This window comes from Actinoplanes sp. NPDC048988 (genome assembly GCF_043197815.1).
GTDB lineage: Bacteria > Actinomycetota > Actinomycetes > Mycobacteriales > Micromonosporaceae > Actinoplanes.
This window is the reverse complement of record NZ_JBICTW010000001.1, coordinates 1,363,374-1,419,960: the sequence shown is the minus strand read 5'-3', so window position 1 is coordinate 1,419,960 and position 56,587 is coordinate 1,363,374. Positions and strand designations below refer to the sequence as shown.

Sequence of the window (56,587 nt, the reverse complement as noted above, 5' to 3'; positions counted from 1 at the left end):
TGGTCACCGCGGCCGTGGTCGACGGCGTGGTCAAGACGCGGCTGGCCCTGAACCGGGGCGAGATCCTCAAGGTCTACACGGGCCACATCGTGCTGGTCGGGCTGGGCAACGTCGGCACCCGGGTGCTGCGCCAGCTGACCGATCTCGGCCTCGACGTGGTGGCGATCGACCGCAACCCCGAGGCGCGGGGCGTCAAGGTGGCCGAGGATCTCGGCGTGCCGGTGATCATCGGCGACGCGGCGCTGGAGGCGACTCTGCGGTCGGCCTCCATCGCGAGCTGCCAGGCGCTGGTCGTGGTCTCCACCGACGACTCGGTCAACCTGCAGGCCGCCCTGCACGCGCGGCAGGCCCGCGACGGCATCCGGGTGGTGTTGCGGCTGTTCGACGACGACTTCGCGCGGCGGGTGCAGGACGCGTTCAACATCGACATCTCGCGCAGCGTCTCGCGGCTGTGCGCGCCGGCCTTCGCGGCCGCGATGCTGGAGCGCGAGGTGCTGGCCACCATCCCGGTCGAGCGGCACGCGCTGCTGGTGGCCGCGGTCAAGGTGACGGCCGGTTCGGCCCTGGACGGCGCCGCCCTGCAGGGCGCCGACCGGCCGGAGAGCGTCCGGGTGATCGGGATGACGGCGGCCGGGTCGGAGTGGGTCGACTGGACGCCCGACGCCCGGCGCGTGCTGGCGCCGGGCGACGAGATCGTGGTGGTGGCCCGCCGCGCCGGTCTGCGGATTCTGCTCGAGCAGGCGGCGCGGCCGCTGGACGCGCTAGACGCTGCCGGCGAGTGAGCCGACCTCGACGCCGAGGACGGCCTGCTCGTCGGGCTTCTTGGCCAGGATGTCCTTGAGGTAGGACTGCACGGCCGCGGCCATGCCCACGTCGCGGCCGGCCTGCTCGGAGAGCAGCCACTTGTGCTGGATGACCTGGGTGAAGATCTCCTGCGGCTCCAGTTTGCGGCGCAGGTCGGGCGGTACGGCCCGGACCACCGGCTCGAAGACTTCGGTGAGCCAGCGGTGCGCGGCCTGCTGCTCGTCGGTGAGCAGACTTTCGGCCCGGTACGTGTCCAGGTCGTTCAGCAGCTGCCGGGCCTGGTTCTCCTCGGCGTCCAGACCGGTCAGGCGCAGCAGGCGGCGCGTGTGGTAGCCGGCGTCGACGACCTTGGGGCGTACCCGATAACCGCCGTCCGTGGTGGACATGGCCACCTCGGCCACGTCGAAGCCGAGCTCGTTGAGGCGGCGGATGCGGCCCTCGATGTCGTGGCGGGCGTCGTCACGGGGCACCTTCTGCTCGTACGTCACCTCGTGCCACAGCCGTTCGTAGCGCGCCACGATGTCGTCGACCACGGCCTCGGGGTCGATCGACTCGTGCAGCAGCTCGGCCGCTTCCAGGTCGAGCAGCTCGCCGAAGATGTTGAGCCGCAGGATCTCGACGTCCTCGCTGCGCTGGCCCTCGGACAGCTTGGGGTACAGGTTGCCGGTCTCGGCGTCGACCAGGTACGCCGCGAAGGCGCCGGCGTCGCGGCGGAACAGCGTGTTCGACAGTGAGCAGTCGCCCCACGAGAAGCCGGTGAGGTGCATCCGCACCACCAGGGCGGCCAGCGCGTCGAGCAGCCGGTTGAGCGTGTTCGGCCGCAGCACGTGGGAGAACAGGGCGCGGTAGGGCAGCGAGAACTGCAGGTGCCGCGTGATCAGCACGCTTTCGAGGGGCTCGCCGTTCGCGTCCTCCCGGTCGGTGACGATGCCGACGGCCTCGACCGCGGGGAAGTCGATGCGCTCGAGCGCGCGCAACAGGTCGTACTCCTTCTCGGCGATCCGTTCCCGGGTCTCCTTCAGGGCGTACACCACGTTGTTGAGCTTCACGAACCGCACGATGTGGCGGGAGATGCCCTGAGGCAGGGCGACCAGGTGATCCGCGGGCCATTCCTCCAGCGGAATGCCCCACGGCAGTTCCAGCAGCGCTGGGTCGACGACGGCGGAAGTGATTCGCACCGAACCAGTGTGCACGCTCTTCCCGGCGCGTCGCTGCCGCAGGTGGCTCGTTACACACATGCGAGAACGCCTGATTAGCACATATGTCCCTGATATGACGTGAATGGCGGGTTGAACTAAATGCGACGTAAGGCAGGCATAGCAGTCGCGGCCTGCGCGGCTCTGGCCCTGACCGGCACGGCCGGCGCGACCGCGTGGAAGGCCGCGGGCGACAACCGGCCCGTCGGCACCTGGCAGCAGGCCCCATCGCCGGTGGAGCGCACGCCCGTCGCAGCGCAACAGACGGAAGAGGCGGAACAAGCGGAACAGGCGGACCGGGCGGACCAGGCGGCGGCCGGGGCGGAGGCGGCGCCGATGGCGGGAACGCCGGACGCGGCCGTCGACGGGGAAACAAAGGCCCCATCGGCCCCGAGCGCCGCCCCCGGGATGATCGACCAGGAGGGCCGGCACGAGTCGGCGTCCGCGGTGAAGGGCGACGGCCGGCAGAAGGTCGGCGAACTGCTCAGCGTGCGCAAGCTGCTCGGCTACCTGGGCGGCAAGCCGAAGAAGGAGACGTTCCGCTACCCCGGCGCGTCCTATGTGAAGCTGCACTTCTCCCGCCTGGAGATGCTGCCCGGCGACTACGTGACCGTCTCCAACGCCGACGGCACCGAGTCCTACCGCTACGACGCCCCCGAGCTCAGCGAGCACGACAGCGACCGCTGGGCCATGTCGGTCACCGGCGACACCGCGGTGCTGGAGATGCACCGCGGCCCGGCCGACCCGCTGCGGCTCGGCGAGCTGCTCGGCACGCTCGGCGTCGACGTCGACCGGGTGGCCAAGGGCTTCAGCCGCTCCGAACAGCGGGAACAGCCCGAGGAGCAGCTGACGGTTCCCGGCCGTACGGGCAAGGAGGAGTCCGTCTGCGGCAGCGACACCTCGGCCGACGCGGTCTGCTACCGCTCGTCCGATCCGGTGGCCTACATGAAGTCGAAGGCTGTCGCCCGGCTCCTGATCAACGGGACCGAGCTGTGCACCGGCTGGCGGATCGGCACGCAGAACCGCATGCTCACCAACAACCACTGCTTCACCAACACGGCCGAGGCGCACGACACCGAGGTCTGGTTCAACTACCAGTGCGCGCAGTGCGGTGGCTACGACGTCTACAAGCCGACCAAGGTCTGGGGCGCCTCGGTCCTGACGACCGACCGCGTCTACGACTTCACGCTCTTCTCGGTCTCCAACTTCGCGGCCGTACGCAAATTCGGCTACCTGACCCTCGACACCGCCCGCCCGGCCAAGAACCAGGAGCTGTACGTGCCGCAGCACCCGGCCGGCGAGCCCACCCGGATCGCCGGGTCGCTGGGCGAGAAGGCCGGCAACTGCTCGGTGGTCGACCCCGGCTACAACGGTTACGCGACCCAGTCCGACGTCGCGTACTACTGCGACACCGAGGGCGGCTCGTCCGGCTCGCCGGTGCTGAGCCGCAAGACCGACAAGGTGGTTGCCCTGCACCACTTCGGCGGCTGCCCCAACTCGGGCGTCCGCGGCGACCTGCTGGCCGCGAAGTTGCGCCCGTACATCTAGTTTTGAGGGCGTGCGTAAACCGAAGAGCTGGTGGCCCGACGTCGCGTTCCTCGCGGCGTTCGTCGCGCTCACCGTCGCCCTGATCAACGGCCACCTGCTGACGCTCGACCAGCGGGTGGCCGATTGGGCGTTCGCGCATCAGCCCGATCCGGTCTACTGGACGGCCCGGGTGCTGAACTACTTCGGGCAGGGCGGCCAGGTGCTGATGCCGGTCGCGCTGATCCTGACCGGCGTGCTCACGTGGCGGACCCGGTCGGTGCGCGCGGTGCTGCCTTTCGTGGCGGCTTTCCTGCTGACGTACGTCACCATCGGGCCCCTGAAGATCTGGGCCGACCGCGCGGCGCCGCGTTTCGACGGGCCGGACAAGACGGTCATGCACAATCCGTACGCGTCCGGGGCCGAGGCAATGAGCTACCCCTCGGGGCACCTGGGCAACTCGCTCGTCTGGTACGCGGTGCTGGCCTTCCTGATCGCGGCGCTGCTCCGGCGGCCGCTGTCGTCGCGCGAGACCATCCTGATCCGGGTCGTGCCGGTGGCGATCGTCTTCTGCACGACCGTGTACACAGGCTTCCATTGGCTGACCGACTCGGTGGCCGGGCTGCTGCTCGGGCTGGTGCTGGCGCGGCTGATCTCTCGTGTGCGCTGGGACGCGCTTCCCCTGCCGCGGCTCGGGGGCTGGGAGCGGCCGTTAGACCCACACCCCGCGCCGCATGACGCGCTTAACCGTTAAGTCCGGATTCAGTACGACGAGGTCGGCGCTCAGGCCGGCCTCCAGCGCGCCGGTCTGATCGGCGAGGCCGAGGACCCGGGCCGGGGTGGTGCTGGCCATGGCGACGGCGTCGGGCAGGGAGATGCCGGCCGCGACCGTGTTGCGCAGGGCCACGTCCATGGTCAGGGTGCTGCCGGCGATCGAGTCGTTGCGGGCCAGACGGGCCACGCCGTCGGCCACGATCACCTGCTGGCCGCCCAGGTCGTAGGAGCCGTCGGCCATGCCGGTGGCGTCGATCGCGTCGGTGATCAGCGCCGCCTTGTCCGGGCCGGCGGTCCGGGCCGCGAAGGCCAGCATGCCCGGGTGCAGGTGGATGTTGTCGGCGATCAGCTCGCTCACCACCGGCGAGGCGAGGAGCCCGATCACCGGGCCGGGTTCGCGGTGGTGCGGCGGGCGCATGCCGTTGAACAGGTGGGTGCCGACGGTCGCGCCGGCCGCGACACCGGCCAGGGTCTGCTCGTACGTGGCGTCGGTGTGCCCGACCGCGGCGGCCACCCCCTTCTCGCGCAGGAAGGCGATCGCCTCCAGGGCGCCCGGAAGCTCGGGGGCGATCGTCACCAGGCGTACGGCCTCGGTCTTGATCAGCTCTTGCAGTTCGTCGATCGAGGGGTCGCGCAGGTGGTCCGGGTTCTGGGCGCCGCAGCGGACCTGGGACAGGTACGGGCCCTCGTAGTGCACGCCCGCGAGGACGCCGGCCTCGATCAACGGCAGGTAGGCCGCCGTGGCGTCGCGCATCAGCTCGAACGGGGAGCTGACCAGGCTGGCCAGCATGGTCGTGGTGCCGTGGCCGAGGTGGAAGGCGGCCGCGGCCCGGGCCGACTCGGCGTCGCCGGTGGTGAAGGTGTGGCCGCCGCCGCCGTGGCAGTGGATGTCGACGAAGCCGGGCACGATGACGTCGTCGCCCGCGCTGTTGCCGGCGGTGACCTCGAGGATCGTCGGGCCGTCGACCTCGACGTAACCCTCGACGACGGCGCCGGGACGGACGATGCGGCCGCCGATGCGGGTCACTGTGTCTCCTGAAGGTGGTCGAGGGCGAGCAGGGCCGCGCCGAGGCAGCCGGCCTCGTCGCCGAGGTCCGCGCGCACGATCTCGGGGGCCCGGTGGAAGGTGATCCGGGCGGCGAACGCCTCGCGCAGCGGGCCGAGCAGCGCCTCGCCCGCCTCGGCCAGGCCGCCGCCGAGCACCAGCACGTCGACGTCGTACAGGGCCTGGGCGATGACCAGGCCGTCGGCCAGCACGTCGACGGCTTCGAGCCAGACCGTACGGGCCAGCTCGTCGGTACCCAGCCGGCTGACCACGTCGAAGGCGGTCGCGCCGGGCTCGCCGGACAGCTCCGCGTAGCGGCGGCCGACCGCCTTGGCCGAGGTGTGCGCCTCCAGGCAGCCGGTCTGACCGCAGCCGCAGGCGTTGCCGCCGGGGCGGACCACTATGTGGCCGAGCTCGCCGGCCGCGCCGTGCGCGCCCGGATAGCCGGCGCCGTCGACGACCAGGGCGGCCGCGATGCCGGTGCCGATGGCCACGAAGAGCACGTGGCCGCGGCCGCGGCCGGCGCCCTGCCGGGCCTCGGCGATACCGCCGACGCGTACGTCATGACCGAGCGCGGCCGGAAGGCCGAGCCGCTTCTCCAGCCGGTCACGCACCGGGACGTCGCGGAAGCCGATGTTCGACGACCAGACGGCGATGCCGTTCTTCTCGTCGACGACGCCGGGCACGGCGATGCCGGTGGCGATGGGCGTCAGATCCTTGCCGCGGGCGGTGGCGGCCAGCCCGTCGGCGATGCCGGCGATGTTGTCGAGGACGGCCTCGGGGCCGCGCTCGGCCAGCGTGGGGTGGCGCTCGGAGTGGTGAACCGTGCCGTCCGTGCCGACCAGGGCGCACTTCATGCCCGTGCCGCCCACGTCGAGGGCGACGACGACGTTCGTCATCCCAGGATCACGGAGCGGGTGAGGTTGCGGGGGTGGTCGGGGTCGAGGCCCTGGCTGGTGGCGAGCAGCACGGCGACGCGCTGGGCCACGACCAGGTCGGCCATCGGGTCGAGCGGGGCCCGGCCGCCGCACCAGCTGCCCAGGGCGGCGTAACCGCCGTGGTGCCGGCTGTGCACGAACGAGGCGCCGGTGGCCTCCACGTCGTCGGCCAGCCCGGCCGGGATGTCGCCGAAGGCCCAGACGACGCGGCGCGGGGCGGCGATCGCGATCGGGCCGTGCCGGTAGTCCATGGCCGGGTACGCCTCGGCCCAGTAGCCGGCGGCCTCCCGGCACTTCAGGGCGGCCTCCTCGGCCAGGCCCACGGTCCAGCCCCGGCCCAGGAAGGTGATCTGCTCGGCCAGGGCGGGGTGCACCGGCAGCGGCAGGCGGATGGCGACCTCGGCGTCGGCCGCGACCGGGTCCATGTCCTCGCCGAGGTGGGACCGCAACAGGGCCAGGGCGCTGGTGGCGAAGCGGGTCTGCACGACCGACCGCTCGTCGGCGAAGTCGAGCACGATGGCGTGGTCGGCTTCCCGCGCCGCTTTTTCGCTCCCGACGGCCGTGATCACCGTCGTGTTGCTCTCCCGCTTGATCAGATCCAGCACCTCGGTGGTGGTGCCCGAGCGGGTGATCGCGACAATCCGGTCGTAGGTGCGGCCGTGCGGGAACTCGGAGGCTTGGAAGGCGTCGGTCTCGCCGTGGCCGGCCCGTTCGCGCAACGACGCGTACGCCTTGGCCATGAACCACGACGTGCCGCACCCGACGACGGCGACCCGTTCGCCGTGGGCGGGCAGGCCCGGGGAGTCGGCCAGCTCGGCGGCCTTGCGCCAGCACTCGGGCTGGCTCGCGATCTCCACCTTGACGTAGCTCATGGGACACCCTTCACACCGTGCGTCGCTGCGCATATGCGCTCGGTTTTAGGCACTTTCGAGCGCCATTCTGCGCAGAGGGCCGCCGGAGACGCAAGCATCGTTTCGCCGAGTGCGCAGCGCCGAGGTTTGCTTCCCGGGCTTTCGCTCACTAATGTGCACACTCTTATCATGGAACGCTCATCGGGGAGTCTCGGTGGACCGGTACGCGCGGTGGAATGCCCTGCTCGAGTTACTCGCCGAGAGCGGCCGGGTCAGCGTGGAGGACGCGGCTGAGCGCCTGGACGTCTCCCAGGCCACCATCCGGCGCGACTTCGACCAGCTCGCCCAACAGCAGATGATCACCCGGACCCGCGGCGGCGCCGTCGCCAACGGCGTCTCGTACGACCTGCCGCTGCGCTACAAGAGCGCCAAACACTCGGCCGAGAAACAGCGCATCGGCGAGGCCGCGGCCCGGCTCGTCACCCCCGGAACGGTCGTCGGCCTCAACGGCGGCACCACGATGACCGAGGTGGCGCGGGCCCTGGCCGTACGGCCGGACCTGAACGCCGGCGGCGAGGGCGCCCAGCTCACCGTGGTGACGAACGCCCTGAACATCGCCAACGAGCTGCTGGTCCGCTCCCGCATGAAGATCGTGGTGGCCGGCGGCGTGGTCCGCCCCCAGTCCTTCGAGCTGGTCGGGCCGCTGGGCGGCGCGCTGCTGAAGGAAGTGACGCTGGACATCGTGCTGCTCGGCGTGGACGCGCTGGACGTGGAGCTGGGCGCGGCGGCCCACCACGAGGGCGAGGCGGCCATGAACAGCCTGATGGTGGCGCGGGCCAAACGCGTGGTGGTGATCGCCGACTCGTCCAAGCTGGGTGGCCACGCCTTCGCCCGCATCTGCCCGATCAGCAAGGTCGAAACCCTGGTCACCGACTCCGGCGCCCCGGCCGGCGTGGTGGCCGCGCTCGAGGACGCCGGGGTTCAGGTCGTCTGCGCTTAGAGCTGCTTCTGTACGGCGGCGACCAGTGCCTCGTCCTCCGGGGTGACCTGCGGCGAGAAGCGGCCGACGACCTCACCCGTACGCGAGATCAGGAACTTCTCGAAGTTCCACTGCACATCGGTGCTGCCGTCGTCGTGCTTGCGGGCCGCGGTCAGCGCCTGGTACAGCGGGTGCTGCCCCGCGCCCTTCACCGTGATCTTCGAGAACATCGGGAACTGCACGTCGAAGGTGCTCCGGCAGAACTCGGCGATCTCCTCATCGGTCCCCGGCTCCTGCCCCGCGAAGTCGTTGGCCGGAAAACCGAGCACACTGAAGCCGCTGTCCCGAAACCGCTCGTGCAGCTTCTCCAGCCCGTCGTACTGAGGCGTGAGCCCACACTTCGAGGCCACATTGACCACAAGCAGAACCTGCCCGTCATACGCCCCGAGCGACGTGGTCTCCCCGTCGATCGTCCGCACCGGAATCTCTTGAATCGCAGTCATGAAAACAGCCTCCGACATCGCTTCTCATTGCCTCCGCCAGCAAGTCTCTCCCAGCGCGCCGCCCGGCGCCGCGATCCCTCGCTCGTTCATCACTAGAAGTTGATCAACGTCGATATTGCCTAGGGGTTCTAGCCTCGCGGGAGCGACGTTCGACGGATCGCCGATACGGGGTGAAGGCAGGCGAACAACCATGGACGGTGCCGGGTTCCACGTGGAGATCGAGGTCCTGGAAACGGCCTCGGCGGGCATCAGGCAGAGCGTGGCCGACCAGCGTGACTCCGCTCTGGAAGATCTGGACCGGGCGGCCGGTGCCTACGGGCACGCGAGGCTGCACCGGGCGATGGAGAACTTCTGCGACCGGTGGAACGAAGGCCTCGACATTCTCGTGGACGACGCCGAGGCGATCGGGAAGATCCTGGACGAGGCGGCGCGGGCCTACCGGTCGGCGGATGCCGCCTCGGCCGGGCGCCTGACCACCGACCCGGCCAAGGGGGTCGTCGATGACTGAGCTCGGCCAGACCCACGACCCGCTGGCGCTGGTGCCGGGTGATCCGGCCGCGGTGGAGAGCAACGTGCGGGCGCTGCGGGACAGAGCGGCCAACGCGGAGAAGGCCGGCGACGGCCTGGTCGACATCGACACCGGCGCCTGGACGGGTGAAGCCGGCGACGCGTTCCGGGAGAAGTTCAGTTACGAGCCCAACAAGTGGTACGAGGCTTCCAACTCGCTCGCCACCGCCGCCGACGGCCTGAACGTCTACGCGGGCACTCTGCGGTGGGCGCAGGGCCAGGCGGCCGAGGCGATCAGGCTGTGGGACGAGGGCGAGGCCGCGTCGGCGCGCGCCCGGCAGGCGTACGACCAGCAGGTCGCGCAGGCCGTGCCGGGCCAGGTCGTCGCGCCCTTCGTGGACGGCGGGGAGGCCGGGCGGCAGGCGGCGCGGGACACCCTGCGGAACGCACGTGACCAGGTCGCCCAGGACGGTGACGCCGCGGCCCGGTTCCTCGACGCGGAGGCCGACGCGGCGCCGGAGGAATCGAGTTGGCTCGACGCGGTGGGCGACTTCGCGCTCGATGTGGGCGCGGACGTCGTCAACGGACTCGCGTCGTTCGGCAACGCGATGATCCAGCATCCGGGCGAGACCGCCGCCCTGGCCGGTGGGCTCCTGCTGACCGCGGTCAGCGCGGGTGGTGAGGGGCTGGGAGTCGCGCTCGACGTGACCGGCGTGGGCGCGGTCGCCGGGGTGCCGCTGAACGTCGTGTCGGCCGCCGGCATCACGACCGGGGTGGCCATCACCGGGGCCGCCACGACCTCCCTCATGCAGCACGCCGCCGGCGAGGACGCGGTCTCGCCGATGAGCGGCAGTCAGCCGTCGCGGTCGGTGCCGACCAAGACCGACCGGATGAAGGAACACCTGACGGACCGGGATCTGGACGCGGCCCGGCGCGAGCTGAACGGCGAGGTCGTCGCCCGGAAGCCGTCCGGCCAGCCGTGGGACCACGTGGATGAGGTGCGCAACGCTCAGCGTGGGCTCACGCGCCGGATCGATCAGCTCAAACGGTTGCTCGGCGACTCCCGGACGACCGAGGCGGAACGCGCCGCCTATCAGGGCGAGTTGTCCGAGGCCAGCCGTCTGCTCGATCATTCGGAGCAGTTCGTACCCCGTATCTAGGAGACAGACGTGCAGCAGTCGCTGGAAGAGATCGAGGGGAAGGCGTGGGGCGAGCCGCCGGCGGACGCCTCCCGGCTGGTGGCAACCGTCTACGCGCTGCGCCGGCGGCCGGTCGGGGCGCTGGGGGTCGAAGGGCTGCGTGTGCTCATCGGGCAGAAGGAAGGGCTCGAGATTCTTCTTCCGCTGGCGCTGGACGAGTTGGAGCGTGACCCCCTCGCCGAAGGTGATTTCTATCCGGGTGACCTGCTGGCCGCTGTGGTGCGGGTGCCGCACGCCTACTGGCAGGGGCACGCCGACCAGGCGGCGCGGCTGCGGGCCGTGATCGACGTCGCGGAGCTCGAGGAGCTCGACGAGGAACTGCGGGGGGACATCGCGGCGTTCAGGAAGTGACGTCCTTGCGGGTGAAGCGCCAGAACGCCAAGGACCAGCACACCGTGGCGTAGCAGACGGCGCTGATGGCGCCCTTGACCAGGTCGTCCACCTGGGCGGGGGTGGAGAGCAGGCCCATCCAGGCGTCGCTGTAGTGGGTGGGCAGGATGTTGCGGATGCCGCCCAGGGCGGTGATCTGGTCGAGGATGCTGGACAGGATCCAGAGCATCACCGCGCCGCCGACCGCGGCCAGTGGGGCGTCGGTCAGGACGGTCAGCAGGAAGGCTATGCCGGCCACGATCAGCATCGAGACGGCCAGGTAGCCCGCCACGCCCAGGATGCGGAGCAGGCCGGGGCCGGGTGGGATCTCGGCCGCCACCGAGCTGCCCAGGGGGTGCCAGCCGTAGCGGATCGTGCCGGCGATCAGGGCCGTCGCGGTCAAGGTCAGCAGGGCCGCCAGCGAGTACAGCAGGGCGACGATCAGCTTCACCGCCAGCAGGCGGGCCCTCGGGACGGGGATGGCCAGCAGGTATCTGAGGCTGCCCCAACCGGCCTCGCTGGCCACCGGGTCGCCGCAGAACAGGGCGACCACCACCACCAGCAGGAAGCCCGCCGACACGGCCAGGCAGAACAGGGCGAAGTTGAGGCCGCCGGAGGTGGCCAGGTCGACCAGGCTGCCGAAGGCGCTGCCCTCGGAGTCGTCGTCGCCGTTGCCGCCGACGGCGAACGCCACCAGGACGATCAGCGGCAGCAGGACCATGAAGCCCAGGGCGCCCTGGGTACGCCGGCGGGACGCCTGCCGGCGCACCTCGGCCCAGATGGGCAGGGTGCGGGACGGCCGGTAGCCGGTCGCGCCGGCACTAGTGACGCTCATCGGTCTCCACTTCCTGCCGAGCTCTCCCCGACCAGGGCCAGGAAAGCGTCCTCGAGGCGCCGGCGCGGCACCACACGGTCCACGTCCACCCCGGCCCGCACCAGCGAGGCGATCACCTCGGAGCGCGGGGTGCCGTTCACGTCCACGATCAGGCCGCTGGGGCCGTCGGGGGTCACCGAGCGCACGCCCAGGTCGCTGAGGACCCGGGACGCCGCGGGCACGTCGGAGACCTCGATCTGCACCGAGGGGGACTCGCCGACGATGTCCTCGACGGGGCCGGCGGCGACGATCCGGCCCTTGTTGACCACCACGGCGTGCGTGCAGGTCTGTTCCACCTCGGCCAGCAGGTGGCTGGAGACCAGCACCGCCCGGCCGTCGGTGGCGTAGCGCTTCAGGACGCGGCGCATCTCGGCGATCTGCGGCGGGTCGAGGCCGTCGGTGGGTTCGTCGAGCACCAGCAGTTCGGGCAGGCCGAGCATGGCCTGGGCGATGGCGAGCCGCTGGCGCATGCCGTGGCTGTACTTGCGGGTGCGCCGGTGCACCGAGTCGCCCAGGCCGGCGATGGCCAGGGCATCGTCGAAGTGCGCGTCCTCGACCGGGCGGCCGGTGGCTTTCCAGTACGCCTGCAGGTTCTCCCAGCCGGTCATGTGCGGCATGAAGCCGGGGCCTTCGACGAGCGCGCCGACCCGGGACAGCACCGGCGAGCCGGGGACGAGCCGGTGGCCGAAGACCAGGGCCTCGCCGGCGGTCGGCATGGTCAGGCCCATGAGCACGCGCAGCGTGGTGGTCTTGCCCGCGCCGTTGGGGCCGAGCAGGCCGACGACCTGACCGCGCTCGACCGTGAAGCTGATTTCCTCCACGGCCACGAACCCGTCCCCGTACGCCTTGCGCAGGCCCTTCACGACCAGCGGCGTGTCGGCGAATTGCGAAAGAGTGGGGATGTGCTGCCGGCGAAGCCGGCGGCGGCGCACGAGAAGGACCACCGCGAGGCCGAGGGCGATGGCCAGCAGGAGCCCGGCCAGCACGTAGCGCCACACGGTCTGCGGGTTGGCGATCGGCTCGCCGACGACGGTCGGCAGGGTGAGCGCCGGTTCGACCGCGACGGTGTACGTGGCGGGTGCGGTGGGCGAGAGGAACGCCTGGTCGGTGGTGGCGACCACGACCCGTACGGAATGACCCTTGTCGATCTGGCGGACGATCGCGGGCAGGGTGACCGTGACCGGTTGGGCCGCGGAGATCGACGACGGCAGGCCGGTGAGCCGGACCGGGGCGATCAGGCCGGCGCTCAGCGTCTCGGCGCCCTGCTGGTCGACGTCGTAGAGCTTGACGAACAGGGTGGCCTCACCGGTCGGCGAGGCGGCCCGCAGCCGCACGGTCGGCGAGCCCGCCACGTCGACCGCCTCGGCCAGCGGGCCGGAGTTGAAGGCGGCGAACTGGCCGGGGATGTCGGCGGCCACGCCGGCCAGCAGCGTGCTGAGCCGGCCGCCGGTGCCGGGCAGGGACGACAGGGCGCCCGGGTTGCCGTTCGGCGGGTTGGCGATCGGCTGCGCCGATCCTTCGAGGGAGATCTGGGTGGTTCCGGTTCCGCCGAGTCCGGGGTACGTGCCGGTGGAGTACCCGTTGGTCACCAGGCCCCGGTCGAGCGCGCTGAAGCCGGCCACCCGCGAGTACGTGAAGCTGTCGGACGGCTTGTCGCCCTCGCCCTTCACGTAGTGGTCGAGCCACTGCACGGTCAGGAACTTCACCCTGTCCTGGTCGGTCTGCGGGCCGGCCCCGCCGTCGTGGCCGCCGGTGAACCAGGCGACCCGCACCGGGGTGCCGGCGGCGGCGATGCCCTTGGCGTTCGCGTCGGCCTCGGAGAGCGGGAAGAGCGTGTCGACCTCGCCCTGCACCAGCAGGGTGGGCGCCTTGATCTTGTTCAGGACCGGCGCCGGGCTCGACCTGCGAAGAAGATCCGAAGTTTTTTGATCGGGTACGCCCGTGGTGGCGACCTGCAGATAGGCGGCGCAGATGTCGGCGGCGAAGCGCCCGCAGGCGGGGTTGGCGAGCGCACCGGAGGGTGCGTCGGAACCGCCGTTGCCGAAGAAGACGCCGGCCCAGCCCTTCTTGAAGACGCCGGTGGTCTCGGTGGCCGCGGACTGCTGCAGGAAGACGTTGTTCAGGTCGTTCCAGGTGATCGACGGGACGATCGCGTCGACCCGTGAGTCCTGGGCCGCGAGCATCAAGGCCAGGGCGCCGCCGTACGAGCCGCCGACCACCCCGACGCGCGGGTCGCCGGTGGCGTCGGTCCGGATCTCGGGACGCTGGGCGAGCCAGTCGAGCAGGCCCTGGGCGTCGCGCACCTCGTAGTCGGGGCTGTCCAGGTGGATCTGGCCCCCGCTGCGGCCGAACCCCTGCGCGGTCCAGGTCAGCACGGCGTAGCCCCGGTCGGCCAGGGACTCGGCGTCGTCGCTGACCGAATCCTTGGTGCCGCCGAAGCCGTGCGCGAGCAGCACCGCCGGTACCTTGTCGTCGTGGTCTTCGGGCAGGTAGAGCCGGGTGTCGAGGGCGACTGTCGCCGCGCCGCCGGGCCCGGTCGGCACGGTGATCATCTGGTCCTTCACGGTCCAGCTCTTGCTTTCCGGCCGGGCGGCCCACCCGACCAGCCCCGCGACGAGCACGAGGACCACAGCGCCGGCGATGACGCGGCTACGGGTGAGCCGGGGCAGCCGTGATGACCAAGACATGCCGAAACGCTATCCGGCCGGGTCTGAGCGGCGGCTGTGAAACCTCTCAGGAGCCGGCGGACGATAGCGTTGGCCCGGTGGACGAAGAACTCACGCTGACGGCGACCCTTCGGCTGGCCGGTCTCGACAACCGCCGCGGTGTGGTCCGCCTGCACCCGGCGGTCATGACGGCCCTGACGATCAACCCCGGTGATCCGGTACGGCTGACCGGCGGCCGCACGACCGCGGCGCTGGCCGCCAAGGCCGAGGCGTCCGCGAGCCGCGAGTTCCTCTACGCCGACGACCTCACCCTGGGCAACCTCGGCATCCGCGACGGCGCCCGGGTCACCGTGGCCAAGCTGCCGGCGGTAGCCGCGCGGCGGGTCACGCTGGCCGGACCGGCCGACGTGGTCGCGCTGGTCTCGCCCGAGATCCTGCGCCTGGCCCTGCTGGGCAAGGTGCTCAGCGAGGGCGACAACGTGTCCCTCTACCCGCAGGACGTGCCGCTGCGCGAGGGTCAGCGCATGCCGGTTCAGGACATCGGCCGGAACCTGCGCAACCGGCTCGGATATCAGTGGACGACGGCGCTGCTGACCGTGGTCGCGGTCGAGGGGGCCGAGGCCGCCGTGGTCACCATGGACTCGGTGGTCGGCTGGCAGGACGGCCAGTCGTCGTCGCCGGTGCCCGGCCCGGCCGCGCGGCCGCAGGCGCCCGCCTCGACCGATCCGGACGTGCCGCCGCCGAGCATCGACGACCTGCCCGGCCTGCGGGCGCAGGCCAAGGAGCTCGAGGAACTGCTCGACCTCGGCTTCCACCACGGCGAGGTGCTGGCCCGGCTCAACACCAAGGTGTCGCTGGGCGTGCTGATCTCGGGTCCGGCCGGATCAGGAAAATCCGCGCTGGTACGGGCCGTGGCGGCGCAGGTCGGCGCCCGTGTGCTCCCCACGTGGGCGCCGGAGCTGGCCGCGCTGGCCGCCGACTCGGCCGCGGGCAGGTTGCGCGAGCTGGCGCGCGATGCTCGCTCCGGCGGGCCGGCCGTCCTCTTGTTCTCGGACGTGGACGCGCTCGCCCCGCGCGACGAGCCCAAGCCGATCGCCACTGTCTTCCGCCAGATCCTCGAAGAGGTCGTTCGGTCCGGTGCGGCCGTGGTGTGCACCACGAGCCGGCCCGAGTCGGTCGACCCGTCGCTGCGCGCGCCCGACCTGCTCGCCGTCCAGCTGGCAGTGCCCCTGCCCGACCAGGCGCTGCGCCGCGAGCAGCTGGCCGTGCTCACCCGCGGCGTGCCGCTGGCCGAGGACGTACGCCTCGACGAGATCTCCGGGCGCACGCCGGGCTTCGTCGCCGCCGACCTGGGCGCGCTGGCCCGCGAGGCCGGGGTGCGGGCCGCCCTGCGGCAGAAGGACGCCGAGTCGCCGACCGTGACCATGGCCGACTTCGAGGCCGCGCTCGACGTCGTCCGGCCCACCTCGATGGCCGACTCGACGCTCGAGGTGGCCGCCGTGACCCTCGACGACGTGGGCGACCTGGCCGACGTCAAGCAGGTGCTCACCGAGTCGGTGCTGTGGCCGCTGACCTACCCGGACACGTTCGCCCGGCTCGGCGTCTCGCCCCCGCGCGGTGTCCTGCTCTACGGCCCGCCCGGTTGCGGAAAGACGTACCTGGTCAAGGCGATCGCCGGCACCGGCAAGGCCAACGTGCTGTCGGTCAAGGGCGCCGAGCTGCTGAGCAAGTGGGTCGGCGACAGCGAGCGGGCGGTCCGGGAGCTGTTCCGCCGGGCCCGGGAGGCGGCGCCCACGCTGGTCTTCCTGGACGAGGTCGACGCGCTGGCGCCGACCCGCGGGCAGGCGACCGACGGGGGCACGGCCGACCGGGTGGTGGCGGCCCTGCTGACCGAGCTCGACGGCGTGGAGGACCTGCGCAACGTGGTGGTGATCGGGGCGACCAACCGGCCCGACCTGATCGACCCGGCGCTGCTGCGGCCGGGGCGGCTCGAGCGCCTGATCTACGTGCCGCCGCCGGACGCCGACGCGCGGGCCGCGATCCTTCAGGCCTCGGCCAAGGCGGTGCCGTTGGACGAGGCGGTCGATCTCAAGGTCCTCGGGGCCGAGCTGGAGGGCTTCTCGGCGGCCGACTGCGCGGCGCTGATCCGCGAGGCGGCGCTGGCCGCGATGCGGGACTCGCTGGAGGCGACCACTGTCACGGCCGGCAACGTGGCGAGCGCGCGCCGGCGCGTACGGGCGTCACTTGATCCGACTCAGGTGGCGTGGCTCGAGGCGTACGCGGAAACGCACCAGCCCTGATTCTATCGGCGGCGCGTTCGCGCGCGCGTCGATCGGAGACGCCGGAGGCGGCCCACCAGCACGGGATCGTGCTCGAGGGCCGCCGGGTTGTCCAGCAGCGCGTTCAGCAGCTGGTAGTAGCGCGTCGAGGAGAGCTCGAACGTGTCCCGGATGGCCTGTTCCTTCGCGCCCGCGTGTTTCCACCAGCGGGCCTCGAAGGACAGGATCTCGCGGTCCCGGTCGGATAATTCAGACTTGTCCGGCTCGCGGGGCGCCGGAATGGGCGGCTGCTCGTCGGACATGGTCGTCAGCATAAGCTCTTACATTATGTGATGTCTCGACTACGCATCGTCCACATTGCGGCGCCGGTGACAACGACGAAGACGCCACCCAGCAGGGCGGCCGCCATCGGCCACGTCAGCGTCAGCTGAGCCGGCTGGCAACCGTTGACCGAGGAGAAGTCACAGGAGTTGTAGTCCTCGATCGTGACCTCCTTGTTCATCCAGGCGGTGATCCAGGCCGGGATCAGGTACGCCTGAACGAACTTCACCTTGGCCAGCTCCAGCACCACGCCCAGTCCGAACTGGAACACGATCACGGCGCCGATGGTCACGCCCAGCGCCATCGCGGTGTGCCGCCCGAGCGAGGCCAGGCCGAAACCGACAGCCCCCGCGACCAGCACGAGAATCAGGCCGCGCAACTCCATGAGCGCGAAGGACTGCCAGACGCCCGAGGTCATGCTGTCGGTGTTGCCCCGAAGCTCGGCGATCAGATAGAAGACGCCCGTCCAGATCGCCGACAACACCACCGTGATGACGGTGAAACTCGCCAGCAGAGTGAGCAATTTCGTGCCCAGTACCTTCAGCCGCTGAGGCCGCCACAGCAGCAGATTCATCATGCCGCCGCTGCTCCACTCGGCACCCACGAACGACGCGCCGACGATGAAGGCGGCCAGCGCCAGCAGCGCCGCCAGCGTGGTCGCCATGTCCGGGAAGCTCTCCCGCAGGATGAACGTCGGCGGCATGTACCACTCGTAGTTGTAGTTCTCCTGGCTCGCCGGGGCGAGCTGCTCGCAGTCCGGCGGCCACTGGTTCGCCTGCGGGGTGCCTTTGGCCGCCTCACAGGACGCCTTGTCCTTCACTGCCTGCTGGCTGTCCCGCTCGAACTGGGCCTGGGCCTCCGCCTTGGCCGCGGCGATCTGGGTGGGGCCGACCTTCTGGTTGGAGAAGAAGATGCCGATGGCGACGGCGGCCAGCACGGCCACCGCGCCGATCAGGAAAAGCTTGGTGAATCGGCGCTTGAACAGCCGCCGGGTCTCCGCCTTGTAGAGGCTCACTGTCCCCACCCTCCGACGCTCGCGGTCTGATCGACCTGGCGGTTCTGCCCCTCGACCGGCGCGGTGCCGGTCAACTCGAGGAAGACGCTCTCCAGGTCGGCCGAGACCGGGGTCAGCTCGCTGACGTAGATCTGCCGCTCGGCCAGGATCCGGGTGATCTGCGCCGGGTTGCCGGCGTTGCCGACGGTGAAGTGGTCGGTTTCGACGGTGACCTGGGCGCCGTTCGCCCGTAGCACCTCGACCGCGGCCCGCTGGTCCACCCCCGGCTCCAGCCGGACCTTGACCGACGAACTGGTGTGGCTGGCCAGCACGGAGGCGACCGAGCCGGCGGCCACCCGCCGCCCGGCCGAGATGATGGTGACCTCGTCGCAGATCAGCTGGATCTCACCGAGGATGTGGCTGGACAACACGACGGTCATGCCGGACTCGGCCAGGGTGCGCATCAGCGACCGCATCTCCCGGATACCGCCCGGGTCGAGACCGTTCGCCGGCTCGTCCAGAATCAGCAGCTTCGGCTCCTTGAGCAGAGCGGAAGCCACCGCGAGGCGCTGCTTCATACCGAGCGAATAGGTCTTGACCCGATCCTTGCCCCGATCGCGCAGCCCGACCAGCTCCAGCACCTCGGTCACCCGCTGCCGTCGCACATTGCCGGCGTCGGCCAGCAGCGACAGCGTGTCGGACGCGCTGAAATTGCCGAAGAACTGCGGGCTCTCCACAATCGCCCCGACCTGCCCGGCCGTCTCCGGCAGATGCCGCGGAACCTCCTTGCCGAGAATGGCCATGCGGCCGCCATTGGGTTTGATCAGCCCCAGCAGCGTCCGCAACGTGGTGGTCTTCCCCGACCCGTTGGGCCCGAGAAAGCCATGCACCTGACCCGCCTCGACAACCATGTCGAACCCGTCGAGCGCCTTCCGCGTCCCTTTGCGGCTGCGATAGGTCTTCTGCAGCCCGGCAATCTCCAATACGGCAGTCACCCGCGAGACTTTAGGCACTCCCGTCAATATCCCGAGCCCTTCTCACGCCAATCCCGCCATTCCAGTGACCGTCCGCAGCCACCCGAACCACTCCGGGTGGAGACCACCCCCTTCAAACCCCTCTGCCGGTACGTTGGTGGGGTACGCGGATGAAACACGCGCACTGCTGAGGGAGGCATGATGAGCGCCGAGGCCGTGGGTGCTGGGATGCCGGCGCAGGTGACGTTGGATGACCTTGCGGTGATGGCGGCGGCCGACGAGAACCATCGTTACGAACTCAGCCCTGAGGGAGTGTTGTCCGTTGTGCCCCCCGCCGACCCCGAACACGCGCTGTTGGTCTCGAGGATGTTCGCCTGGTTCCTGACCAACGGTTACGGCCCGGATCAAGTGGTGACGGACTGCGGCATCGACGTCGGTGGCGGGCGGGTGCCCGACCTGACTGTGTGGGCGAAGGACCAGCCGCCGCGTCCGGCTCGGTCGAGCTATGCCGGCATCGTGGGCCTGCTGCTCGCCATCGAGGTGGTGTCCCGGGGCTCCGAGGTGGTCGACCGGGTGATCAAGAAGATCGAATATGCCAAGGCCGGGATTCCGCACTACTGGATCGTCGAGCGCGACGGCGTCACGACCGTTCATCGCCATCGTCTCGACGGTGGCGCCGGCGAATACATGCTGGAGCCCGAGGGTGCCCAGCCGATGGCCTGGCTTCTGAGTACGACCCCGGCCATCTGAGGGCTGTGGGTGGGCGGCCAGGATCACGGGATGAATGCCGATCTTTGGCCGCCGTTCGGGCTGCGGGTTGTCGGGGCGCGGGTCGAGTTGCGGCTTCCCGATGAGGACGAGCTGGAGAAGCTGGCGCGGCTGGCGGGTGCCGGGGTGCACCGGGACGGGGAGCGGCCGTTTCTGACGCCGTGGACCGACGGGAGCGCCGAGGAGCGGGCGCGGGCGGTTCTGCGCGGGCACTGGGCGGCGCTGGCCTCGTGGCGGCCCGACGACTGGGAGCTCGGGTTCGGGGTGTTCCGGGATGGGGAGCCGATCGGGCTGGTCGGGCTCCGGGCGCGGGACTTCGCGGTGGTGCGGGAGGTCAAGACCTGGTCGTGGCTGGGGCTCGCGCATCAGGGGCGGGGCTACGGGACCGAGGCCCGGGCCGGGCTGCTGGCGCTGGCGTTCGACCATCTCGGCGCCACGGCGGCGCTGACCGAGGTGTTCCAGGACAACCACGCGTCGCAGCGGGTGTCGCGCAAGCTCGGCTATCGGCCGGACGGGATCTCGGTGGACGCGCGGGACGGTGAGGCGCTCGTCTCCGACCGGCTGCGGCTGACCCGGGAGGGCTGGAGTGGGCAGGCGCGGCCCCCGGTCGTCGTCGACGGGGTGCCGGCCTGCCGGGCGATGCTGGGTCTCAGCGACTGACCAGGTCGCGGATCTCGACCGCCTTCGTCACGTGAGCTCAGAGGGCCGGGCCGAGCAGGAGACCGCCGTCGACGACCACGTCGGTGCCGGTGGTGAAGGGCGAGCCGGCCAGGTGAAGCAGGGTGGCGGTGATGTCGGCGGGTTCGCCGAGGCGGGGTACGGCGTACGGCGAAGGGTCGTAGAAGTCGGCGATCGGGCGGCCGCCGGGCTCGGCCGGCTCGGTGATCAGCTTGGTGGCGATCACGCCGGGGTGCAGGGCGTTGACCCGGATGTTGTCGCGGCCCAGTTCGAGGGCGGCGCTGCGGGTCAGGCCGCGCAGGGCCCACTTGGCGGCCACGTAGGAGGCGTAGCGGGACGTGCCGCCGTACGCCATGGTCGAGCCGATGTTGACGATCGCGCCGCCGCCCGCCCGGCGCATCGCGGGGGTGACCGCCTTGATGCCGAGGAACTGGCCGGTCACGTTCACCGCGAAGGTGCGGTCCCAGAGGTCCCGGCCGGTGGCCTCGATCGGTGTCGCCGGGTTCTGCGCTCCGGCGTTGTTGACCAGGATCGAGACTTTCCCGTACGCCTTCTCGGCGGCGGCCACGGCGGTCGTCCAGTCGTCCTCGCTGGTGACGTCGAGGCGTACCGGGAAGGCCCCCAGCTCCTCGGCGAGCTCGGTGGCCCGGGCCAGGCCGGTGGCCGTGCTGCCGATGACGACGTCGGCGCCCTCGGCGTGGAAGGCGCGGACGTGACTCTCGCCCATCCCGCCGGTGCCACCGGTGATCAGGACGGTGTGATCGGTGAAGCGCATGGTGCGTCCTTCGTTCGGAGGTGAGCTGACCGACTCACCTCACCATTCGGAGCCGAGGTGAGTCAAGTGACTCACCTCGCTGTTGGTCATACTGAGGGCATGAGCACGTACCACCAGCGCGTCGCCGAGCAGAAGCGCGCGGCGATCCTGGACGCGGCGACCGGCCTGTTTCTCGCGTCCGGCTACGACGGGACGTCGCTCGCGAAGATCGCCGACGCGGCCGGGGTCTCCAAGGCCACGCTGTTCAAGCAGTTCCCGACCAAGGCCGCGCTCTTCGACGCCATCGTCACCGAGTCGTGGCGGGTCGAGGACGCGGACGGTCCCGAGCCGCCGGTGGACGATCTGGAAGCGGGGCTGACGGCGATCGGCCGCCGCTACGTCGAGCTGCTGACGCGGCCGGGCATGACCGCGCTCTTCCGGATCGTCATCGCCGAGCTGCCGCGCTTTCCGGAGCTGGGCGAGGCCCAGTTCAGCCGGGGGAAGATGCCCTACTTCGAGTCGGTACGGCGGTACCTGTCCGACGCGAAGCTCGAGGACCCCGAGATGGCCGCGACCCAGTTCCTCGGCATGATCTCGAACTTCGTCTTCTGGCCGTCGCTGCTGCTCACCGACTGGGCGCCGGGCGCCGCCGCCAACGACAAGGCGGTCACCGAGGCCGTCCGTACGATGATCGCCCGCTACCGCTGAAGGGTGTGGCTCACACCTCGGGAACCCGCGAGCGTCTTACCGGGATTTCGTCGTAAGGTGTGGGAAACAACTGAATACCTCATCCAGAGGGGCAGAGGGAACGGCCCGATGAAGCCCCGGCAACCACCACGCAGTCTCGATGACGAGGCCGAGCGCGGCAGGTGCTAATTCCGTCCTCGCCGGCAGGTCGCCGCGGGGAAAGATGAGAGGGAAGGCCTCGATGACGTCTACCGTCAGTGCACCCAGCGCTACCACCACCACTTCGCCCGCCAAGGGTCTCGTCTGCCGTGCCTGCGGTGCGGAATACCCGCTGGTCGCGCAGCACGCCTGTTACGAGTGTTTCGGCCCGCTCGAGGTCGCCTACGACCAGGCGGCCCTCGCGCGGGTGACCCGGGCCGACATCGAGTCGGGCCCGCAGAACATCTGGCGCTACGCGGCGCTGCTGCCCGCCGGGCAGGACCCGGCCACCCGGGTGACCCTCGACCCCGGGCTGACGCCGCTGGTCAGCGCCCCGGCCCTGGCCGCCGCGGTCGGCCTGCGGGCGCCCCTGTACGTCAAGGACGACTCGGCCAACCCGACCCACTCGTTCAAGGACCGGGTCGTCTCGGTGGCGCTCACCGCGGCCCGCGGGCTCGGCTTCACCCGCTTCGCCTGCGCCTCCACCGGCAACCTGGCCAACTCGGTGGCCGCGCACGCGGCCCGGGCCGGCGCCCCCAGCATCGTCTTCATCCCGCACGACCTCGAGCAGGGAAAGATCATCACGACCGCTGTGTACGGCGGCGAGCTGGTGGCCATCGAGGGCTCGTACGACGACGTGAACCGGCTCTGCGGCGAGCTCGTGGAGACCGACGAGTTCGAGGACACCGCCTTCGTCAACGTCAACGTGCGCCCGTTCTACGCCGAGGGTTCCAAGACCCTGGGGTACGAGGTGGCCGAGCAGCTCGGTTGGCGCATCCCGGCTCAGGTGGTCATCCCGATGGCCTCGGGCGAGCTGCTGACCAAGGTCGACAAGGCGTTCAGCGAGCTGGTCGAGATCGGCCTGGCCGAGCCGCCCGAGGGCGGCTGGACGGTCTTCGGCGCCCAGTCGGCCGGCTGCAACCCGATCGCCACGGCGCTGCAGAAGGGCACCGACGAGATCGTCCCGGTGAAGCCGACCGGCATCGCGAAGTCGCTGAACATCGGCGACCCGGCGGCCGGGGCGTACGCGATCGAGGCCGTCAAGCGCACCGGCGGCTGGATGGACTACGCCGACGACGAGGAGATCCGCGCCGGCATCCGGCTGCTGGCCGAGACGACCGGCATCTTCGCCGAGACCGCCGGCGGCACCACTGTGGCCGTATTCAAGAAGCTTGTGGAGAGCGGAAAGCTCGACCCCGAGAAGGAGACCGTCGTCTACAACACGGGCGAGGGACTCAAGACCCTCGACGCGGTCGCCGGCCAGGTCGGCCCGACTCACACGATCAAGCCGTCGCTGAAGGGCGCGCGCGAGGCCGGCCTGCTCGGATAACACTCTGTAGTCGGCAATCTGCCAGCAAGTGAGAATTCCATCCCGCGAGGACTTGCGAACCGATCTCCGGGTCGGCAGGATGCTCTCTGCGGGAGGGCGCGACGCCGTACGCGGTCCCTCACCTCGAGCTTGGTGACAATCTCTCGAGGGACCCAACGACCCACTGCCGGAGGCGGTGTGCGTCCGTTCTCCCGACCAAAATCGTTCGCGTTCATGGCCGTCGCCCGGAAGGGTGGCGGCCATGCGTGTATCGATCGAGCCCTTTGACGGGCGGGATCCCGTCGCCTACCGGATCCTGCGGGCCGCGAAGCAACACGAATCCCCCGACCTGCCCTTCATGACCGAGAAAGCCTTCAAAGCGGGCCTGCTCCATCCGCCACCCGGCGCGGCCTTCGAGCGGTACCTCGGTCTGCTCGACGGCGAACCGGTCGGCTTCGGAGGACTGGAGCTGTTCCAGCTCGACAACCTCACCAACGCGCACATGGTGCTCGACGTCCTGCCGGAACACCGGCGGCACGGTGTGGGCCGGGCCCTCTACGAGTTCATGCTCGAGCGCGCCGCCGCGAACGGCCGCAAACACGTCATCGGCTCGACCGTGGACACCCACCCCGACGGCGCCGCGTTCGCCCGCGCGATGGGCGCCGTCGCGGGCCTGGAGGACACCCGTAGCCGGCTCGACCTGACCAAGATCGACGAGGGCCACCTCGACAAGCTGCGCGCGGAGGCGCTGGCCCACGCCGAGGGCTACCGGGTGATCGACTGGCTCGGTGTGCCGGCCCGCGAGATCATCGACGACGTCGCCTATCTGGAGAGCCGGCTGCTGGCCGACGCGCCGACCGGCGACATCGCCTGGGAACCGGAGAAGATCGACGCCGACCGCCTGCGCGAGGACGAGGAGGCGCGGCAGAAACGCGGCCGGATCAGCTACTGCGCGGGGGCGCTGCACGGCGACAAGCTGGTGGCCTGGACGGTCATCGCCGGCGAGCTGGCCCAGCCCGTACAGGCCTGGCAGCAGACCACGCTGGTCGACCCCGGCCACCGCGGCCACCGCCTCGGCCTGCTGGTGAAACTGGCCAACCTCGACAACATCCGCCACCACCGGCCCGGCATCGAGGCGATCGACACCTTCAACGCCTCGCAGAACGAGCACATGCTGCGGATCAACCGGGCCATGGGCTACCGCGCGGTCGAGACCTCCACCGAATGGCAGCACGACCTGTGAGCGGGCGGGTGCGCACCGAGCCGCTCGGTGAGGCGGTGGAGACGGCGTACGCGATCGCTCGCGCCTGTCAGGAGCACGACCAGCCGGACGTTCCGTTCTCCTCGCTGGAGGGCTATCGGGCCGCCGTGGCGAACGGGTGGCCGGATTACGCGTACGAGCGCAGCCTGGGTCTGCTGGACGGCGAGCCGGTCGGGCTGCTGACCCTGGGGCTGCCGCAGGACGACAACCTCGACACGGTCGACCTCGAGCTGGGCGTGCTGCCCTCGGCGCGGCGGCAGGGCGTGGGGCGGGCGCTGTGGGAGCTGGCCGTGGCGCGCACGCACGAGCTCGGCCGTCGCCACCTGATCGGGCCGACCGTGCAGAGGCACCCGGACGGCGGCGCGTTCGCCACCGCGATGGGCGCCACGGCCGGGCTCGAGGAGATCCGCAGCCGGCTCGACCTCGCCACGGTCGACCAGCCCTACCTCGACAAGCTGCTGGCCGAGGCGTGGGCGGGGGCCGGCGACTACCGGCTGGTGCAATGGAGCGGGGTGGCACCCGACGACATCATCGACGACGTGGCCTACCTCAGCGGCCGCCTCCTCACCGACTCGCCCGTCGGCGACCTCGCCTGGGAAGCGCAGAAGGTCGACGCCGAGCGGATCCGCGAGGACGAGCGGTCACGGGCCCGGCGCGGGCGCACCACCTACCACTCCGGCGCGCTGCGCGACGGGCGCCTGGTCGCGGTGACGACCATCTCGGTCGAGAACGAGAAACCGGCGCAGATCTGGCAGAGCATCACCCTGGTCGACCCGGAGCACCGAGGTCACCGGCTCGGGCTCGTGGTCAAATTGGAGAACCTGCGGTACGTCCGGGAGAGCGACCCGCGGGTCGAGGTGATCGACACGTTCAACGCGGCCAGCAACGAGCACATGCTGCGGGTCAATCGCGCGATGGGATTCCAGCCGGTGGAGTCGCTGATCCAGTGGCAGAAGACCGTCGCCTGACGTGCCGCTTGTACCCGCCCGCGTCCAGGCCGGCCATCCGCTCGAAGATGTTGCGGGAACCGTAGGTGCGTGACATCGCGTACGAATAGCCGCACGCCACCCAGTAGGCGGGCCAGAACAGCGGTCCGAGTACGGCGTACTGGGTGGCGTGGTGGGATTCGTGCCCGAACAGGGCCTGCTTCTCGGGCGAGAGGAGCCAATCGGCCGTCCGCCTCGTCATGATCACCGAGCCCACCGTGAAACACGTCGCGGGCGGCACCCGAAGCCGGTAACCCTCGGCGATCAACACCCCGTTCCGGCCGCGCCGCAGCTTGGCGCCGCCCAGCTTGGCGACGAGCAGGCCCACGGCGGTGGTCCCGTTCACCGCGGTGATCAGGCTGCGCGCCACATGCCGCCGGGCCATCAGATCCGCCGCCGCATGCGCAGCTCGGTCAGGGCCGGCAGCACCGGGTGGGGCACGCGTTCGCCGGTGTCTTCAAAACCGAGTTTCTCGTACGCCCGGACGGCCCGATCATTGCCGACGACCACCTCGAGCATCGTCCGGCGCCGCCCGGCCCGCCGCGACCAGTCGAAGACGGCCTCCATCAGCTCCGGAAGCACCTTGCCGCCCCGGTAGGCGGGGGTGACATAAACGGCGAAGACCACGGTCTCGGGCGCCGAATCGTGGGCGACAGTGCCGCCGGCGTGACCGATGAGCCGCTTGCCGGGCCCGGGATCGGCCACGAAGTTGGCGATCTCGTCCCCGGTCGCGGCCTGGGCGATGCGCTGGCGGTAGCCCTCGTGCGACCGGGCGGCCGCCTGAGCCAGCGTCTCGAGAAAGGCGAGCGGGCTGTCGGCCAGCATCTCGAGCCGAAGAGCCCGCATCCGCGCCGCGTCGCCGACGGTGACCCGGTGCACGCTCCAGCTGTCCATGCCGTCCTGACTACCCGCTGACCACCCCTCCGGCAACCCGTTAGCGGTAATCGGACCGGTGGAAGCCGCAGCCTCGTGAGCCGCGGCGAGCAGATGCCCGGCGGCACCGCCATCACGGCGCTGTCCGACACCAGCCTCACCGAGCGGAGGTGGCGCGACGTTCGCCGGCTGAGCCAGGACCGGCGCGACGAGGACGCCCGCGCGACCCGTTCGCCGGAGTCGACTCCCCGATCGACCAGATGGGCACGCCGATCTGCAGATCGACCTGGCTGAAGCTGTCGCCTGGACAGCAGGAGGCGCTGTGTCCGCGCTGTCGGCCCGACATGTCTCCGGTGGCGATGGTGGGGGTGCTGATCGCCGGGCACGCGACTCTCGCCTGGTTCGGCGTCGATTCGTGGTGGATCGCGGCGGCCGTGGTGAGCGGTCTGCTGCTTTTCGGCGAGGAGGCCGCCCGTCCGGTCCGGCGATGATCGGTCGCGGTGAGGGTGCCGGGTGGCGGGGGGAGTGGGTGCTGGGGCAAGGTGTTTCGATGGATCAGGGCGAAGGCGCTATGCACATGGTCGAAGGGCCGGTGGTGGCGGCGGCCGACCCCTTCGACCCGGAGTCGCGGACGGCTGAGTTGCCGCGCGGGGGCGTACCCGAAACGGTGATTTCGGAGGTGGCTGATCCGCTGGTGCCGGCGGCCGGGTCGGGGCTGCGGGGCTGGGCCGGGCGGGTCGCGGCGGTGCTCGGGCGGGACGGGGTGCGGCTGCTGCCGGCCATGGCTCTGGCGGCGCTGCCGCTGCACTTCTTCGTGGGCCGGCTGGACGACACGGTGATCGCGGCGCCGGCGCTGTCCGATCTCGCCGGTGGTTTCGGGCTGCTGTTGCTGCCGACCATGTGGCTGGCCTACCTGACCGTGTCGGCGCTGCCCTTTGTCATCTGTCTGGCCGCGGCGGTCGGGGTGGCCGTGCCGTCGGCGGCCGACGGGGTGCGGCCCGGCCCGCGTCAGGTGTGGGGTCTGGTGGCGTACCGGCTGCGGGGTCTGTGGCTCCGGTTCGCGGCTGTGGGCCTGGTGACCGGTGGGTTGTCGCTGGCGGCCAACGAAGCTCTGACCGCTGTCGCCTCGACCGGGGTGCTGACCGTGGCCGGGGTCTTCGGGTGTGTGCTGCTGATCGAACGAGGTCATGGGCTGCGGCGGGCGGCGCATCTGCTGGGGCGGGGGCCGGCGGTCGGGATGGTGGCCGTCTCGGCGGTGGCCTCGGTGCTGCCGCGAGTGGCGGACGAGCTGTTCGGCGGGGTCGCGGCGACCGCCGTCGGAGTGGTCGCGGTCCAGGTGTGGGCGGTGGCGGCGCTCGTGGCGTACGGCCAAGGCCGTCGCTCGGAAGGACCGGTGACCAGCCGGTCGTTGCGCGCTGAGCTGAACGCCCCTGAAGACTGACTTAGGGAGCCCGCCGTTTCCTTGCACTCGCCACCCGAGAGTGCTAAACAAGTCATTGGCACTCGCTAGCGGTGAGTGCCAGCAGGTCGGGACGGTGGGGTCTCGGTCACGGCGTCGCCATCGGCGCCGGGGCACGGGGCCGGTCGTCGCGGGCTATCCGGCTCGGCCTGAGGACGTCACGACGCCAGGTGGTGACGTCCGCAGAGTTCCGCAACGGGCGGGGCCGACGAGGCCCGGCACCGCGTATGTCCAGGAGGACAAAGCCGTATGGCCAAGATCATCGCATTCGACGAGGAAGCTCGTCGCGGCCTCGAGCGGGGCATGAACCAGCTCGCCGACGCCGTCAAGGTGACGCTCGGCCCCAAGGGCCGCAACGTCGTGCTCGAGAAGAAGTGGGGCGCTCCCACCATCACCAACGATGGTGTGTCGATCGCCAAGGAGATCGAGCTCGAGGACACCTTCGAGAAGATCGGCGCCGAGCTGGTCAAGGAGGTCGCCAAGAAGACCGACGACGTCGCCGGTGACGGCACGACGACGGCGACCGTCCTCGCCCAGGCGCTGGTCCGTGAGGGTCTGCGTAACGTTGCCGCGGGCGCCAACCCGATGGCCCTGAAGCGGGGCATCGAGGCCGCTGTGGCCAGCGTCTCCGAGGGCCTGCAGCAGCTGGCCAAGGACGTGGAGACCAAGGAGCAGATCGCCTCCACCGCCTCCATCTCCGCCGGTGACTCCACGGTCGGCGAGATCATCGCCGAGGCCATGGACAAGGTCGGCAAGGAAGGCGTCATCACCGTCGAGGAGAGCAACACCTTCGGTCTCGAGCTCGAGCTCACCGAGGGCATGCGCTTCGACAAGGGCTACATCTCGGCGTACTTCATGACCGACGCCGAGCGTATGGAGGCCGTCTTCGACGACCCGTACATCCTGATCGCCAACAGCAAGATCTCCGCGGTGAAGGACCTGCTCCCGATCCTCGAGAAGGTCATGCAGGGCGGCAAGCCGCTGGTCATCATCGCCGAGGACGTCGAGGGCGAGGCCCTGGCCACCCTGGTCGTCAACAAGGTGCGCGGCACCTTCAAGTCCGTCGCCGTCAAGGCCCCGGGCTTCGGTGACCGCCGCAAGGCCATGCTCGAGGACATCGCCATCCTCACCGGTGGCGCGGTCATCAGCGAGGAGGTCGGCCTCAAGCTCGACGGCGCCGACCTGAGCCTGCTCGGCACCGCTCGCAAGATCGTCATCACCAAGGACGAGACCACCGTCGTCGACGGCGGGGGCAACGCCGAGCAGATCCAGGGCCGGGTCAACCAGATCCGCGCCGAGATCGAGAAGTCGGACTCCGACTACGACCGTGAGAAGCTGCAGGAGCGCCTGGCCAAGCTGGCCGGCGGTGTTGCGGTCATCAAGGTCGGCGCGGCCACCGAGGTCGAGCTCAAGGAGCGCAAGCACCGCATCGAGGACGCCGTTCGCAACGCGAAGGCGGCCGTCGAGGAGGGCATCGTGCCCGGTGGTGGCGTCGCCCTGGTGCAGGCCGGCAAGACCGCGTTCGACAAGCTCGACCTGGTCGGCGACGAGGCGACCGGCGCGCAGATCGTCAAGCTCGCGCTCGACGCCCCGCTGCGTCAGATCGCCGTGAACGCCGGCCTCGAGGGCGGCGTCGTGGTGGAGAAGGTGCGCAACCTCGACCCGGGTCACGGCCTCAACGCCGCCTCCGGCGAGTACGTGGACCTGCTGGCCGCGGGCATCATCGACCCGGCCAAGGTCACCCGCTCGGCGCTGCAGAACGCCGCGTCGATCGCCGCGCTGTTCCTCACCACCGAGGCCGTCGTGGCCGACAAGCCCGAGAAGAACCCGGCTCCGGCCGGCGCCCCGGGCGGCGGTGACATGGACTTCTGAGTCCAGTCTTAGTCAGGCGGGTCCGCTTCGGCGGGCCCGCCTTTCTGCTTTTCCGCCGGAGGCGCCGAGCCAGTAGAGGGCGGCGCCGATGGTCAGGGTGATGCCGCCGGCGGCGATCACGGCGAGGATGTTGTCGCCGGTGGCCGGGAGCGGCAGGAGGCCGGGGCCGGGGAGCTGGTCGGGCTTGCCCACGGTCACGGTGATGGTGGCCGTGGCGATGTTGCCGTTGGCGTCGACCACCTCGTAGGTGAAGCTGTCGACGCCGGCGAAGCCCGGCGGCGGGGTGTAGGTGACTGTGCCGTCGGCGTTGAGGACGGCTGTGCCGTGTTCGGGCCGGCCCACCGAGCGGACGGTCACCGGGCGGCCGTTGGCGTCGGAGGCGGGTAGCGGGATGCCGATGGGGTGGCCCGGCTGGGCGGCGGCCACCTTGTCGGGAACCACAGGTTTGTAGGTGCCCGCCGGCGGCGCGGGACCGGCCGTCGCGGTCGAGGAGCCGGAGGGCCGCGGGCTGACGGGCTGCGTGGCGGCCGGCTGCGTGGCGGTGGGTTGCGGCGCGGTGGGTTGCGGCGCGGTGGGTTGCGGCGCGGTGGGTTGCGGCGCGGTGGGTTGCGGCGCGGTGGGCTGTGGCGCGGTGGGCTGTGGCGCGGTGGGCTGTGGCGCGGTGGGAGCTGTGGTCGGGTCCGGCGGTGGGGTGACGGCTTGGTCGACGTGGACGGTGATGTGGGCGCCGGCGGTGTTGCCGGCCCGGTCCCGTACCCCGTAGGTGAAGGTCTCGACCTGGGCCGCGCTGCCCTGGGGCTGGTAACGGATCTGGCCGTTCGGGAGGATCGTGGCGGCGCCCCGCGCCGGTGTGCCGACCGTGACGACCGTGAGCGGCCCGCCCTCCGGGTCGGTGTCGTTGGCCAGGACCGGAATGTCGACGGCGGTGCCGGAAGGCGTCGTGATGTCGTCGTCGCCGGCCGTCGGCGGCCAGTCGACGGTGATGTGCACCGTGCCGGTGTCGGTGCGGCCCCAGTCGTCGGTGAGCACGTACGTGAAGGTGTCGGCGCCCGGTGAGTCCGCGTCGGCCCGGTAGGTCACCGTGCCGTCCGCGGCCAGGGCGACCGTCCCCTCGGCGGCCGGGCCGGTGGCCGACACCGCCAGCGGCTGGCCGGTGTTCGGGTCGTGGTCGTTGGCCAGGACGTCCACCACCGTGACGATCTCCGGCCGGACCACGAAGGTGTCGTCCTCGGCGATCGGGGCGGCGTTGCGCACGGTGACCGTGATGGCGGCCGAGACGGCCAGCCGGTCCGTGTCCTCGATGGTGTAGGTGAACGCGTCGAGACCGTAGAAGCCGGGGGCCGGGGTGTAGATCACCGTGTCGTCGGTGTCGCGGGCCACCGTGCCGTGCGCGGCCGCGGTGAAGCCGACCAGGCTCAGGGCGTCACCGTTGGGGTCCTCGTCGTTGGCCAGCGGATCGATGGTCACCCGCTCGTCGGTGTCGGTGGCGACCGACTCCGGGCGGGCGATGGGCGGCGAGTTGACCACACCGACCGTCACGGTCGTGGTCGAGGTGTCCAGGCCGTCGCTGAGCGTGTAGGCGAACGCGTCGGTGCCGTGGAACCCGGGACCGGGCGTGTAGGTGATCTTCTGGCCGGGGCCGACCGCCGCCGTGCCGTGCGCCGGCGTGCCGACCGTGATGGTCAGGGGCGTGCCGTTCGGGTCCTCGTCGTCGTTGGCGAGCACGTCGATGACCTCGGGCAGGTTGGTGCGCACGGTGACCGAGTCGGGCCGGGCCACCGGCACGCCGTTGCCGACCGTGACCGTGACCCGCGCGGTGGCCGCGCCGCCGTGGCCGTCGCCCACCGTGTAGTCGAAGAAGTCGGTGCCCGAGAAGCGGGCGTCCGGGGTGTACGTGAGCGTGCCGGTGACGTTGCGCGCGACCGAACCGTGGGCCGGGTCGGTGGTGCCGGTGACGGTCAGGGTGTCGGTGGTGTTGGGGTCGGTGGCGGAGGCCAGCACGTTGATCACCGCCGGGATGCCGTACAGCGTGGTGGCGGTCCGATTCGCCGCCGTCGGCGGGGCGTTGCCCACGGTGACGGTGACCGTGGCGTACGAGGGCAGACCGCCGTTGTCCCGGATGTCGTAGCGGAACGTGGCCACCCCGGAGAAGCCCACCGGCGGTTGGTAGCGGATGCCGCCCGGCTCGGGGATGGCGGTGCCGGCGCTGGGCGGGCCGACCGCCGAGATGCTGATCGTGTCGCCCACGTTGGGGTCCCGGTCGTTGCCGAGCACGTTGATCAGCAGACCGGTCAGGTACGGCGTCGAGGCGAGGTCGTCGGCCGCGGTCGGCGCGGCGTTCTGCACGTCGACGTACACCTGGCCGGTCGCCTGCCCGCCGTGACCGTCGTCGGCCACGTAGGTGAACGAGGCCCGGCCCGAGAACCCCGTCGCGGGCTGGAAGCTGACCAGGTCGCCGGCCCGGCCCGCGGTGCCGGCCGACGCCGGCGAGACGGCGCCGAGGCCGGTGACGTGCAGGATGTCGCCCGGGTTGGGGTCGGTGTCGTTGGCCAGCACGAGCAGGGTGACCAGGGTGTCCGGTGGGGTGCCGGCGACGTCGGGGTTGGCCACGGGCGGGGCGTTGGCAGTGGTCACGGTGGCCGTGCCGGTCGCCGAGCCGCCGTGGCCGTCGGTGATCGTGTACTGGAACGGGTCGGCGCCGGCCCAGCCGGTCTGCGGCGTGTAGCGGACCGAGTTGTCGGCCAGCACCACCGCGCTGCCGTGGGTCGGCGGGCCGACGATCGTGACGGTGAAGCCGGTGTTCGGGTCCTCGGGGTCGGTGTCGTTGTCCCGGACGCCGAAGGTGACCGCTGTGGCGTGGCTCGTGGTGACCGCGTCGGGGACGGCGACCGGTGGCGAGTTCACCCGCAGGGTGGCCGTGGCGGTGTCGTTGCCCGGGGCCGGGTCCTGGCCGCTCCCGGAGACCCGCAGGGTGGCCGGGGCCGAGGTGGCGGTGCCCGGCGCGGCGGTGGCCGGGATGGTCACGGTGGCCTTGCTGCCGCTGACCAGTTGCCCGGCCGGGCAGGTGACGACCTGAGCCGAGGTGGCGCAGCCGAAGGGGAGCGGGCCCGGGGTGACCCCGGCCGGGAGGGTGAGCTCGACCCGGGCGGCCGGCTCGGGGTCGGGGCCCAGGTCGGTGACCGTGGCGGTGTAGGTGACGGCGTTCGGGGCGGCGGCGCGCTGCACGTCGGCCGGGCTGATGGTCAGGCCGGCGGCGAGGTCGGCCTTGGGCTGCTTGACCGTCGCGGCCAGGGTGCTGCCGACGGCGGCGACGCTCACGTTGGTGGTCCGGCCCGTGTACGAGACGTTGACCATGTTGGCGATGGCGTACAGGGCCGGGGTGTCGAGGGCGACCCGGACCCGGAACGTGACAGTCGTCGTGCCGAGGTAGGGGATGCTGCCGAGGTCGAAGGTGACATTTCCGGCGGCGTACTGGCCGCCGCTCACGTACGACGTGTAGGTCGGGATGGCGTCGGTCAGGCGCACGCCGTCGGCGGTGTCGCTGCCCTCGTTGCGGACGACGATCCGGTATTCGATCTCGTCGCCCGGCAGGAGGTCGCCGTTGTTGACGTCGGTTCCGGTCATCGTCGTGGTGATCTTGGGGGCGTAGAGGTCGATGGCGACGGTGAGGACGCCCGGGTAGTACACGTCCCCGGTCGTGGACATGGTGAGTTTGGTCTGGGTGACGCCGTGCCCGAGCATCCCGCTGGCGTCGAAACGGTCGATGTCGACGCCGAACAGGTTGCGGTAGGCCGGGTCGCGGCCACCGACGATCGCGCCGTTCTCGCTGACCGTGCTGTTGAAGACGTTCACCGGGCTGAGCGGGTTGGCCGTGTCGCCCAGCGGCTGCCCGTCGATCTTCAGGCTGTCGCCCGTCGTGCCCAGGTCGCCCTCGAAGGCGACCGCTCCCACCTCGGTGTGCACGGTCCCGGAGTGCGGCGTCTCGAAGCCGGACAGCGGGATGTCCACGTCCTTGTCGGTGATCGACCCGAAGCCGTCGTAGACGCGCAGGCTGCGCAGGGGCTCGGCGGAATTGCCGTACGCGACCACCAGCGCCCATCCCGCATAGGTGCCGGTGCCGGTCGCGGCCTGGATGTCGGCCACCGAGTACACGCCGTTGCCGGCGGCCGCCACCAGCGCGGTGACGTCGGCGAACCCCTCGTAGGCGGAGGTGGACGCCGTGTACACCTCGTCGGCGGCGATCGGATTCCAGGTCGCGCCGGCCGGCGTACGAAATCGGACTTTGCCCTTGTTGTTCGGTGAAGGCGCCGGAAGCACGCCGACGTCGAGGGCGGTGAGGGCGCCCCAGTAGAGGCCGGCGAACAGGACGCTGCTGCCGGCCGGCAGGGTGACGGTCGAGCTGCTGTCGTTGAACGTCGACACGGGGTCACCGTCGGCGTCGGTGTAGACCATCGTCTGGTTGTTGTTGTTCAGCCAGCTGGTCGAGACCCCACTGCCGGTGCGGGCCGAGGCGCACTGGAGCACGAGCGTCGAGCAGGTCAGGTTCGAGTTGCCGCGCAGGATGATGGAACCGTTCGCGTTGACGTCGAACCGGCTCGTGAACGTGTCCGAGATCGCCGCGTCGGCCCGCCCGGTGACCAGCGTGGCCAGAGTGACCGTGATGGCGAGGAGGAGAACCGGTCCGCGCACCAGATCACGCTAGGCGCGCGGGGCGCCCAGCGTGACCGGAACGCCTCAGGTCATCCGGTGCCGGCCGGGCCGGTGCCGTCCGGGGCCGTGGTGCTGGCCGGCCATCAGCAGGAAGCCGCCGACCAGGACGATGGCGCCGCCCGCGGTGACCATCGAGACGATGTTCAGGCCGGTCTTCGGGAGCTTGCCGCCGGTTGCCGGCGCGTTCACGGTGACCGTGACGATCGCGGTGGCCACGCCGCCGTGCCCGTCGCTGATCGTGTAGGTGAACGAGTCCACCCCGCCGGCGTAGCTGTCGTACGGCGCGTAGGTGACCGAGCCGTCCTTGTTGAGCACCGGCGTGCCGTGCCGCGCGCGGCCGACCGCGGTGATGCGCAGCTTGTCCTGGTTGACGTCCTTGTCGTTGGCCAGCGCGTGGATCACCACGGAGTCACCCGCGTCGACCGCCACCGCATCGTTGCGGGCCGCCGGCTTGGTGTTGACCCCGGCCACCGTGATGCTGATCGTGCCCGCGGCCTGGTTGCCCGCGGCGTCGGCGGCCTGGTAGGTGAAGCTGTCGGTGCCCGACCAGCCGGCCGCCGCCGTGTAGGTCACCGTGCCGTCGGCGTTCAGCCTGGCCGTGCCGTGCTTCGGCCGGCCGATCGAGAGCACGGTGATCGGGTGGCCCGCCTCGTCGGTGGTCGGCATGACGATCCGCACCGGGGCGCCCGCCTTGGTGGTGAGCTGCCGGTTCGGCACGACCGGGGGCGCGCCGACCGTGATCGTGACGGTCGTGTTCGTGGCGGCGCCGTCGCCGTCGGTAGCCGTGTAGCCGAACGTCGCGACGCCCGAGAAGCCGGCCGGCGGGGTGTAAACGATCTTGTTGCCGCTGATCTTCGCGGTGCCGTGGTCGGGGGTGGTGACAGCGGTCAGGCCGAGCGTGCCGGCCGGGTCGAGGTCGTTGTCCAACACCGCGACGGTCAGGTTCTGCTGGTACGCCGTGGTGCGCTGGTCGGGCACGGCGACGGGTGAGCCGTCGCTGACCGTGACGGTGACGCTCGCCCGGGCGGTGCCGCCGTTGCCGTCGCCGATCGTGTAGGTGAAGGTGTCGGTGCCGGTGTACCCGGCGGCCGGGGTGTAGCGGATCTTACCGTCGGCGACGATCGCGGTGCCGTGGGCCGGGATGCCGGCCGCGGTGACGGTCAGCTTCTGTCCCGGGTTGGGGTCGGTGTCGTTGGCCAGCACGTCCACGTCGACGTGCTTACCGGCCAGGACGGCGGTCGCGTCGTCGGCGGCCACCGGGTCGGCGTTGCCGACGGCCACGGTCACCGTGCCGGTCGCCGTGCTGCCGGCGGCGTCCCTGATCACGTAGGTGAAGGTGTCGGTGCCGGTGTATCCGGCGGCCGGGGTGTAGCGGATCTTGCCGCCGGCGACGGCCGCGGTGCCGTGGGCCGGCTTGCCGGCCGAGACCAGCGTCAGCGCCGAGCCGGGGCCGGTGTCGTTGGCGGTCACCGCGATGTCCACGACCTGGCCCGAGGCGGTCGTGGCGGTGTCGGCCACGGCGGTCGGCGCCGCGTCGATGATGACGGTGACCGTGGCCGTGTCGGTGCGGCCCAGATCGTCGGTGAGCACGTAGTCGAAGGTGTCGGTGCCGATGGTCATCGCGTTCGGGCGGTAGGTGACCTTGCCGTCGGCGGTGATCGTGACGACGCCCTTGGCCGGCTGGGTCACCGACGAGATGCCGAGCTTCTGCCCGGTGTTCGGGTCGACGTCGTTGGCGAGCAGGTCGAGGGTCGAGGTCACACCGGGGTGTACGACGAACCGGTCGTCCACGGCGATCGGGGCCGCGTTGCGCACGGTGATCGTCACCAGCGCCGAGGCCGTCTTCCCGAACGCGTCGGTGATCGAGTACGTGAAGGTGTCGGTGCCCTGGAAGCCGGCGTCCGGGGTGTAGGCGATCGTGCCGTCGGCGGCGAGCACGGCCGTGCCGTGCGCCGGCGTGGTGACCGCGGTGAGCTGGATGGTGTCGCCGTTCTCGTCGGAGTCGTCGGCCAGCGGGTGCACGGTCACCGCGGTGTCCGTGTCGGTGGCGGCGGCGTCGTCGCGCGCGGTCGGCGCGGTGTTCACCACGCCGAGGGTGACCGTGGCGCCGGCCGTGCCGCCCTTGCCGTCGGCGACGGTGTAGTGGAACGAGTCGGTGCCGCGGTAGCCGGCGACCGGCGTGTAGGTGATCTTGCCGTCGGCGCCGACGGTGGCCGTGCCGTGCCCGGGGGCGACGTCGACCGTGACGGTCAGCGGGTCGCGGTTCGGGTCGGAGTCGTTGGCCAGCACGTCGATCGTGGCCACGACGCCGGCCGGGACGGTGACCGAGTCGGGCCGGGCCACCGGCACACCGTTGGCCACGGTGACCTTGACGGTCGCGGTGGCGAAGCCGCCCTTGTCGTCGGTGATCGTGTAGTCGAAGCTGTCGGCGCCGGAGAAGCCCGCCTTCGGGGTGTACGTGATCTTGCCGGTGGCGCCGAGCACAGCCGTGCCGCCGGCCGGCGTGGTCAGCCCGCTCACCCGCAGCTTGTCGGTGGTGTTCGGGTCCTTGGCGTCGGCCAGCACGTCGACGGTGACGGCGGTGCCGTACGGCGTGGTCACCGTCTCGGCGGCGGCCACGGGCAGCGCGTTGGCCACGGTCACGGTGACCGTGCCGGTCGCGGTGTCGGTGCCGTCGCTGACGACGTACGTGAAGGTGGCGTCGCCGGAGAAACCGGCCGGCGCCGTGTAGACCACCTTGCCAGCGCTGATCGCGGCCGTGCCGTGGTCGGGCCGGCCGGCCGAGACGAGGCGGAGCTTGTCGTCGTTGCCGTCGGTGTCGTTGGCGAGCACGTCGACGGTCACCGTCCCGGCGTGATCGGCGCCGGCCCGGTCGGGCGCGGCGACCGGGGCGGCGTTGCCCACGGTGACCCGGATCTGCCCGACGGTCTGCTTGCCCGCGCTGTCCTGAACCGTATAGGTGAAGGTCGCGATGCCCTTGAAGGAGGCGGCCGGTACGTAGGTGACGACGTCGCCGTTCAGCGTGGCGGCACCCGCGCCGGACTGCGGCTGCGTGATCGACGCGACGTGGATCGGGTCGTCGTTCGGGTCGGAGTCGTTGGCCAGCGGCGAGATGTCGGCCTTGGTGCCCGGCCCGGTCGCGACCACGTCGTCGCCGGCCACCGGGGCCGCGTTGGCGGTGGTCACCGTGACCGTGGCCGTGGCGGTGCCACCGTCGGAGTCGGTCACGACGTACTCCACGGTGTCGGCGCCGGCCCAGCCCGGGACCGGGGTGTAGGTGATCCAGCCGTCGGCCCCGGCGACCGCCGAGCCGTGCCCGGGCGGGGTGCCGATGGTGACCTTGAGGTCGGACGGGGCGTCCTCGGTGTCGGTGTCGTTGGCCCGCACGTCGATCTTCGCCGGCGTGCCGTTGGTGGTGGTCGCGGTGTCGGCGACGGCCTTCGGCGCGGTGTTGACGGTGAGCGTGGCGATGCTGCTGTTGTTGCCGGCGACGGCGTCGAGGCCGGAGCCGGAGACGTCGAGGGTCGCGACGGCCGACCGGGCGGCGCTGCCGGCGACGGTGGCCGGGATGGTCAGGGTGGCCTGGCTGCCCGCGACGAGCGGGCCGGCCGGGCAGGTGACGACCTGGCCCGACGCGGAGCAGCCGGACGGGAGCGGGCCGGCGGTGACACCGGTCGGCAGGGTCACTTTCGCGGTGGCGGCCGGCTCCAGGTCGGAACCCTTGTTGGTGACCACGGCGGTGTAGACGACCGTGTTCGGCGCGGCGGCCCGCTGCACGGTGGCCGGGGAGACGGTCAAGGTGGCGGCCAGGTCGGCGTGCGGCTGCTGCACGGTCATGATGTCGGTTCCGGGTACGCCGTCGACGCCCATGTTGGTGAAGTGCGCGGTGAACGAGGAACTGGCCACGTCGGTGACCGCGGAGCCGGCCGGGGTGTCGTTGTCGACCTTGACCCGGAAGGTCACCCAGGTCGGGCTGCCGTTCGCGATCGAGCCGAGGTTCCAGGCGGGCGTGGCGCCGGTGTCGGCGACCGGGGTGCCCTTGACCGTCATCGAGCCCGGGACGTAGGTGGTGTGCGTCGGGATCGCGTTGCTGATCACGGTGTTGTCGGCGGGGTCGCTGCCGTTGTTCCGCACATCGATCCGGTACTCGATCTCGTCGCCGGGCAGCAGGTCGCCGCCGTCGGCGTCGGTGCCCTTCACGGTCGTGACCAGGTCGGGGGCGAACAGGTCGGTGGTGAAGGTGACCACGCCCGGATAGAACGTCTCGCCGCCCGTGGTCAGCGTCAGCTTGGCCGTCCTGGCCTTGGTGGCCAGCTTGCCGGAGGCGTCGAACTGGTCGACGTCGACGCCCATCAGGTTGCGGTTGCCGGGGGAACGGCCGCTGTTGAGCAGCGTGCCGCTCTCGCTCACGGTGCTGTTGAAGAAGTTGGTGGCCGGGTTGGCCGCGTCGCTGACCGCGACGTCGTCGAGCTTGAGGTTGTCGCCCTCGAGGCCGAGGTCACCCTCGTACACGACCGTGCCGATCATGGCGTTCACGGGGCCGAGGTCCGGCGTCTGGAAACCGGTGACGTTGATGTCGACCTGGGTGTCCTTGCTGGTCACGACGCCGAAGCCGTCGAACACGCGCAGGCTGTGCATGGCCTCGTTCGGGTTCTGGTACGCCAGCACGAGCGACCAGCCGGCGTACCGGTCCTTGCCGGTGCCGGCCTGGATGTTGGCCACCGAGAAGTCACCGTCGCCGGCGCCCGAGACCAGCGCCGTGACGTCGGCGAAGCCCTGGTACGCCTTGATCGACGCGTTCTGGAAGAGCGTGGTGGCGGTGACCGTCTGCCAGGCCGCGCTCGCCGGCGTACGGAAAAGGACCTTGTCGGCGTTGCTCTCGTTCTTGGCCGCGACACCGCTGTTACCGGCGCTGAGGTCGGCGCCCCAGTACAGACCGGCGAAGAGCACCTTGCTGCCGCCGGTGGGGAGCGTCACCTTGGTGGTGCTGACGTTGAACGTGTCCGGGTCGCTGTCCCCGTCCGCGTACTGCATGACGTAGTTGTTGTTGTTCAGCACACCCTTGTCGGTGCCGGTGTACGTGCCGGCCTGCGCCGCCGTGCACGTCGTGGAGACCGGGCACACCATGTTGGTGTTGCCGCGCAGGATGATCGAGCCGTTCACGTTGGCCGAGAAACGGGCCTTGAACTCGCTGGTGATCGCCGCGTCGGCCGTGCCGCCGACCAGCGTCACCGCGACCGTGAGGGCGACGGCGACCACGACCACGAGGACAAGCGCCCGGTACGGCCGGGAACGTAGAACGGCTCGGTGCATGCGGAACCCCGTCGTCATTCGGCGGCGGCGGACTCCCACGGTCCGGCCTCCATCGACGCTAGAAATCACCGAGTGCGGATCGGGTGCAGCGGGGAGCCGGTTCGGTAGCGAGCGCTACCGTGGGACTCGTGCGCGATCCCTCCGTCTCCCGCTACACGGCCGGCCGGCTCTCCCCGATCCGTCGCGTCGCTGATCTCCGGCGCCTGCGCGACGAGCAGTTCGACGTCCTGGTCGTCGGCGGCGGGGTCACCGGCGCCGGCGCGGCCCTCGACGCCGCCTCCCGGGGGCTCAAGGTCGCCCTGGTCGAGGCCCGTGACCTCGCGGCCGGCACGTCCAGCCGTTCCAGCAAGCTGATCCACGGCGGCCTGCGCTACCTCGAACAGCTTGAGCTGCACCTGGTGCACGAGGCGCTGACCGAGCGCGGGCTGCTCTCGACCCGGCTGGCGCCCCACCTGGTCCGCCCGGTGCCGATCATGGTGCCGCTGCCGCCCGGCAACCCGGCCGCGCGGGTCGGCCGCCGGGCCTACTACGGGCTCGGCGTGGCCGCGTACGACGTCTTCGCCGGGCTCTTCGGCACCGGCCGCGGCATGCCGCTGCACCGCCATCTGACCCGCGACGGCGCCCGTCACCTGTTCCCGAGCCTGCGGGCCGACCAGATCAGCGGCGCCATCCGCTACTACGACGGCCAGGTCGACGACGCCCGCCTGGTGGTCACCCTGGCCCGCACCGCGGCCAGCATGGGCGCGGCCGTCGTGACCAGCGCCCGGGTGACCGGCTTCCTGCGCGAGGCCCGCGAGGTGGTCGGCGTCCGCGTCCGCGACCTCGAGGCGCCCGACGAGCCGGAGTTCGAGGTCCGGGCCCGTACGGTGGTCGCCGCCACCGGCGTCTGGAGCGACGACATGTCGCAGATGCTCAGCGACGTCGGCGTCCGTCCCGGAATGCGGGTCCGCGCCTCCAAGGGCGTTCATCTGGTGGTGCCCCGCTCGGCCATCACCGGCGAGGTCGGCCTGATCCTGCGCACGCCCACCTCGGTGCTGTTCGTCATCCCGTGGGGCGGCCACTGGATCATCGGCACCACCGACACCGACTGGAAGCTCGACCGGGCGCACCCGGCCGCCTCGGCCCGAGACATCCGCTACATCCTCGACCAGGTCAACACGGTCCTCGACCGGCCGCTGACCACCGATGACATCGAGGGCGTGTACGCCGGGCTGCGCCCCCTGCTCTCCGGCGAGGCCGAGTCGACCTCGAAACTGTCCCGCGAGCACGCGGTGATCGAGCCGATGCTCGGGCTCATGCTGGTGGCCGGGGGCAAGTACACGACGTACCGGGTGATGGCGGCCGACGTCATCGACCGGGCGGTCCGCCGCCTGGGCGGGGCGGCCCGCGCGTCGTCCACCGCCGACCTGCCGCTGCTGGGGGCCGACGGCTACGCGGCGGCGTGGCGCGACCGGCACGACATCGCCCGCCGGCACGGCGTGCCGGCCGGAGTCGTCGAACATCTCCTCGAGCGGTACGGGTCGCTGACGGTGCACCTGCTGGCGATGATGAAGGCCGACCCGTCGCTGGCCGTCCCGCTGCGGGGCGCGCCGGAATACCTGGCGGCCGAGGTGGCGTACGCGGCCCTGGCCGAGGGCGCGCTGCACGTCGACGACGTGCTCACCCGCCGTACCCGCATCTCGATCGAGACCCCGCACCGCGGCAGCGAGTCGGCCGAGCACACGGCCGAGATCATGGGCGAGGTGCTGGGCTGGGACAAGGCGGTGCGCGAGCGCGAGGCCGAGCACTACCTGGCCCGGGTGGCGGCCGAGCGGCAGTCGCAGACGATGCCGGACGACGCGACCGCCGACGCCGCCCGGATCGGCTCGCCCGACGTCCGCGGCTTCGCGGCCGACCGCGGGGTCGACCTGCTCCAGATCGACCTTTGATCCTCGTCGACGAGCCGCTCTGGCCGGCCCGGGGCCGCCTCTGGTCACACCTGGTGAGCGACCTCTCGTACGCCGAGCTGCACGCCTTCGCCGAGATGCTGGGCGCGCCGCGCCGGGCCTTCGACCGGGACCACTACGACATCCCGGAGACGCGCTTCCGCAGCGCGATCTGGCTCGGCGCGACGCTGCTGCCCTCCCGCGACCTGGCGGCCCGGCTCCGGGCGACCGGCCTGCGCCGGCCCAAGCATCTGTCTATCCGTTGAGCTCCTTCTCGAGGTTGGCCCGGGCGCGCGCCTCCCACTGCTCGCGCAGCGGGGCCAGCCGGTAGATCGACGGCAGCTCGAGCAGGGCCTTGAGCACCTGGGCCCGGCCGTCCCGGAAAGCGTCGTCGGGCACGTGCGCGTACTCCCGCCGGATGGCCGCGGTGTACGCCGCGTACTGCTCCTCGTCGCCGGCCAGAACCGCGAGGTCGGCGTCGCAGAGCAGCTCGCCGTCCGGATCGTCGGCCTCGGTGGCGTGCCCGGCGGTCAGGCTCACCAGACGGGCCACCTCGGCCGCGTTCGCCTCCGGCACCCCGAGCGTGGTCAGCAGCCCCTCGGCGAACTCGGCGCTGTCCCGCTCGTTGGCATCGCCCAGGGCCCGCGGATCGTAGACGGCGTCGTGCATCCAGGCCGCCAGCCGCACCCGTTCCGGATGCGGCGCCAGACCCGCATGAAGATCAACAGTATTGAGTACGGCGGTCAGGTGCTCAACGGTGTGATATTGCCGTTGCGGCTCCGACCAGCGGGTCAGCAGGTATCCGGCGGCGGCGTCCAGGTCGCCGTCGGCGGCCGTCGCGCCGGCGTCACGGGCCGCCCGCCGGAAACGTTCCACGAGATCTTCCACCCGACTAATTTAAGGTCACTGAGGTGACGACGAGCATTTCGGGAACCGTGACCACCGGCTTCCGCACCGGCCTGCGCCGGGTACGGGGCGGCCTCGCGCTGGCCGTGCAGGCGGGAGTCGCGGCCGGGCTCGCCTGGTTCGTGGCGCACGACGTGATCGGCCGGCCGGCGCCGTTCTTCGCGCCCATCGCCGCCGTGATCACGCTGGCCTCGTCGGTCGGCCAGCGCGTCAAACGCACCACCGAGCTGGTCCTCGGCGTCGCCATCGGCATCGGCATCGGCGACGCGCTGATCCTGCTGATCGGCAGCGGCCCCTGGCAGATCGGGCTGATCGTGGTGCTGGCCGTGCTGGTGGCCACGGCCGTGGGCGGCGGAACCCCGCTGGTCGTGCAGTCCGCCTCCTCCGCGGTGCTGGTGGCCACCCTGACCTCGTCGACCGGGCTGCCCTGGACCAGGTTCTTCGACGCGCTGGTCGGCGGTGGTATCGGGCTGATCGTGATGACCCTGCTGCTGCCGCTCAACCCGCTCAGCGTGGTCCGCCGGGCCGCCGACCCGGCCCTGCAGGCCCTGGCCGACGGTCTGCACCGGGTCGCCGCCGGCCTCGGCGACAAGGACCGGGACGAGGTACGGGACGCGCTCGCCGGCCTGCGGGCGGCCGAGGGCACCTTCGCGGCGTTCTCGGCGGCGGTCACCGCCGCCCGGGAGAACGTGGCGTTCGCGCCGGCCCGGTGGCGCAACCGGGGAGCGCTGGCCCTCTACGTCGACGGGGCCGACCAGATCACGTACATGCTCCGCAACATCCGCGTCCTCAGCCGCCGGGTCGACACGGCCCTCGGCGACGACGAACCGATCCCGGCGGTCCTGCCCGTCTCGGTGTCGCTGCTCGGCGACGCCGTCGAACTGCTCAAACAGGAGTGGGCCAAGGGCGTCGAGCCGGAGGCGGCCCGCGAGCGGGCGCTGCGGGCGGCGACCGAGTGCGGCCGGGCGTACGAGGAGGGCGTCGGCTTCTCCGGCGGCGTCATCGTGGCCCAGATCCGCACGGCCGCCACCGACCTGCTCCGGGCCAGCGGGGTCGACTACGCCGAGGCGCCCCGCCTGGTGCGCCGGGCGGTGGGCTGGCACCTGCGCTCCCGCAAGCGGCGCACGCCTCGCCCTTGATCCTCGGGGCGGCCACCCGTTGTCCGAGTGACTACGCTGGCGGACATGGCCGACGTTTCGCCGGGCGCCCCCGTGCCGTCCGAACCGCCCGTGGTGACCTCGGGCAAGCCCCGGACGGGCTGGCGGCGGTGGCTGCCCATCGCCGGCGTCGTCGCGTTCCTGCTCGCGGCCGCCATCGGCCTGCTGCTCTACCTGGGCTACAACATCGGCGTCACCAGCCTGCTAGTCGGCCTGGCCGCCGCCGTGCTGCCGGTGCCGCTGCTGGTCTCGGCGTTCCTGTGGCTCGACCGCTACGAACCCGAACCCATCCGCTACCTGGCGTTCTGCTTCGTCTGGGGCGCGGCCATCGCCACCTCGGTGGCCCTGTTCGTCAACACGGTCACGGCGTCGCTGTTCGAGAAGTGGGGCCTGCCCGAGGCGCTGGTGGCGGTGCTGGTGGCCCCCTTCATCGAGGAGTCGATGAAGGCCCTCGGCCCGTTCCTGCTGTTCTGGCGCCGCCGCTCCGAGTGGTCCGGCATCACCGACGGCATCGTCTACATCGGCCTGTCCGCGCTCGGCTTCGCCATGGTGGAGAACATCCTCTACCTGGGCGGCCACGGCTACGCCTCCGGCGTCGAACAGTACGGCCCGGCCACCGGCCTGCAGAACCTGTTCGCCATCTTCATCGTCCGCATCCTGTTCACCGGCTTCGCCCACCCGCTGTTCAGCTCGATGACCGGCATCGGCCTCGGCCTGGCGGCCCGCTCCGGCGACCGCCGGGTGCGCTGGCTGGCCCCCATCGCCGGCCTGCTGCTGGCGATGATCCTGCACGGCACGTTCAACCTGCTGCCGACGCTCTCGGTGAGCCTCGACCAGCCCCTGATCATGCTGTACGGCTACCTCGGCTTCATGGTGCCGTTCTTCTTCGCGGTGGTCGGTTTCGCGATCGCGCTCCGCAGCTGGGAAGGCCGCCTGACCGAGCGGATCCTGCCCTACTATGTCCGTACCGGCTGGTTCGCCCCGCCGGAGGTGGCCGCCCTGGGCAGCCTCGGCCGCCGCTACTCGGCCCGCCAGTGGGCCAAGCGGGTGGCCGGCACAACCGGCCAGAAGGCGATGCGCGGCTTCCAGTTCGCCTCCACCCAGCTGGCCCTGCTCCGCGACGGCATGCAGAGGGGCCTGGACCGCAAGCCGGCCGAACTCGAAAAGGCGGCGGCCGAGGAACAGCGCCTGCTGACCGAAATCCTCGAATACCGAGCGGTCTTCACCGGCCGAGACCCGGCCACCCCCCAGGCATTCTGGGACGGCCAGTCCTACCAGATCCGCTTCCCCGACGGCGTGACCCGCACGATCGCACCCCCTTCGGAGCCGGTCGTCCCGATCCCGATCGCCGCCCCCCAGCCGGTGTTCACACCCGCCTACCACCCTTACGGCGCCCAGCCGGGTCACAGCGGCCAGCCCGCTTACGGCCCGCCCCCGGGCTACGCCGTCCCGCCGGGCTACGGCCTTCCGCCGGGCTACGGTCCCCAGCCGGGCCACGGCCTCCCGCCGGGCTACAGCCCCCAGCCGGGCTACAGCCCTCAGCCGGGCCACGGCCTCCCGCCGGCTCACAGCGCCCACCCGGGCAGTGACGCCGCACCCGGCCACGGCACTCAGCCCGGTTACGGCGCCCAGCCCACCTACGGCGGTCAGCCCGGTTACGGCAGTCAGTCCGGTTACGGCGGTCAGTCCGGTTACGGCGGTCAGCCTGGCTACGGTGGCCAGCCGGGTTACAGCGGTCAGCCTGGCTACGACGGCCAGTCGGGTTACGGCGGTCAGCCTGGCCACGGTGGCCAGCCGGGTTACGGCGGTCAGCCTGGCTACGGTGGCCAAGCCAGCTACGGGGGTCAGCCCAACTACTGGCAGCCTTCGTATGGCCAGCCCTCCTATGCGCAGACGCCCTCGTCCGGCGTGCCGGCCCACGAATCTCAGCCGCCTCACGAGGCCCAGCCCTACCCCGGTCAGCCGACGATCAGCGGCACGCCCGCATCTCCGCAGCCGAACTCAGCCCCGCCGCCAGCTTCGCCGTCGCCGGAGTCCCCGCAGCCGGTTTCGGCGTCGCCCGGATCTTCCCAGCCCACCTCTGCGCCGCCTGCGTTCCCGCAGCCGGGGTCGGTGCCGAGTACGCCCTTCAGCTATCCCAGCCCGCCCCCGTTCGCGCCCGCGCCCACCGAGCCGCCCTCGACGCCCGAGCCCGACAAAACGGATCGGTAAGCCGCCCGCGGGATCGTGCTGGTCGCCGACGACGAGCTGCGCGACGCCCTGCGCTTCACGGTCGACCGCCTCAAGCAGGTGATGGAGGTCGGGATCGTGTGCGGAGTCGGAGCGACATCGTGTGTCTATGCATCGCCCTCGACGTCCGGGCGGACAAAGCGGGGCGGTGAACGGCGCGCGTGCGTAGGTGTGGTCCGAGCGACATCCCTCGAGGTTCGATAGGCCGCGGGTTATGACATTCTGGGCCGCCGAGGGCGACAAAACGGACGATGCGCTCTGTGTGAGCGGGGCCGGGGCCACGCTAGGCGAGGTCGCGCGGCGAGCCGTCCCACTTCCACGACGTCTGGTGGGCTTGGCCGGGTAGGTCGGTTCGGCCGGTGGCCCACAGCAGGGTCGGCCAAGGGTCGGTGTCCGTGGGGGCCCAGGGGAACAACCTGGTCAGGGCTGCCGCGCACATCTCCGCCGGCGGTGTCCACGGCAGGTCGAAGGCGCGGGCTATGTCGTGGGTGTGTACCAGTACCTCGACCACGCCCATGGCGGCGAAGCCGGAGCTGTCCGAGGCGTTGTAGCTATGGAACGACATGCGGTCCGGTGGGACTGTGGCGATCACCGCCGCCAGCAGACCGCCGCAGGATTCGAGCACCTCCAGCAGGGCCGGGACGCCCTCGTCGTGTTCGACGTACATGGTCAGGTAAGGGCCCTCGGGGCGGCGCTGCTGATAGCCGAAGCGCACCCACGTCGTGGTCGAGGGGTTCGGCGGGGTCAGCTGGCCCGCGTACCCGAAGAGGGCGTCGGCCATGTGCTCCGCCGTCTCCCAGCAGGTCCAGGTGAGGGAGTCGGCCGGGCGGGTCCAGTCTTGTTTCTCGGCGGGGGTCAGCGCGCTCACCGCGAGCGACACGGCTCGCGTTACATCGTCAGCTTTCATTGCCTGAGTTGTAGAGGGCGCCGACCCGTACGCCAAGCGAATTATGCGGCGCCTCCGGTGACCACCACCGCGTCCGGGGGGATCTCGGGGCGGCGGCGGGCCAGGCGGCGGACGCCGGTGTTCAGGACGGCGATCAGCGGTACGGCGATGAGCGCGCCGATGATGCCGGCCAGGACGACGCCGGAGGCGATGCCGATGATCACGGCCAGGGGGTGGATGGCCACCGCGCGGCCCATGATCAGGGGCTGGAGGATGTGGCCCTCGACCTGCTGGACCAGGATGACCGCGCCCAGCACGATCAGGGCGACCACCCAGCCCTGGTCGACCAGGGCGACCAGGACCGCTACCGCGCCGGAGACGCTGGCGCCGACGATCGGGATGAAGGCCCCCAGGAAGACCAGCGCGGCCAGCGGGAACGGGAACGGGATGTCCAGGATGACCAGGGCGATGCCGATGCCGACGGCGTCGATGAAGGCGACCAGCACCGTCGCCCGCACGTAGGAGCCGAGGGTCGTCCAGGACGCGTCGCCGGCGTCGGCCAGTGACCAGCGGGCGTTCACCGGGAACAGGCGTACGACGAAGCGCCAGATCTTGCGGCCGTCGCGAAGGAAGAAAAACGTCGAGAACAGGACCAGCAGCATGCCGGTCAGCACTTCGAAGACTGTGGCCGCGGTGGAGATGCCGGTCGATGTGAGCTGGGCCGTGTGCGCGTTGACCCAGGTCTGCGCGTTGTCGATGGCCCGGTTGACCTGGTCGTCGGACAGGTGCAGCGGGCCCGTCTTCAACCATTCCTGAATTTGCCGTACGCCCTCACTCGCGTTCCTGGTGAGCTCGGGCAGCCCGTTCACGAACTGGTTGATGACCAGGGTGAGGGTGCCGGCGACGGCGGCCAGGCCGCAGATCAGCACCAGGAACGTCGCGAACGACGCGGGCAGGAACCGGCGCAGCAGGGCCACGGCCGGTGACAGCAGGGCCGAGAGCAGCAACGAGATCGACAGCGGGATGACGACCACGCTGATGACGCCGATGAAGCGCAGCAGCGCCCAGCCGACCAGGCCGACCACGATGAGACGCCAGCCCCAGGCGGCCGCGATGCGCAGTGAGTGCGGCACCTCGGCGTCGTCGCGACTGTTCGTCGAGTAGTGCACGTCTTCCGGTTCGGGCGCCGGCGGCGCGAACTCGACCTCGGTGTCGGACTCGGCCGCGCTGTCGTTGACGCGCGCCTGGCGCACCGACTCGCGGCCTGAGTCGTAGGCCTTTCGGAGGTTCTCCCGGACTCGCTCCAAGCGGCTCAACCGCCTACCCCCTCGGATTGCTGTGAGCAACCACCACCGTAGTAGCCCGACGCAGCTAGATCCCCGTAGGCGGCACCGGCAAAACCAGGCGTACCGTCTGCATTCGTGAGCACCGACACCCGTACCGAGAGCGGATTGCCGATCCGCATGCTGCACGACCGCGTCCTCGTCCGCCAGGACGGGGGTGAGGGGGAGCGCCGGTCCACAGCGGGCATCGTGATCCCGGCGACCGCGTCGATGGGCCGCCGCCTCTCCTGGGCCACCGCGGTCGGCGTGGGGCCGAACGTGCGGTCGATTGTCGTCGGTGACCGGGTGCTGTTCGATCCCGACGACCGGTCCGAGGTCGAGCTGCACGGCAAGGGCTACGTGTTGTTGCGGGAGCGCGACGTGCACGCTGTCGCGGCGAGCCGGGTCGAGTCGGACGGGACTGGTCTCTATCTGTGACGAAAGGCCCCCGGAAATCCGGGGGCCTTTCTCGTGACGCAGGTCAGGCGGGCGAAACGCTGAGGCCGACCTCGTTGACGCCGACCGTGGCGTCGACGACGACCTCGCCGTTGCCGCCACGCGACAGGGCGCGCAGCGTCCACGAGCCGGGGGCGGCGAAGAACCGGAACGCGCCCTCGGGCGAGGTGACGACCTCGGCCGTGAACTCGCCGGTGCCGTCGAGCAGCCGGACGTAGGCGCCGGCCACGGCCTCACCCGCGGCGGTGCTGACGATGCCGGTGATCACGGTCTCGCGGGTCAGGTCGACGCTGGCCGGCAGCGGGGCCGACTGGTCGGGGGCGGCGCAACCGGCCGCGGTGTTGGACGGTGAAGTCATGTCTGATCAGGCCTTCCCGGGCTCGTCGCCGAGGGCGATCGGCACGCCGATGAGGGAGCCGTACTCGGTCCAGGAGCCGTCGTAGTTCTTCACGTTCTGCTGGCCGAGCAGCTCCTTGAGCACGAACCACGTGTGCGAGGAGCGCTCGCCGATGCGGCAGTAGGCGATGGTGTCCTTGCTGCCGTCGAGGCCGGCCTCGCCGTAGATCTTGGCCAGTTCCTCGTCGGACTTGAAGGTGCCGTCCTCGTTGGCCGCCTTGCTCCACGGCACGCTGATCGCGGTCGGGATGTGGCCGCCGCGCTGCGACTGCTCCTGCGGCAGGTGGGCCGGCGCGAGCAGGCGGCCGGCGAACTCGTCGGGGCTGCGCACGTCGACCAGGTTCTTCACGCCGATGGCCTCGACGACCTCGTCGCGGAAGGCGCGGATGGACAGGTCGGGCGCGGACGCGGTGTAGCTGGTCTTCTCGCGGACCGGCACGTCCTTGGTGTACGGGCGGGCGTCGAGCTCCCACTTCTTGCGGCCGCCGTCGAGCAGCTTCACGTCGCCGTGGCCGTAGAGCTTGAAGTACCAGTACGCGTACGCCGCGAACCAGTTGTTGTTGCCGCCGTACAGCACCACGACGTCGTCGTTCTTGATACCGCGCTCGGAGAGGAGCGCGGAGAACTGCTCCTGGTTGACGAAGTCGCGGCGGACCGGGTCCTGCAGGTCTTTCTTCCAGTCGATCTTGATGGCGCCGGGGATGTGGCCGCCGTCGTAGGCGGTGGTGTCCTCGTCGACCTCGACGAAGACGATGCCCGGGGTGTCGAGGTTCTGCTCGGCCCAATCGGCCGAAACGAGTGCGGTGTCGCGACTCATCGGTTCACTCCCTGTCGGTGGAGATGGGGGAGAGTCAGCGCACGGAGATGTTCAGTCGCACCGCGCGCGGGACCCAAAGGTGAAAAGGGATCTCGTGCTGTCGTGCGACGGCGCCACTGCCGATGAACGAGCTAGAAGTTGCTCAGCACTAGTGGCTCCGTCAGAGGACGGAGCAACACAGGCAGGCGGCCACGCGGCACAGGTCGACCGCGCGCCTCTTGGTGAGCAAGGGGCTCATGAAATGTGACCCTACCAGCGGTTCACCGGGCGGTAACAGACTCGACCACCATCCGGGAACATGGCCGGGGTCACAGACCGCCGGTGTTCAGTGACACGTTGGTGGCCCCGGCGGTGAAGCGGAGCCCGTCGGCCTGCGGCTCCACTTTCTGCACCTTCAGGTTGAGCGGCAGCGCCGGCACCCGCAGGTCGACCGCGAGCTTCTGGACGTACGAGGCGATCAGGTTCTTCACCAGCGGCACGTCGGGCAGCCCCTCGGCGGTCACGTCGGAGAACCGGATCTGCACCGCGTCGCCCTTGACCTCGACCGTGGCCGCGCCGGAGACGTTGAAGGTCTGCCCGAGCGCCTGGACCGGCGCGGTGCCGACCAGCTTGCCGTTCTGCTCGGAGAGTTTCAGGCCGGGCTGGTTGATCAGCTGGGCGACCTGGTCGTAGTCGATGGTGCCGGTGCCCGTGACGGCGCCGGCCACGATGTCGCCGTTGCCGCTGCGCAGGGTGCCGAGCGGGGCGTTCACGTCGGTGGCCCGTACATCAAGAAGGTCGGTCTTGATCGTGCCCCCGTTGCCGGCGGGACCGGAGAAGTTCGGCAACTTGATGTTGATCTCCTGGTAGTTGCCGTCGAGGACCTGGGTCAGGAACGGCACGCCCTCGATCGTCACATCCGGTTTCTCACTGGTCGCCTGCTGCTGGGTGACCTGCTCGGACACCCGGTCGCTGATCTCGCGTTCGGCGTACGACGCGGCCACCCGGTCGGCGACCACCAGCAGCACGCCGATCAGCACCAGGAACACGATGAGGGTGATGAGCAGGCGGCGCCCACGCCGTTTGCGGGGCCGCTGCTGCGTCCCGTACACCTCGCCCACCGGACCTCCCCATCGAAGCGACGACGAAAAGGTACATGCCCCGTTCCACCGCGCCGCGAAACGGTCAGTTGAGGTACCAGTGCGTCACGGCGTAGGCGAGGGGCGCGATCAGGGCGAAGGCGCCCAGCGGCCCCTGCATGTGCCGGGCCACCCAGAAGGTCGGCGCGTCGCCGGCCAGACGGCGCCCGGCCTGCCCGAAGTTGACGGCCAGGTCGACCAGGTGGGCCGCGACGACCGCGATCAGGCCGATCACCGCGCCCTTGGCCGGGGTGAAGGGCAGCACCAGCACGCTGCCGAGGAAGGCGGCGGCCAGGGTGCCGAGCATCGCGCCGAGCACCACGCCGGCCGCGCCGCGCGGCACCTGGGCCGCGATCCGCGGCTTGGGCAGGACGGCGTCGGTGGCCCGGGCGACCACCAGGGCCACCCCGGCCGCGGTGGCGCACATGGTCAGCGTCTGGGTGCCGGACTCCTGCCGGGTGAGCAGGATGGGGACGGCGTACGCGACCACGCCGGCCATGATCGCCAGGGTGGCCCGCCACGAGTCGCGGGCCCGGGCCCGGTCACCCGAGCGGACCAGCTGGGCGATGAACGCCACCAGGAACCCGGCGAGCAGCACCCACACGAGCGGGAGCAGTTCCGGTTCGGCCCGGTTGACGGCCAGGTAGTCGGCGATCAGCGCGACCACCCCGCTGACCCCGGCGGTGATCGTGGCCTGGGCCGGCCGCAGCGCCATGATCCAGGCGATCAGATAGAGAGCCTGCACCCCGAACAGGACGATCGCGTACGGCAGGCGGGCGTCCGGGGCCGAGGTCTGCGCGCCCAGGATCAACCCGATCGCGAGCAGGCCGGAGAACCCGGCGATGGCCAGCGAGAGCTGCCGGCGGACCGGTACGACCTCGATCTCCTCGAACTCCTCGTCGAGGTCGTCGTCGGCTGGGTCGTCGTCGGGGTGGACGCCGGAGGGCGGCCGCTTGCCGCCGGAGCGCGCGATCTCGCGCGACGCGTCGGCGTCCCAGGGGTCGTCCTGCGGCATGGAGGGGAACACGCAGCGATCGTGCCAGACCCGGGCCCCGAAGGTAAAAGGCCGGTTACGCGGCCATGGTGGGAGCGTTCACTACGTCACTCGGGCAAACGATCGAGGTGTTCCAGGCGGTGGATCGGTTAAGGTAAGCGCAGCCCACCCGTCGGTGACGCCGGGAACAACTACGCCGATGAGTCACCCTGTGCGGCCCTGGGCCGCAAGGACGGAGGTGAGTGTGGAAATCCTTCTGTTGGTGACGGCACGTGCCGGTGAGCCTTCCGCCGTGCTGCCCGCGCTGGATCTGCTTCCCCACTCCGTACGCACCGCCCCCCGCGATGTCCGCACCCTGGTGTCCGGCCCGAGCCCCGACGCCGTCCTGGTCGACGCGCGGTCCGAGCTCTCCGAGGCCCGTGCCACGTGCCGCATGCTGCACGCGACCGGCATCGGCGTCCCGCTGATGGCCGTGGTCACCGAGGCCGGCCTGATCGCGCTCAACGCCGACTGGGGCGTCGACGACGTCATCCTGGCCAGCGCGGGTCCGGCCGAGGTCGAGGCCCGGCTGCGCCTGGGCGTCGGCCGCCTGAGCAACGCGACCGCGGGCGCCGGCGGATCGATCCGGGCCGGTGAGCTCAACATCGACCCCGACACGTACGCGGCGAAGCTCAAGGGCCGCCCGCTCGACCTCACCTACAAGGAGTTCGAGCTGCTCAAGTTCCTCGCCCAGCACCCGGGCCGGGTCTTCACCCGCGACCAGCTGCTGCGTGAGGTCTGGGGCTACGACTACTTCGGCGGCACCCGCACGGTCGACGTGCACGTGCGGCGCCTGCGGGCCAAGCTCGGCTCCGAGTACGAGTCGATGATCGGCACCGTGCGCCAGGTCGGTTACAAGTTCGTGGTCCCGCCGTCCGGCCGTCAGCTGCCGGACAACGAGCCGGTCTCGCTGCCGGTCTGAGACCACCCATGACGGAGATCCGCTCCACGGATCGGCTGACGTCCGCGGAGGCGGCCGGCGTTCTCGCGCTGGCCGCCGCCGCGGAAAAGGCCGACGGTGTCTATCCCCTTTCCGAGGATGTGGTTCTCCGGGTACGCGGCGGGGGTGATCCCGCGGCACAGCGGCACCTTCTCGCCTCGCAAGACGATGAGCTCGTCGGTTACGCGTTCCTCGAGGACGCGTCCGGCGAGCTTTTTGTTCATCCGGCCCACCGGCGGCACGGCCACGGCACGGCGCTGCTCGCGGCTGCCGGTGACGGCCCGCTGACCTTCTGGGCGCACGGCGACGAGCCCGGCGCGCGGGCTTTCGCCGAGAAGGCCGCTTTCGCCCGGGTGCGCGTCCTGTGGCAGATGCGGCGTTCATTGCTCGAGCCGCTGCCCGACATCCCGCTGCCCGCCGGCCTGACCGTGCGCGCCTTCCGCCCCGGCTCCGACGAGGACGCCTGGCTGGCGGTGAACGCCCGCGCGTTCGCCCACCACCCCGAGCAGGGCCGCTGGACGATCGACGACCTGCTGCTGCGCGAGGCCGAGCCGTGGTTCGATCCGGCCGGCTTCCTGCTCGCCGTCGACATCGAGGACACGCTCGCCGGCTACCACTGGACCAAGGTCCACCCCGCCTCCGGCGACGATCCGGCGCTGGGTGAGATCTACGTGCTCGGCGTCGACCCGAGCGGTCACCGCAAGGGCCTGGGCGCCGCGCTGAGCGTGGCCGGACTGCGCCATCTGGCCGCGCAGGGGCTCACCGTTTCGAACCTTTATGTCGACGAGTCGAATGCCGCCGCGGTCGCTTTGTACCGCCGTCTGGGCTTCGAGATCTTCAAAACCGACGTGAGTTATCAGCGTCACTGATTCGTATTCTCACGAGTCACGAACAGGACAAGGCCGTATCTCGGGGCGGTAACTACCGCCCGTATAAGTCGGATATTTCGGTCTCTAGTCACTCAGTTCACGCAACGGACAACTCGCCCTCAGGACAAGGCCATGTTCCGGCGGAAACGTGTTCACCGCCAGTTCACCAATGGCCAGGTAACCGGCTACCTCGCCTGCTTAGCTTTCGTTGTGTTGCCGGTGCGATACCGGCTTGCACACCACCCTGAAGGGAAAACAGTGAAGCTCCAGCGGTCCGGTTACATCGCCGGCATTGCTCTGACTGCCACGCTCGCCCTCACCGCGTGCGGCTCGGACAACAACGAGCCGTCGGGTGACAGCGGCGCTTCGGCTGCTGCCGGCAACTGTGTTGCGGGCAGCGTGACGGCTCAGGGCTCTTCGGCTCAGAAGAACGCCATGGCCGAGTGGATCAAGAAGTACCAGTCGCAGTGTTCCGACGCCAAGATCAACTACGAGGCCACCGCCTCGGGCGCCGGCATCCAGGCCTTCATCGCGGGGACCGCCGACTTCGCCGGCTCCGACTCGGCCCTCAAGGAGGAGGAGCAGCCGAAGGCCGACGCCAAGTGCGCCGGCGGCGCCGCCCTCAACCTCCCGATGGTCGTCGGCCCGATCTCGGTCGTCTACAACCTGGACGGTGTCGACAACCTCCAGCTCGACGCGCCGACCCTCGCGAAGATCTTCGACAGCAAGATCACCAAGTGGAACGACCCGGCGATCGCCGCGCAGAACTCGGGCGCCAAGCTCCCGGACAGCACCATCACCGCCGTGCACCGCTCGGACGAGTCGGGCACGACCGACAACTTCACCAAGTACCTGAGCAAGGCCGCCGAGAAGGACTGGACCTACGGCAACGCCAAGGCCTGGAAGGCCAAGGGCGGCACCGGTGCGGCCAAGTCGGACGGCGTGGCCAGCGCGGTCAAGAGCACGGCCGGCTCCATCTCGTACGTCGAGCTCTCCTTCGCCGAGAACAGCGACCTGCAGAAGGCCAAGATCAAGAACGGTGCCGGCGAGTACACCGAGCTGACCGCCGAGTCGGCCGGTAAGGGCATCGAGGGCGCCAAGATCACCGGCACCGGCAACGACCTCAAGCTCAGCATCGACTACAACGCCACCACGGCCGGCGCGTACCCGATCGTCCTGGCGACCTACGAGATCGTCTGCAGCAAGGGTTCCGCCAAGGCCGCCTCGCTGAAGGCCTTCTTCACCTACACCTCGAGCAAGGGTGGCCAGGACGCGCTGACCGACCTCGGCTACGCCCCGCTGCCGGAGACCATCCGGTCCAAGGTCGAGACCGCCGTCGCCTCGATCTCCTGACCTAGCCAGATAGTCAAATCCCTCCGAGACGACAGCGAGCGAGCAGATGGGTGACTACCCCTCCCGCTCGGAGAACGCCACCGCCGGCGACCTGGGTGCGACAGCAAGCCACACCCAGGTCGCCGGCCTCGGCGTATCCCCGAGCAGTTACGAAGAACCCCCGTTCGGCGGCGGTGGCGCCCTCCCCCGGAAGAAGCGCTTCTCGATGGAGAGCGGGTTCCGCGGTCTCTCCGTCGGCGCGGGCGCGATGGTGCTGGTCATCATCGTGGCCATCGCGATCTTCCTGATCTCCAAGGCGGCGCCGGCCATCAGCGCCGACAAAGAGAACTTCCTGACCTTCAAACAGTGGTTCCCGAACGAGACGTCGCCGCGCTTCGGCATCGCGGCGCTGGCCTTCGGCACCGTGCTCACCTCGGTGATCGCCTTGATCGTGGCCGTGCCCATCGCCCTGGGCATCGCGCTGTTCCTGTCGCACTACGCGCCCAAGCGGCTGGCCACGCCGCTGGGCTTCGTGATCGACCTGCTGGCCGCCGTGCCCAGTGTCGTCTTCGGCCTCTGGGGCCGCGACGTCTTCATGGAGCCGGTCCGCAGCTTCTCGGAGTGGCTCAACAAGTACTTCAGCTGGATCCCGATCTTCGGCGGCGACGGCCCGTTCGGCCGCTCCGTCCTGCTCGGCTCGCTGGTGCTGGCGATCATGGTGCTGCCGATCGTCACCTCGCTCTCCCGTGAGGTCTTCCTGCAGACCCCGGCCATGAACGAGGAGGCCGCCCTCGCCCTGGGCGCCACCAAGTGGGAGATGATCCGCACCGCGGTCCTGCCCTACGGCAAGCCCGGCGTGATCGCGTCCGTGATGCTCGGCCTCGGCCGCGCGCTCGGCGAGACGATCGCCCTGGCCCTGACCCTGGGCGTCGTCTTCAACGTCTCGTTCAACATCATCGAGAACGGCGGTAACTCCATCGCCGCCAACATCGCCAACGCCTTCGGCGAGGCCAACGAGACCGGCCGCGGCGCCCTGATCGCCTCGGGTCTCGTCCTGTTCGCCATCACCCTCGTGGTGAACATGGCCGCTCGGGCGATCATCTACCGTCGGCGCGAGTTCCGGGACAGTGCGGCATGACACTTCTGCAGAACGAGGCGTCTGAGGTCGTCATGACGCCGGACAACATCCGGACCAAGAAGCTGCCGCTGGCGTACAACGTCGGCATCGCGGTCGTCGCCCTGGCCATCGCCGCGGCGATCGTGTTCCCCACCGGCATCGGCAACTGGGTGCTGGTCGTCGTGCTCGGTGTCGTGTTCTACCTGATCGGTCTCCAGATCGTGGCCGGCCGCATCGAGGGCTCGCGTGCGGCCCGCAACCGCATGTGGCAGGCCGCCATCTACTGCGCCTGTGTGCTGGCGATCCTGCCGCTCGCCTCGGTGGTGTGGACGCTGGTCTCCAAGGGCGTGTCCCGCCTGGACGGTGACTTCTTCGGCAGCTCGATGAACAACATCGGCGCCCGCGACGCCAACGGTGGC

The 56,587-nt window shown here is 70.8% G+C and carries 48 protein-coding genes, 2 pseudogenes and 1 riboswitch (2 of these 51 only partly in view); of the genes and pseudogenes, 27 read left to right on the top strand and 23 right to left on the bottom strand.

From position 1 onward, the window contains the following. A protein-coding gene (locus tag ACGFJ7_RS06485; protein ID WP_360247122.1) for a TrkA family potassium uptake protein crosses the window boundary here: on the top strand, window positions 1-782 show its end. The gene continues 982 nt to the left of window position 1, outside the view; 782 of the gene's 1,764 nt are visible here — the last part of the coding sequence; its start codon lies off the left edge, out of view; it ends in the stop codon at window positions 780-782. On the opposite strand, the gene ACGFJ7_RS06480 is transcribed toward ACGFJ7_RS06485, so the two are convergent. Next, complete coding sequence (locus tag ACGFJ7_RS06480) at window positions 762-2,042, bottom strand: DUF4032 domain-containing protein (RefSeq protein ID WP_360247120.1); 1,281 nt, start codon at window positions 2,040-2,042, stop codon at window positions 762-764. The two genes, ACGFJ7_RS06485 and ACGFJ7_RS06480, sit on opposite strands and share 21 nt — an antisense overlap. Before the next feature lie 60 nt (window positions 2,043-2,102). On the opposite strand from ACGFJ7_RS06480, the gene ACGFJ7_RS06475 reads away from it, so the two are divergent. Beyond that, window positions 2,103-3,548 (top strand): serine protease, encoded by a 1,446-nt coding sequence (locus ACGFJ7_RS06475; RefSeq protein ID WP_360247118.1) that lies wholly within the window; start codon window positions 2,103-2,105, stop codon window positions 3,546-3,548. A gap of 10 nt (window positions 3,549-3,558) precedes the next feature. Continuing rightward, window positions 3,559-4,278: a phosphatase PAP2 family protein gene (locus ACGFJ7_RS06470; RefSeq protein ID WP_360247116.1), complete on the top strand. Its 720-nt coding sequence runs from the start codon at window positions 3,559-3,561 to the stop codon at window positions 4,276-4,278. Here ACGFJ7_RS06470 and nagA read toward each other — a convergent pair. The 3 genes from nagA to ACGFJ7_RS06455 are packed head-to-tail and all read right to left on the bottom strand — an operon-like array spanning window position 4,237 to window position 7,153. After that, complete coding sequence (gene nagA / locus ACGFJ7_RS06465; protein ID WP_360247114.1) at window positions 4,237-5,325, bottom strand: N-acetylglucosamine-6-phosphate deacetylase; 1,089 nt, start codon at window positions 5,323-5,325, stop codon at window positions 4,237-4,239. The two genes, ACGFJ7_RS06470 and nagA, sit on opposite strands and share 42 nt — an antisense overlap. Continuing rightward, window positions 5,322-6,242 (bottom strand): ROK family protein, encoded by a 921-nt coding sequence (locus tag ACGFJ7_RS06460; protein ID WP_360247112.1) that lies wholly within the window; start codon window positions 6,240-6,242, stop codon window positions 5,322-5,324. Before ACGFJ7_RS06460 ends, nagA begins: the two co-directional genes overlap by 4 nt. After that, window positions 6,239-7,153, bottom strand: coding sequence for a sugar isomerase (locus tag ACGFJ7_RS06455; protein WP_360247110.1), 915 nt, complete (start codon window positions 7,151-7,153; stop codon window positions 6,239-6,241). Before ACGFJ7_RS06455 ends, ACGFJ7_RS06460 begins: the two co-directional genes overlap by 4 nt. A 193-nt stretch (window positions 7,154-7,346) precedes the next feature. On the opposite strand from ACGFJ7_RS06455, the gene ACGFJ7_RS06450 reads away from it, so the two are divergent. Continuing rightward, on the top strand, window positions 7,347-8,132 hold the full coding sequence (locus ACGFJ7_RS06450; RefSeq protein WP_360247108.1) for a DeoR/GlpR family DNA-binding transcription regulator: 786 nt from the start codon (window positions 7,347-7,349) through the stop codon (window positions 8,130-8,132). Here the strand turns inward: ACGFJ7_RS06450 and ACGFJ7_RS06445 are convergent. Beyond that, on the bottom strand, window positions 8,129-8,614 hold the full coding sequence (locus ACGFJ7_RS06445) for a glutathione peroxidase (RefSeq protein WP_360247106.1): 486 nt from the start codon (window positions 8,612-8,614) through the stop codon (window positions 8,129-8,131). The genes ACGFJ7_RS06450 and ACGFJ7_RS06445 overlap by 4 nt on opposite strands. Before the next feature lie 190 nt (window positions 8,615-8,804). Here ACGFJ7_RS06445 and ACGFJ7_RS06440 point away from each other — a divergent pair, with 190 nt between their 5' ends. From ACGFJ7_RS06440 to ACGFJ7_RS06430, 3 genes are read left to right on the top strand one after another with little or no spacing between them, the layout of a single operon-like run. Then, the gene (locus ACGFJ7_RS06440; protein WP_360247104.1) at window positions 8,805-9,122 is read left to right on the top strand and encodes a hypothetical protein; all 318 of its coding nucleotides are present in this window, start codon (window positions 8,805-8,807) and stop codon (window positions 9,120-9,122) included. Next, window positions 9,115-10,281, top strand: a complete 1,167-nt coding sequence (locus ACGFJ7_RS06435) for a putative T7SS-secreted protein (RefSeq protein ID WP_360247102.1) — start codon at window positions 9,115-9,117, stop codon at window positions 10,279-10,281. The genes ACGFJ7_RS06440 and ACGFJ7_RS06435 overlap by 8 nt, the downstream gene beginning before the upstream one ends. A gap of 9 nt (window positions 10,282-10,290) precedes the next feature. Continuing rightward, window positions 10,291-10,671 carry a contact-dependent growth inhibition system immunity protein gene (locus ACGFJ7_RS06430; RefSeq protein ID WP_360247100.1) on the top strand — a complete coding sequence of 127 codons (381 nt, stop codon included), beginning with the start codon at window positions 10,291-10,293 and terminating at the stop codon, window positions 10,669-10,671. Here the strand turns inward: ACGFJ7_RS06430 and ACGFJ7_RS06425 are convergent. Together ACGFJ7_RS06425 and ACGFJ7_RS06420 are read right to left on the bottom strand one after the other, a co-directional pair. Next, window positions 10,661-11,524 carry an ABC transporter permease subunit gene (locus ACGFJ7_RS06425; RefSeq protein ID WP_360247098.1) on the bottom strand — a complete coding sequence of 288 codons (864 nt, stop codon included), beginning with the start codon at window positions 11,522-11,524 and terminating at the stop codon, window positions 10,661-10,663. The two genes, ACGFJ7_RS06430 and ACGFJ7_RS06425, sit on opposite strands and share 11 nt — an antisense overlap. Further along, a complete protein-coding gene (locus ACGFJ7_RS06420; RefSeq protein ID WP_392641153.1) occupies window positions 11,521-14,250 on the bottom strand; it encodes an alpha/beta fold hydrolase in 2,730 nt (909 codons plus the stop codon). Before ACGFJ7_RS06420 ends, ACGFJ7_RS06425 begins: the two co-directional genes overlap by 4 nt. Before the next feature lie 77 nt (window positions 14,251-14,327). Between ACGFJ7_RS06420 and ACGFJ7_RS06415 the strand changes: the two genes are divergently transcribed. After that, entirely contained in the window at window positions 14,328-16,529 is a 2,202-nt protein-coding gene (locus ACGFJ7_RS06415; RefSeq protein ID WP_392641151.1) for an AAA family ATPase, read from the top strand. 2 nt (window positions 16,530-16,531) lie between these two features. Here ACGFJ7_RS06415 and ACGFJ7_RS06410 read toward each other — a convergent pair. The 3 genes and pseudogenes from ACGFJ7_RS06410 to ACGFJ7_RS06400 all read right to left on the bottom strand — a co-directional run. After that, window positions 16,532-16,756, bottom strand: a pseudogene (locus ACGFJ7_RS06410) (DUF3263 domain-containing protein); the annotation flags it as partial. A 77-nt stretch (window positions 16,757-16,833) separates the two neighbouring features. Further along, entirely contained in the window at window positions 16,834-17,844 is a 1,011-nt protein-coding gene (locus ACGFJ7_RS06405; protein WP_392641149.1) for an ABC transporter permease subunit, read from the bottom strand. Then, on the bottom strand, window positions 17,841-18,818 hold the full coding sequence (locus ACGFJ7_RS06400) for an ATP-binding cassette domain-containing protein (protein WP_392641147.1): 978 nt from the start codon (window positions 18,816-18,818) through the stop codon (window positions 17,841-17,843). Before ACGFJ7_RS06400 ends, ACGFJ7_RS06405 begins: the two co-directional genes overlap by 4 nt. A 180-nt stretch (window positions 18,819-18,998) precedes the next feature. On the opposite strand from ACGFJ7_RS06400, the gene ACGFJ7_RS06395 reads away from it, so the two are divergent. Next, a complete protein-coding gene (locus ACGFJ7_RS06395) occupies window positions 18,999-19,547 on the top strand; it encodes a Uma2 family endonuclease (protein WP_392641145.1) in 549 nt (182 codons plus the stop codon). 30 nt (window positions 19,548-19,577) lie between these two features. Beyond that, window positions 19,578-20,225 carry a GNAT family N-acetyltransferase gene (locus tag ACGFJ7_RS06390; protein ID WP_392641143.1) on the top strand — a complete coding sequence of 216 codons (648 nt, stop codon included), beginning with the start codon at window positions 19,578-19,580 and terminating at the stop codon, window positions 20,223-20,225. A 37-nt stretch (window positions 20,226-20,262) separates the two neighbouring features. Here ACGFJ7_RS06390 and ACGFJ7_RS06385 read toward each other — a convergent pair whose 3' ends face one another. Beyond that, window positions 20,263-21,018, bottom strand: a complete 756-nt coding sequence (locus tag ACGFJ7_RS06385) for an SDR family oxidoreductase (protein ID WP_360247084.1) — start codon at window positions 21,016-21,018, stop codon at window positions 20,263-20,265. Between the two features lie 99 nt (window positions 21,019-21,117). Between ACGFJ7_RS06385 and ACGFJ7_RS06380 the strand changes: the two genes are divergently transcribed. The 4 genes from ACGFJ7_RS06380 (at window position 21,118) to ACGFJ7_RS06365 (ending at window position 25,420) form a co-directional block, all read left to right on the top strand. Next, on the top strand, window positions 21,118-21,705 hold the full coding sequence (locus tag ACGFJ7_RS06380; protein WP_392641141.1) for a TetR/AcrR family transcriptional regulator: 588 nt from the start codon (window positions 21,118-21,120) through the stop codon (window positions 21,703-21,705). A 76-nt stretch (window positions 21,706-21,781) separates the two neighbouring features. Further along, a riboswitch (SAM riboswitch) is annotated at window positions 21,782-21,914 on the top strand. 11 nt (window positions 21,915-21,925) lie between these two features. Further along, entirely contained in the window at window positions 21,926-23,212 is a 1,287-nt protein-coding gene (gene thrC, locus ACGFJ7_RS06375) for a threonine synthase (RefSeq protein WP_392641139.1), read from the top strand. A 241-nt stretch (window positions 23,213-23,453) separates the two neighbouring features. Next, a complete protein-coding gene (locus tag ACGFJ7_RS06370) occupies window positions 23,454-24,434 on the top strand; it encodes a GNAT family N-acetyltransferase (RefSeq protein ID WP_360247078.1) in 981 nt (326 codons plus the stop codon). Then, window positions 24,416-25,420 carry a GNAT family N-acetyltransferase gene (locus ACGFJ7_RS06365; protein WP_392641137.1) on the top strand — a complete coding sequence of 335 codons (1,005 nt, stop codon included), beginning with the start codon at window positions 24,416-24,418 and terminating at the stop codon, window positions 25,418-25,420. Before ACGFJ7_RS06370 ends, ACGFJ7_RS06365 begins: the two co-directional genes overlap by 19 nt. Here the strand turns inward: ACGFJ7_RS06365 and ACGFJ7_RS06360 are convergent. Further along, on the bottom strand, window positions 25,356-25,823 hold the full coding sequence (locus tag ACGFJ7_RS06360) for a hypothetical protein (protein WP_360247074.1): 468 nt from the start codon (window positions 25,821-25,823) through the stop codon (window positions 25,356-25,358). The genes ACGFJ7_RS06365 and ACGFJ7_RS06360 overlap by 65 nt on opposite strands. Continuing rightward, window positions 25,823-26,332, bottom strand: coding sequence for a GNAT family N-acetyltransferase (locus tag ACGFJ7_RS06355; RefSeq protein WP_360247072.1), 510 nt, complete (start codon window positions 26,330-26,332; stop codon window positions 25,823-25,825). Before ACGFJ7_RS06355 ends, ACGFJ7_RS06360 begins: the two co-directional genes overlap by 1 nt. 239 nt (window positions 26,333-26,571) lie before the next feature. On the opposite strand from ACGFJ7_RS06355, the gene ACGFJ7_RS06350 reads away from it, so the two are divergent. From ACGFJ7_RS06350 to groL, 3 genes are all read left to right on the top strand, one after another. Continuing rightward, the gene (locus tag ACGFJ7_RS06350) at window positions 26,572-26,802 is read left to right on the top strand and encodes a hypothetical protein (RefSeq protein ID WP_360247070.1); all 231 of its coding nucleotides are present in this window, start codon (window positions 26,572-26,574) and stop codon (window positions 26,800-26,802) included. 59 nt (window positions 26,803-26,861) lie between these two features. Further along, window positions 26,862-27,752, top strand: coding sequence for a hypothetical protein (locus ACGFJ7_RS06345; protein WP_360247068.1), 891 nt, complete (start codon window positions 26,862-26,864; stop codon window positions 27,750-27,752). Between the two features lie 267 nt (window positions 27,753-28,019). Beyond that, the gene (groL, locus tag ACGFJ7_RS06340) at window positions 28,020-29,642 is read left to right on the top strand and encodes a chaperonin GroEL (RefSeq protein WP_360247066.1); all 1,623 of its coding nucleotides are present in this window, start codon (window positions 28,020-28,022) and stop codon (window positions 29,640-29,642) included. 12 nt (window positions 29,643-29,654) lie between these two features. Here groL and ACGFJ7_RS06335 read toward each other — a convergent pair whose 3' ends face one another. Further along, window positions 29,655-34,331: an Ig-like domain-containing protein gene (locus tag ACGFJ7_RS06335; RefSeq protein WP_392641133.1), complete on the bottom strand. Its 4,677-nt coding sequence runs from the start codon at window positions 34,329-34,331 to the stop codon at window positions 29,655-29,657. Between the two features lie 45 nt (window positions 34,332-34,376). Beyond that, the gene (locus tag ACGFJ7_RS06330; protein WP_392641131.1) at window positions 34,377-39,665 is read right to left on the bottom strand and encodes an Ig-like domain-containing protein; all 5,289 of its coding nucleotides are present in this window, start codon (window positions 39,663-39,665) and stop codon (window positions 34,377-34,379) included. 128 nt (window positions 39,666-39,793) lie between these two features. On the opposite strand from ACGFJ7_RS06330, the gene ACGFJ7_RS06325 reads away from it, so the two are divergent. Next, complete coding sequence (locus tag ACGFJ7_RS06325) at window positions 39,794-41,593, top strand: glycerol-3-phosphate dehydrogenase/oxidase (RefSeq protein WP_360247060.1); 1,800 nt, start codon at window positions 39,794-39,796, stop codon at window positions 41,591-41,593. Continuing rightward, on the top strand, window positions 41,590-41,856 hold the full coding sequence (locus ACGFJ7_RS06320) for a DUF4031 domain-containing protein (protein ID WP_360247058.1): 267 nt from the start codon (window positions 41,590-41,592) through the stop codon (window positions 41,854-41,856). Before ACGFJ7_RS06325 ends, ACGFJ7_RS06320 begins: the two co-directional genes overlap by 4 nt. Here ACGFJ7_RS06320 and ACGFJ7_RS06315 read toward each other — a convergent pair. Next, window positions 41,846-42,478 carry a metal-dependent phosphohydrolase gene (locus ACGFJ7_RS06315; RefSeq protein WP_392641129.1) on the bottom strand — a complete coding sequence of 211 codons (633 nt, stop codon included), beginning with the start codon at window positions 42,476-42,478 and terminating at the stop codon, window positions 41,846-41,848. The genes ACGFJ7_RS06320 and ACGFJ7_RS06315 overlap by 11 nt on opposite strands. 23 nt (window positions 42,479-42,501) lie before the next feature. Here ACGFJ7_RS06315 and ACGFJ7_RS06310 point away from each other — a divergent pair, with 23 nt between their 5' ends. Further along, a complete protein-coding gene (locus ACGFJ7_RS06310; RefSeq protein WP_392641127.1) occupies window positions 42,502-43,635 on the top strand; it encodes an aromatic acid exporter family protein in 1,134 nt (377 codons plus the stop codon). Further along, window positions 43,632-45,309: pseudogene (locus tag ACGFJ7_RS06305) on the top strand (PrsW family glutamic-type intramembrane protease); the annotation flags it as partial. The gene ACGFJ7_RS06310 and the pseudogene ACGFJ7_RS06305, both read left to right, overlap by 4 nt. Before the next feature lie 856 nt (window positions 45,310-46,165). On the opposite strand, the gene ACGFJ7_RS06300 reads toward ACGFJ7_RS06305, so the two are convergent. Both ACGFJ7_RS06300 and ACGFJ7_RS06295 read right to left on the bottom strand, forming a co-directional pair. Next, window positions 46,166-46,789: a hypothetical protein gene (locus ACGFJ7_RS06300; protein ID WP_360247052.1), complete on the bottom strand. Its 624-nt coding sequence runs from the start codon at window positions 46,787-46,789 to the stop codon at window positions 46,166-46,168. Window positions 46,790-46,830: 41 nt separating this feature from the next. After that, complete coding sequence (locus ACGFJ7_RS06295) at window positions 46,831-48,075, bottom strand: AI-2E family transporter (RefSeq protein WP_392641317.1); 1,245 nt, start codon at window positions 48,073-48,075, stop codon at window positions 46,831-46,833. 156 nt (window positions 48,076-48,231) lie between these two features. On the opposite strand from ACGFJ7_RS06295, the gene ACGFJ7_RS06290 reads away from it, so the two are divergent. After that, window positions 48,232-48,528, top strand: a complete 297-nt coding sequence (locus ACGFJ7_RS06290) for a co-chaperone GroES (RefSeq protein WP_097317651.1) — start codon at window positions 48,232-48,234, stop codon at window positions 48,526-48,528. 43 nt (window positions 48,529-48,571) lie between these two features. Here the strand turns inward: ACGFJ7_RS06290 and ACGFJ7_RS06285 are convergent, their stop codons facing one another. From ACGFJ7_RS06285 to ACGFJ7_RS06265, 5 genes are all read right to left on the bottom strand, one after another. Further along, entirely contained in the window at window positions 48,572-48,904 is a 333-nt protein-coding gene (locus ACGFJ7_RS06285) for a DUF1416 domain-containing protein (RefSeq protein WP_360247048.1), read from the bottom strand. A 6-nt stretch (window positions 48,905-48,910) separates the two neighbouring features. Continuing rightward, the gene (locus ACGFJ7_RS06280) at window positions 48,911-49,759 is read right to left on the bottom strand and encodes a sulfurtransferase (protein WP_360247046.1); all 849 of its coding nucleotides are present in this window, start codon (window positions 49,757-49,759) and stop codon (window positions 48,911-48,913) included. Window positions 49,760-49,919: 160 nt separating this feature from the next. Next, on the bottom strand, window positions 49,920-49,997 hold the full coding sequence (locus ACGFJ7_RS06275; RefSeq protein WP_360248245.1) for an Ms5788A family Cys-rich leader peptide: 78 nt from the start codon (window positions 49,995-49,997) through the stop codon (window positions 49,920-49,922). 70 nt (window positions 49,998-50,067) lie between these two features. Continuing rightward, on the bottom strand, window positions 50,068-50,859 hold the full coding sequence (locus tag ACGFJ7_RS06270) for a DUF2993 domain-containing protein (RefSeq protein ID WP_392641124.1): 792 nt from the start codon (window positions 50,857-50,859) through the stop codon (window positions 50,068-50,070). Between the two features lie 64 nt (window positions 50,860-50,923). Continuing rightward, window positions 50,924-51,904 carry a hypothetical protein gene (locus ACGFJ7_RS06265; protein ID WP_360247042.1) on the bottom strand — a complete coding sequence of 327 codons (981 nt, stop codon included), beginning with the start codon at window positions 51,902-51,904 and terminating at the stop codon, window positions 50,924-50,926. Window positions 51,905-52,109: 205 nt separating this feature from the next. Between ACGFJ7_RS06265 and ACGFJ7_RS06260 the strand changes: the two genes are divergently transcribed. From ACGFJ7_RS06260 to pstA, 5 genes are all read left to right on the top strand, one after another. Next, complete coding sequence (locus ACGFJ7_RS06260; protein ID WP_179854978.1) at window positions 52,110-52,832, top strand: response regulator transcription factor; 723 nt, start codon at window positions 52,110-52,112, stop codon at window positions 52,830-52,832. A gap of 8 nt (window positions 52,833-52,840) precedes the next feature. After that, on the top strand, window positions 52,841-53,719 hold the full coding sequence (gene mshD, locus ACGFJ7_RS06255) for a mycothiol synthase (RefSeq protein ID WP_360247040.1): 879 nt from the start codon (window positions 52,841-52,843) through the stop codon (window positions 53,717-53,719). A gap of 258 nt (window positions 53,720-53,977) precedes the next feature. Then, a complete protein-coding gene (gene pstS / locus ACGFJ7_RS06250; protein ID WP_360247038.1) occupies window positions 53,978-55,072 on the top strand; it encodes a phosphate ABC transporter substrate-binding protein PstS in 1,095 nt (364 codons plus the stop codon). 46 nt (window positions 55,073-55,118) lie between these two features. Beyond that, a complete protein-coding gene (pstC, locus tag ACGFJ7_RS06245) occupies window positions 55,119-56,189 on the top strand; it encodes a phosphate ABC transporter permease subunit PstC (RefSeq protein ID WP_360247036.1) in 1,071 nt (356 codons plus the stop codon). A gap of 32 nt (window positions 56,190-56,221) precedes the next feature. Next, window positions 56,222-56,587, top strand: partial view of a phosphate ABC transporter permease PstA gene (pstA, locus tag ACGFJ7_RS06240; RefSeq protein ID WP_392641314.1) — the 5' portion only. 681 nt of this gene lie beyond the right edge of the window; the window shows 366 of its 1,047 coding nt (coding positions 1-366); the start codon lies at window positions 56,222-56,224; the stop codon falls past the right edge of the window.

Bases quoted from the DNA above. Each gene is read 5' to 3' on its own strand.
- ACGFJ7_RS06480 (WP_360247120.1), bottom strand. From the start codon at position 2,042: ATGTGTGTAACGAGCCACCTGCGGCAGCGACGCGCCGGGAAGAGCGTG.
- ACGFJ7_RS06475 (WP_360247118.1), top strand. From the start codon at position 2,103: ATGCGACGTAAGGCAGGCATAGCAGTCGCGGCCTGCGCGGCTCTGGCC.
- ACGFJ7_RS06460 (WP_360247112.1), bottom strand. From the start codon at position 6,242: ATGACGAACGTCGTCGTCGCCCTCGACGTGGGCGGCACGGGCATGAAG.
- ACGFJ7_RS06455 (WP_360247110.1), bottom strand. From the start codon at position 7,153: ATGAGCTACGTCAAGGTGGAGATCGCGAGCCAGCCCGAGTGCTGGCGC.
- ACGFJ7_RS06445 (WP_360247106.1), bottom strand. From the start codon at position 8,614: ATGACTGCGATTCAAGAGATTCCGGTGCGGACGATCGACGGGGAGACC.
- ACGFJ7_RS06440 (WP_360247104.1), top strand. From the start codon at position 8,805: ATGGACGGTGCCGGGTTCCACGTGGAGATCGAGGTCCTGGAAACGGCC.
- ACGFJ7_RS06435 (WP_360247102.1), top strand. From the start codon at position 9,115: ATGACTGAGCTCGGCCAGACCCACGACCCGCTGGCGCTGGTGCCGGGT.
- ACGFJ7_RS06425 (WP_360247098.1), bottom strand. From the start codon at position 11,524: ATGAGCGTCACTAGTGCCGGCGCGACCGGCTACCGGCCGTCCCGCACC.
- ACGFJ7_RS06420 (WP_392641153.1), bottom strand. From the start codon at position 14,250: ATGTCTTGGTCATCACGGCTGCCCCGGCTCACCCGTAGCCGCGTCATC.
- ACGFJ7_RS06395 (WP_392641145.1), top strand. From the start codon at position 18,999: ATGAGCGCCGAGGCCGTGGGTGCTGGGATGCCGGCGCAGGTGACGTTG.
- ACGFJ7_RS06390 (WP_392641143.1), top strand. From the start codon at position 19,578: ATGAATGCCGATCTTTGGCCGCCGTTCGGGCTGCGGGTTGTCGGGGCG.
- ACGFJ7_RS06385 (WP_360247084.1), bottom strand. From the start codon at position 21,018: ATGCGCTTCACCGATCACACCGTCCTGATCACCGGTGGCACCGGCGGG.
- ACGFJ7_RS06380 (WP_392641141.1), top strand. From the start codon at position 21,118: ATGAGCACGTACCACCAGCGCGTCGCCGAGCAGAAGCGCGCGGCGATC.
- thrC (WP_392641139.1), top strand. From the start codon at position 21,926: ATGACGTCTACCGTCAGTGCACCCAGCGCTACCACCACCACTTCGCCC.
- ACGFJ7_RS06370 (WP_360247078.1), top strand. From the start codon at position 23,454: ATGCGTGTATCGATCGAGCCCTTTGACGGGCGGGATCCCGTCGCCTAC.
- ACGFJ7_RS06365 (WP_392641137.1), top strand. From the start codon at position 24,416: ATGGCAGCACGACCTGTGAGCGGGCGGGTGCGCACCGAGCCGCTCGGT.
- ACGFJ7_RS06360 (WP_360247074.1), bottom strand. From the start codon at position 25,823: ATGGCCCGGCGGCATGTGGCGCGCAGCCTGATCACCGCGGTGAACGGG.
- ACGFJ7_RS06355 (WP_360247072.1), bottom strand. From the start codon at position 26,332: ATGGACAGCTGGAGCGTGCACCGGGTCACCGTCGGCGACGCGGCGCGG.
- ACGFJ7_RS06350 (WP_360247070.1), top strand. From the start codon at position 26,572: ATGGGCACGCCGATCTGCAGATCGACCTGGCTGAAGCTGTCGCCTGGA.
- ACGFJ7_RS06345 (WP_360247068.1), top strand. From the start codon at position 26,862: ATGGATCAGGGCGAAGGCGCTATGCACATGGTCGAAGGGCCGGTGGTG.
- groL (WP_360247066.1), top strand. From the start codon at position 28,020: ATGGCCAAGATCATCGCATTCGACGAGGAAGCTCGTCGCGGCCTCGAG.
- ACGFJ7_RS06330 (WP_392641131.1), bottom strand. From the start codon at position 39,665: ATGCACCGAGCCGTTCTACGTTCCCGGCCGTACCGGGCGCTTGTCCTC.
- ACGFJ7_RS06300 (WP_360247052.1), bottom strand. From the start codon at position 46,789: ATGAAAGCTGACGATGTAACGCGAGCCGTGTCGCTCGCGGTGAGCGCG.
- ACGFJ7_RS06290 (WP_097317651.1), top strand. From the start codon at position 48,232: ATGCTGCACGACCGCGTCCTCGTCCGCCAGGACGGGGGTGAGGGGGAG.
- ACGFJ7_RS06285 (WP_360247048.1), bottom strand. From the start codon at position 48,904: ATGACTTCACCGTCCAACACCGCGGCCGGTTGCGCCGCCCCCGACCAG.
- ACGFJ7_RS06280 (WP_360247046.1), bottom strand. From the start codon at position 49,759: ATGAGTCGCGACACCGCACTCGTTTCGGCCGATTGGGCCGAGCAGAAC.
- ACGFJ7_RS06275 (WP_360248245.1), bottom strand. From the start codon at position 49,997: ATGAGCCCCTTGCTCACCAAGAGGCGCGCGGTCGACCTGTGCCGCGTG.
- mshD (WP_360247040.1), top strand. From the start codon at position 52,841: ATGACGGAGATCCGCTCCACGGATCGGCTGACGTCCGCGGAGGCGGCC.
- pstC (WP_360247036.1), top strand. From the start codon at position 55,119: ATGGGTGACTACCCCTCCCGCTCGGAGAACGCCACCGCCGGCGACCTG.